The sequence below is a fragment of the Marinobacter sp. W-8 genome, assembly GCF_044342215.1.
Lineage (GTDB): Bacteria > Pseudomonadota > Gammaproteobacteria > Pseudomonadales > Oleiphilaceae > Marinobacter > Marinobacter nauticus.
Genome location: NZ_CP172297.1, coordinates 459,244 through 516,174, shown reverse-complemented (window position 1 = coordinate 516,174; position 56,931 = coordinate 459,244). Strand labels below are relative to the sequence as shown.

Here is a 56,931-nt window from a genome sequence, read left to right as displayed (position 1 = left end):
ACAGCACCGGGCTTGCTCAACGTCAGCCTCAGCCAACGCACGCCAAACTCGCTCTGCAGCAAACGGGCAACTTCCTCTGCGGCCCGCTCCAGCAACTCCGGCTGCAGCGTTTGCAGGCACTGACTGACCCGCTCGCTAACGGCGGCGTAATCAAGTGCATCGGCAACATCGTCACTGGCGCCGGGCACCGAGTTATCCCACGCCAGTTCCAGATCCACCAGTAGCCGCTGTGTGACTTCACGTTCCCAATCGTACACCCCGATCACGGTTTCCACCGCCAGTCCTTCGATCAGGACTGTGTCCCATTTGCCATTTGCCAAACCGGTCTCCCGAGCCTTCCACTGATGGCTGATTGAATATTACACAGGCAGACGATACTGTGACGGACAACCAGCCTGCCTTGATGCGGGCGGCATTTTCTCACAGAACACAGGGCCCAGTCTCTGTACAGCGGTTACGCCATGGACGTCTTTAGCCAACCCGTTGCGATTGTCTTGCTTTGCGCCAGCGCTTATCTGGCGGGTTCCGTGCTGTTCGCGATACCAGTGTGCCGCCTCTGGAAACTGCCAGATCCTCGCGCCCTGGGTTCCGGCAACCCCGGAGCCACCAATGTGTACCGGGCAGGTGGCTGGCAACCCGCGCTGGCAACCCTGGCGCTGGATGCGTTCAAGGGCTGGTTGCCCGTCTGGCTCGGTCAAAGCCTTGGCATGTCCATTCTGGTGCAGGCCATGATTGCCCTGTGCGCGGTGACCGGACACATGATCCCGGCATTCTATCGGTTCAAAGGGGGCAAAGGTGTTGCCACGGCCCTCGGGGCAGGGTTGGCACTGGCGCCGCTCACCACCGCCATCATGGCAGGCTTGTGGCTGGGCGTAATGTGGCGCTGGCGCATTTCAGCCGTGGCCTCTCTGGTGGCAATCACCAGCGGCCCGCTCATCAGCGCCCTGCTGGAACCGGAAACCCTGCCCCTGTTCGGACTACTGACCCTGCTGATTGTGGTGCGTCACCGCAACAACCTGATTCGCCTGGCCCAGGGGCGGGAAACCGGGCTCTAAGTTCCTGCCCGGCTAGTCCACAAGGCCGTTGTGACGAGGTTCCGCCACCGGCGGCAGGGTATTCATCGGCCAGCGGGGTACCGCCACAATCCGCTCGCCATCCTGCTGACCGGCCTTTAGCCGCTGCGCACCGGCATAGGCAATCATGGCACCGTTGTCGGTGCAGAACTCCGGACGAGCGTAGAACACCGAACCACGCAGCTTTTCTGCCATGGTCTCCAGTGCCGCCCGCAATCGCTTGTTGGCGCTGACTCCGCCGGCAATGACCAACCGCTTACACCCGGTTTGCTCCAGGGCTCTGCGACATTTGATGACCAGGGTATCAACTACTGCAGCTTCGAACGCCCGAGCAATGTCTGCTTTTACCTGCTCATCCAGCGTGCCTTTATCTTTAGCGTCGTTAACGGTATTCAGGGTATAGGTTTTCAGACCACTGAAGGAAAAATCCAGGCCGGGACGATCGGTCATCGGGCGGGGAAAACGGTACTGCCCCTCTCGACCCTTTTCCGCAAGGGCAGCTACCCGGGGGCCACCCGGATAATCCAGCCCCAGCATTTTCGCAGTTTTATCGAACGCCTCGCCGGCGGCATCATCCACCGATTCACCCAGCATCTGGTACTCACCAATGCCATCCACCCGCACTAACTGGGTATGGCCACCGGACACCAGCAGCGCGACAAACGGGAACGCCGGCGGATTGTCCTCCAGCATGGGCGCCAGCAGGTGACCTTCCATGTGATGCACTCCCAACACCGGAATCCCCAGTGCAAACCCCAAGGCATGCGCCACCGAGCCGCCCACCATCAGGGCACCCACTAACCCCGGCCCGGCGGTATAGGCGATACCTTCGATATCGGAACGGGCTTTACCGGCTTGAGCCAGTACCTCATCGCATAAAGGAAGCAGCTTGCGAACATGATCCCGGGAGGCCAGCTCAGGCACCACGCCTCCATAATCGGCGTGCATACCGATTTGACTGTAAAGGGCATGGGCCAGCAGCCCCTGCCGAGCGTCAAACAGGGCTACACCGGTCTCATCGCAGGAGGTTTCAATACCAAGAATCAGCATAATGGGCACTATATCCAAGGGGTGTCGGGTACGTGGGCGGCATTTTAGCAGAAACCCGAAAGCTTCCGGCAGTTTCGTTGAACAGTGATTGACCTTGGCCAGCCCAGCGGCTATCATTGCCGCCCTAAATTAGCACTGGTCGAGTTTTAGCCAATCTGACCAGGGATCGAGCCCGTACGGCACTGGCCGACGGAACAAATTGAAACCGAATCTATCAGGTAGGTGATTTTCGAATGCCAGCTGTTAAAGTGAAAGAGAATGAGCCGTTTGACGTAGCACTGCGTCGCTTCAAGCGTTCCTGCGAGAAGGCCGGTGTACTGTCTGAAGTACGTCGTCGTGAGCACTACGAGAAGCCGACCGCTGTTCGTAAGCGTAAAGCAGCTGCTGCCGTTAAGCGTCATCTCAAGAAGCTTCAGCGGGAACAGCGCAAGTTCGAGCGTCTGTACTGAGTTCAGGCGCGCATCGACTGCACAACTGATTGCCGGAACGGCGTTTCGCCCCACCCGGCAAGCTGAAAATGCCGCCGAGGCCTGGCTTCGGCGGCATTTTTGGCTATGGCGAAAATGCCTTCGCACCCGGCACCCCGGCTGAAGTGGAGCCACCATGAGCGGATTGATCCCTCAACGCTTTGTTGAAGACCTGCTGGATCGCATTGATCTGGCGGAGCTGATCGGTTCGCGCATCACGCTGAAAAAAGCCGGAGCCAACTACAAGGCCTGCTGTCCGTTTCACGACGAGAAGACGCCATCATTTAACGTTCGACCGGACAAAGGCTTCTATCACTGCTTTGGCTGTGGAGCCCATGGCGATGCCATCAGCTTTGTTCGCGAATTTGAGGGCCTGGGTTTTACCGAAGCGGTAGAAGAACTGGCCAAGCGTGCCGGGCTGGAAGTGCCGTACGACCGAGCTGCCAAACAGGAAATGCAACAGGCGCGGACACTGACCGATGCCCTGGAGTTTGCCAACCGGTTCTATCACTCAGCACTGACCAGTCAGCAAGGCGGTTATGCCCGGGACTACCTGAAGCAGCGGGGACTGGATGAAAACATTATCCAGCAGTATCAGATTGGTTTTGCACCGGGCACCGGCACGGCACTTTACGACGCCGCCCCGAAGGATCTTAAAGCACCACTGATTGAGACCCGCACGGTGTCGGACCAGTACGGCCGCCCCAGGGATCTGTTCCGCAACCGGGTTATGTTTCCCATCCGGAACACCCGAGGCAAAACCATCGCCTTCGGCGGGCGCACGCTGGGCGACGACAAGGCCAAGTACATTAACTCGCCGGAATCGGACGTTTTCCACAAGAGCCGGGAAATCTACGGCCTGTTCGAGGCCCGGCAAGCCATTCGACAACTGGACAAGTTGCTGGTGGTCGAAGGCTACATGGATGTGATTGCGCTGGCCCAGCACGGCATCCATTACGCGGTGGCGACTCTGGGGACGGCCACCAACCAGGACAGCCTGACCGCACTGCTTCGGCACGTTCGGCATATCGTGTTCTGTTTTGACGGCGACCAAGCAGGTTTTCGGGCAGCGGACAGGGCCATGGAGAACGCCCTGGAGCTGATGGCAGACGGGCTGCACCTGCAGTTTCTCATGCTGCCAGAAGGCGAAGACCCGGACACACTGGTGCGCAAAGAAGGGCCGGACGCATTTCAGAAGCGTATTGAGGGCGCCACACCCTTCTCACGCTATCTGTTTGATCGGCAGAGCGAGGGCCTTGATCTGCAGTTGCCCGAACACCGAGGCGAACTTCGGGCACGAGTTGAGCCCTTGCTGAACAAGATGCCCCGCAGCACGTTGCGGGACGCCATGTGGCACGAAATGCTGCGCCTTTGCGGCGGCCGCAACCAGTGGCAGAACCGCCAGCAGGGCCAGAATTACAAGGCACGAGGCTGGCGCGGTGAAGCCCAAAGCCGGCCCACGGAAGAGCGGATTGACGTAAAACTCAGCAAAGACAGCACCTTGTGCCTGGCCTTGCTGGAAGCACCGGAACTGGCAACCGAAGTGAAAGCTCTGGCAGACAGCACCCGGCAGCTTGAACGCGCGGGGCGTTTTGCCCGCTGGTTACTGGAAGAAAAAATTCAGACCCGCAAGACACTGGTCGCGGGGCTGGCCACGAACAAACAGGCCAGGGACAGGTTTTACAACCTGTTTGACGAACTGGAGCACATACCGGCCCGGGAAAGCACACTGGCGGCTGCCAGAGAGCTGTTAAGCCCGAATGAAGAGGCCGCGCGCCAGCAGAGGCTGGCAACCCTGCTCCGGAACCTGGCACAGCTTTCCCCGGAAGAACGGGAGGAGCTGCGAACGCTCAGCGCCGGTACGTTAAATCCGAAGGCTGAAAGCTGAGGACTTGAAACCTGTTGCCCTGATCACCATCTAACCATTCGGTGGCAGCGCAACCGAGCGACAGCTATAATGGCTGTTTAACTTTTTTCCTTTTTAAAAGCGAGTTCACAGGGTGTCTATGTCAGGCAATTCGCAGAAATCACGTTTGAAAGACCTCATCGCACGAGGCAAGGAACAAGGTTACCTGACTTACGCCGAGGTAAACGATCACCTCCCGGAAGATATCGCAGATCCGGATCAGGTTGAAGACATTATCCGGATGATCAACGACATGGGTATCCAGGTGTGCGAAGAGACACCAGACGCGGATACCCTGCTGATGACCGAAGGTGACTCCACTGCCGACGAAGCTGCTGCCGCCGAAGCCGCTGCTGCTCTTGCCGCCGTTGAGACCGACGCTGGCCGCACCACCGATCCGGTGCGCATGTACATGCGCGAGATGGGCACCGTTGAGCTGCTGACCCGCGAAGGCGAAATTGTCATCGCCAAGCGCATCGAGGAAGGCATTCGCGATGTCATGGCCGCTGTAGCACATTTCCCGGGCACCGCCGGCACCGTGATTCAGGCCTACGACCGCATCATCGAGAATGAAGGTCGCATCAGCGACATCGTCACCGGCTTCCTCGACCCGGACGACGCCGAGCCGTTCATGGGCGAAGACACCAGCACCGAAGACACCTCTGCTGATGACCGCGATACCAGCAGCGATGACGACGATGACGACACCTCCAGCGAAGACGACAACGACAACGGGCCAGATCCGGAAGAAACCCGGCTGCGCTTCGAGCTGCTGAAAGAGAAGCTGGACGCTGCCGAGAAGGCCTTGGCCAAACACGGCCGTGGGCACAAGAAAACCCAGGAAGCCCTGAACGAACTGGGCCAGGTTTTCGCCCCGTTCAAGCTGGCCAACAAGGCGTTTGACGAGCTGGTGAACGTCGTTCGTTCAACCAACGACCTGGTCCGCGAGAATGAGCGCGCCATCATGCAGATCTGTGTACGCGACTGCAAAATGCCGCGCAAAGACTTCATCAAATGGTTCCCGGGCAACGAAACTGATCTTAAGTGGGCCGGCGAAATTGCCGCCACCAAAAAGCCCTATGCGGCCGCTATCGGTGAGCGTGTGGACGAAATCGTTCGCCTGCAGAAGCGCATCCAGAACGTTCAGACCGAAGTAGACCTGGACGTAGCCGACATCAAGGAAATCAACCGCCGAGTGTCTATCGGTGAGGCGAAAGCCCGCCGCGCCAAAAAGGAAATGGTTGAGGCCAACCTGCGTCTGGTTATTTCCATCGCCAAGAAATACACCAACCGCGGCCTGCAGTTCCTGGATCTGATCCAGGAAGGCAACATCGGCCTGATGAAGGCGGTGGACAAGTTCGAGTACCGTCGTGGCTACAAGTTCTCCACCTACGCTACCTGGTGGATTCGCCAGGCCATCACCCGCTCCATCGCGGATCAGGCTCGCACGATCCGGATTCCGGTGCACATGATCGAGACGATCAACAAGCTCAACCGCATCTCCCGCCAGATGCTGCAGGAGATGGGTCGCGAACCCACGCCGGAAGAGCTGGGCGAGCGCATGGACATGCCGGAAGACAAAATCCGCAAGGTGCTGAAGATCGCCAAAGAGCCGATCTCCATGGAAACACCCATTGGTGACGACGAAGACAGCCATCTGGGCGATTTCATCGAAGATATCCAGGCTCTGTCGCCAGTGGATTCTGCCACCGCTGAAGGCCTGCGCGAAGCCACCCGCTCCGTGCTGGCCGGCCTGACCGCTCGGGAATCCAAAGTACTGCGCATGCGCTTTGGTATCGAGATGAACACCGACCACACTCTGGAAGAAGTCGGCAAGCAGTTCGACGTTACGCGGGAGCGTATCCGTCAGATCGAAGCCAAGGCCCTGCGCAAACTGCGGCACCCTTCCCGCTCCGATCACCTGCGCGGCTTCATTGACGACCAGGGCAACGGTTAATCCCCAAGACAGTAGCGGGCGCCACCCCTCGTGGGTATAATGGCGCCCGTTTTCTTTTCCGGGCCTATAGCTCAGTTGGTTAGAGCAGGGGACTCATAATCCCTTGGTCGCTGGTTCGAGTCCAGCTGGGCCCACCATCTCCCAAACTCCTGTCCAACTTATTTACACATACGCCTCCAACCTTCTCTTAAACACTGCCCAACCCCCTGTTTTAACGTCAAATAATCCTATTGGCACGCACTGTGCTGAAAGTCAGACGTAAGTACAGATCGCGGCTTCGCCGCATTGCGTTCAGGGCTTGCCCTGAGAGAAGGTGAAAAATGAAACAGATTACAAAGCAGATAACACACGTTATTGCGGCTCTGGCATTAACCTGGTCTGCTGGGGCTATGGCCCTGATCCTTGGCCCCGCAGACGCCGACAAAACTGTCGACGTAGGCCCCCCAAATCCAGCGCTTGACGCCGGTGACGTTGCAGCCCTTTTTGGAACGTCCGACCTCACTTTGCTTTACAAGTCCAACTACGAAGGCCCGGAAGAAGGCTCCTACCAATCCTTCTACTCCACCAGTTTCACCGGAGACCCTAACAACGCGGTGATCAGCTGGGATGGCCCGGACTACATTGTGTGCCCTGAGTGCTATCTGGTTGTCAAAGACGGCAACGAGCCACAATACCTGTTCAACATCGGCAGCTGGAATGGCCAGGACGTACTGGATCTTCAGGGCTTTTATCCGAACAGAGGCGCCATTTCTCATGTAGCGATCTTTGGCAAGTCCGTTCCTGTACAGGTTCCTGAGCCAGGAACACTGGGCCTGCTGGGACTTGGCATTCTGGGCATGCTCACAATCAGAAGAAAGTTACAAAAAACCGCCTGAGTGTCGATATTTTTTACATGCCACTAAAGCTCCCCTTGGGGAGCTTTTTTTGTGCCCGTTCACAAAACCGCAAACATTAAGTAACAGAAATACACAGAAGCCCACCTTTTAAGCTCATGAGTTTTCAGCCGTTTTAGACAATTCTTGAGGTACGTGGTTCTACCGACACCCTGTCGTGTCAAAAATGCCAACGTCCCGATCTGACAAGCCTCATACACTAAAACCTGAACAAGCGTACCAGTCCTGAAAGGAATCCCTCGGGACTGAGCACAAAAACAATGAGTGAACGGAGTGTATACATGGTTCTTTCCCCCCGATTCTCAGTACGGGCGGTATCCCTTGCCGTTGCAGCAGTTTCCGCCTCCCTGTCCATGCCCACCAGTGCCAGTATGGGCAACCTGGGCACCAGTTATGGTGTAATGCCGGTCGATGTGGCCACCGCCCAGTCCCTTTCGATGTTCAATGAGCAGGTTTCTGCCACCTACTACAATCCGGCAGCACTGACGAAAGATCCTCGTGGCGAGCTTACGGCGGGTATCCTTCATTCTGAACAGGAGCTGCGCTCCGATAATCCCAACGCCAGCGGGGACATTGTCTCCGACTCCCCGAGCCAACACGTTTTGATCGGCATGAAGACCAACCTTGGGTCGCTCACCCGGTTCGGGCACCCCATCTATCTCGGGTTTATTGCGGGCGTGGAAAAGTACGGTAAGGAGATGCTGGCTTTCAGCTCTGAAACCAGCGAGAGCGGACAGTTCCTGCAATACGGGAAAGAACCTTTGTTCCTTAACATCGGTGGTGCAACCCCGATCTGGCGCGGTATTTCCGCCGGTGCTTCGGTTCGGGTAACGCTCGAAGCGACCGCTAATCTTGATGCCGTCTCGACGCTGGGCGGCGAAACCAGCCGTGAGCGCCTTGCGGTCAATGCCGAGCCTTCTCTGAAGACGATTCTGGGCACGAACATCGATCTGGGCAGCACATTTTGTCCTGAATCTGACTGTTTCCTGAACGGATGGGAAACGGCGCTGACCTACCGGACGAAGTCATCGGCCTCAACCACAGTCGACTCCAACATCATCGTGACCCAGACCATCCCGGATCCCGGGCTCAGCCTGGCTGTGACGACCATCGACTCATTCCAGCCTGAAACAATCGCCATCGGCACCCAATACTCGGGTGACGGCTGGCGCATTGGCGGTAGTATCGAACAACAGAACTGGTCGGAACTGGAAGACGAATTCAGCGGCGACTCCATCAAGGATCAGGGTTCCGTGGCCTCCGGAAACCGGATCGGTTTCGACGACATCCTGATTCCTCGCCTCGGCGCCGAATATCAGTTGAACAAGAACTTTGCCATTCGTGGCGGTGTTGCCTACGAAGAGTCTCCCCTCAAAACCACCCGTAATCCGGAGCTCAACTACCTGGATACCGACAAACTGGTGGTTGGCCTTGGTATCAGTGCCACTTACGACCGCACCCGCCTGCTCGCCTACCCGGTGCGGCTCGACCTGGGCTATCAGTACCAGCAACTGCAGGAGCGCGACTTCACCCTAGTTGACTACGACGGTGACGAAACCAGTGTCACTGCCGATGGTGATATCCACGTATTCAGCGGATCCATCACCCTGAAGTTCTGAGGAGGCTTGCCATGAAGTACAACAAGACCCTGGCACTGATTCCGGCCATTTTGCTGGCCGCCTGCGGCGGTGGCGACAAACAGTCCATTGACGAAAAACCCAGACCCGGCTCGATGGTCTATTCCTTCCCGATGGATGGGCAGGCTGATATCAGCCCGAAAGCCGACATCGTGCTGCGCTTCTCTCATGCGATTACCGATGATGAAGCAACCCTGCAGAACAAGATCACCCTGCAGAGTAACGACCAGCCCCAGCCATTTACCGTGACCTTGATCGATAATGGCAAAAGTCTGAAGCTTGAGCCTGCTAACCCGCTTGCGACCGGCGAAGAATTCACCGTAACCTTCCAGGAGCCGCTGGCCGCCGAGGGCGGCCGGCAAATCACTACTCCGAACGCGACAGGTGATGACGGCATCCAGTTCGCAACCCGTGGCGCCTATGTGGGTCTCGCGGGGCTGGCCAACACCGCAGACACTTTCGACATTGCCTGGCAAGTACCCGCCAGCGACAGCCCATTCCAGGCCATGAATTTTTCGACCTTCCGGTTTGCCATGACGCAACCGGTCCATCCTGAATGGCAATCACTCGGCGGCAGCATTCAGCTGCTGGGCGCCAGTGGTGAAGAAGTTCCGGCCACTGTACTCGTCAAAGGCAACCGCATTACGGTCGACCCCTGCGTGACCCCCGAACCGACGCAGTGCGGCAGCAAGCAGGATATTCTCAATGCTGGTGAAACCTACACCCTGCAGCTGACCAACCTCGCCAGCCTGACGGACAGCAGTGAGGAGAACCGCTTCACCGGAGAATTCACCTTTACCCCGAGAGACACCGGGCCAACGGTTGTGTTGCAACAAACTGCCGTAGATTCCGGTAACGGAGGGCTGATCTCTGTGCTTAACGGCCAGGCCCTCAATGCCGTAACGCTCAACTCGGTACTCCAGGGCGAAGCCGGCCCCTCTCAACAAACCGGGGACCTGTTTGCCGAGCTCGCCTACGCCCCGGCGTTTGACGCTGATGAAGCACTGCCCCTGCGCATTCCCAAAGGCAGCGTGCTGGAAAGCACCAGCCTGAACGTACTGGTGGGTGGCAAGGTGCAGGTTCTGGATGCCGCGACCGGCGAAGACCAGCAAACCGGTACCATCAAAGTGACCATGCTCTCGGATGCCTCCGGTTACATGAGCCCGAACCAGTACACCGACGATATCAATGCCCCGCGCCATATCACCCTGTTCATGGACGTTTCCATGAACACGGAGGCAGCGCAGCCGAATGCCGCGCTGTCCCAGGATCTGATGGGGGTTGAGCTGCGCGGTATCGCCCTGGTTCAGGACGGCGTTCTGACCATCGATGCCATCGGCATGGTGGAACCAAACCTGCTGGGCCAGGAATACACCGATTCCACTATTGCCTTCCACCTGCAGGCCGCAACCGATGCCGACTCGGTTCTCGATGCCGAAAACCTGCGGGAACTGGATGCCACACCACCCAGCCTGGTGAGCTGGATGCCCGGCCCGGAGAACGCCGTTCCGCCAACCCGTCAGTCCATGCAGCGCCCGGGCGACCCGATTATTCTGTTCTTTGATGAGCCGCTTGATCCGAAATCAATCGAAACTGGCATCACGGTGTCGGAAAACGGCACCGCGATTGACGTTCAGCATGCTATCGACGGCACCACGGTAACCCTGAACAAAGCCGGCGGTCTGGAGCATGGCAAAACCTATGATGTGAGCGTCAACGGCGTCTCCGATCTGGCCGGGAATGTCGTCGCCCTGGATACGCTGACCTTCTCACTGGATCCCATCGAAGGCAACAACGTTGAGGTTCGCCCGCCACTGGCACTTACTACCTATCCCGGTTTCCCCTGCGAAACGAATCACAGTGCACTGGACCTTGCCAATGGTGTGCTTGGCCAGTGCTATGACGTAAGGGGCGACGCCTACAACGGAGGACGGGAAGCGACAGTCGACACCATGCCGGTAAGTGAAATGCCGGCGGATCGGCCCATTACCGTGGTTTTCTCAAAATCGATGGATATAGACTCCTTTATTCTCGGCCAGACCTTCACCGTTGAGAAAGTGACACAGGCCGGTATCGGCGCGGGAACTGTGAGCGTTGTCGAGAGCGTGCCCGGACGGCTAGAGAAAAACACTCAGCGGGTGCGGTTCTTTCCGGATCAACCCTGGGAACCCGGTGCTCACTATCGTTATACCCTGGCATCCTCAGAGAGCTCGGGCGCCTGCTCGGCCGGGAGCTACAGCGCAATCTGCGACACCGATGGCCTGGCTCTGAAAACGGATCTGCTCGAGGGCCTGAACGACCCGGATGGTGGAAATGATCCGCTGGTGATCTATTTTACTGCCACAGAAGCGGTCTCGACGGTATTCACACCGCTGAGGAACCTTCCCATTCGCGATACCAACTCGAACTTCCTGATTGACTGCAATCCCTATGACAGCAGCAAGGGTAACCGGGCATTTGAGAATACCGACGACTGCCTCGAGCCGTTTGCCCATGAAGGCAGTGATGCGGAGGGGTGGGCCCCCTCTGCCAACGCAACCAAGCTGGCCGTTCGCAATCAAACAGCTCAAGCCAGCGCTCTTGCCGGTGGTAGTGTACCGGCGCAGGTCGGTTGTGACGCTGGCGAAGAGATCGCCTGCCCTCGCAGCAAATTCATTTACCAGACCTACGCCCTGAACACCGAGGTAAAAGGCCCCGGCACCTATGATCCTGACCCAACCGTTGAGGGTGATGAGATCGAGGGCATTCTTGTGGATCTTTATCCAACACTGCTCGCAACCAGCTCCATCAGCGTTTTCACCAAGATTAAATTGATAAAACTCATCCCGCTGCAGGAAGAGACAGTGACAAACACCCAGGTTCTCAGGATGCGTTACGCGAAAGATGACCCTTCGTGCACCGGCAGCAACTGCGCGCGCAACTCACTCATTCCCGGGGTGATCGCTGAAGGCGAAAATGGACAGCCAGTGTTCATCACCAAGGCAGACCTGCTGCTGGACGCTCCAGACATGGTCATTCCACTGGGCGGCACCCATGATCTCTATGGGCGGCCATTCACTCTCGACCTCAGAGGAGACATCACCTTCTTTGATGACGGGCGTATGCAGATCGAGCAACGTAATGTGAATTTTGTTGGTAATGCGGATGAGCTCCTGGTTACGGCCAACACCGCAGGCATTGAGGATATCGGTCTAGTGACCATAAGGTTACCTCTGGAAATTCCAGTCGGTGGCACCTACCTCAACTTCATCTCCAACCCGGTCAAAGACCTACCGGCTCAGTACGAATAGAACACGGGTTACTCAGGTCTACCCTCCTCAGGCCAGTCTCCGGACTGGCCTTTTTTGTTGGCCTTTTGGGGCCACAATCGCAATCGGTTTTTCATTCCGGGTCGTTTTCCTGATAATCTGGTTGCAATATGAAACCCAACAACAAGAATTCCGGGAGAGCCTGCATGGAAAACGGTGTCCACTACCGCACATGCCACCTCTGCGAAGCCATGTGTGGCGTTGCCATTGAGGTCAACAACGGCAAGATCACCAGTATCAAGGGCGACGACCAGGATCCTCTGAGCCAGGGCCACATCTGTCCCAAAGCGGTCGCACTTCAAGATCTGCATGAAGACCCGGAGCGCCTGAAGAGGCCGATACGCAAAACAGCCCAGGGCTGGGAAGAGCTATCCTGGGAGGACGCCTTTGACCTGGTTGCCGAGAAGCTTCACGGAATTCGGAAAACCTACGGCCGGAACAGTATCGGGGTCTACCTGGGCAATCCCAATGTCCACAATCACGGCGCCCTGATGACCACCATGCCGTTTTTGCGGGCCATCGGCACCCAGAATCGCTTCTCTGCCACCTCCAACGACCAGCTACCGCACATGTTGGCCAGCCTGGAGATCTTTGGTCACCAGATTCTGTTTCCGATTCCGGACATCGACCATACCGATCTGTTTATCTGTATTGGCGGCAACCCAATGGCCTCAAACGGCAGCCTGATGACCGTACCGGACATCCGGGGCCGCCTGAAAGCACTGCGTCAACGGGGCGGGAAACTCGTGGTGATTGATCCCCGGCGCACTGAAACCGCCCGCCTGGCGGACGACTTCCATTTTATCCGGCCCGGCACCGATGCCTTCCTGCTGATGGCTATGGTGCACACGCTGTTCGAGGAAAACCTGGTGGACGCCGGCGCCGCCGAACGATTGGTGAAAGATGTGGATCTTCTGCGCCTGGCCGCCTTGTCGTTCTCACCGGAAGCGGTAACCAGGCACACCGGCGTTGAGGCTGAGGCCATCCGGCAGCTGGCGCGACAGCTGGCCAAAACCCCACGGGCCGCCCTGTATACCCGAATGGGGACCAGCACCCAGGCGTTTGGCGGCACCACCACGTGGCTGGCCTACTGCCTGAATATCCTGACCGGTAAGCTGGATGTACCCGGTGGCGTACTGTTTACCCAGCCGGCGGTGGACCTGGTGGCACTGGGCGCCATGTCCGGGCAGCGCGGGCATTTTGGCAAGCGGCACAGCCGGGTTCGAGGTCTGCCGGAATTTGCGGGAGAGTATCCGGCCAGCACCATGGCCGATGAAATGCTGACACCGGGCGAAGGTCAGGTCCGTGCCTTTGTGACCGTGGCCGGCAACCCTGTGCTTTCAAGCCCCAACGGCCAGCGACTGGAGTCAGCCCTGGAGGGGCTCGATTTCATGGTGTCCGTGGATTACTACCTGAACGAGACCACCCGCCATGCTGATGTCATTCTGCCGCCAACGGCGGCCCTGGAGCGCAGTCACTATGATCTGATCTTCAGTCAGTTTGCCGTACGCAACGTGGCCAAATACAGCGAAGCACTGTTTCCGCCGTCGGCCAACGCTCGCCACGACTGGCAGATTCTGCTGGAGTTGGCTCACCGACTGGAACAACAGCGCAAAGGCGGGCGCCTGCCCATACGCTCGGAAATGGGCTGGAGGGCGTTCAAAAAACTGGGACCAGATCCTATTCTGGATCTGCTCTTGCGAACAGGCCCCTATGGTGCCGACGCCGGCCCGGTGCGCCCATTCGCCCAAACCGCCATCGAACTGGTGATGGACATTCTTCCGGAGCGTAACCCTCTCAAAGGTCTGGCCCGGCTGAGTCCACTCAATCGACGTTGGGATGAATTACCTAAAGGCCTATCACTTTCTGCTCTGAAAGCCGCACCGCATGGCATCGACCTCGGTCCCCTGCAACCGGCGTTACCGGAAAGGCTGTTCACCCGCGATGGTCTGATTCAGATGGCACCCCGCCGCTATCTCGCGGATGTGGAGCGCATGCAGGCTACCCTTGAATCTGCGCCCGCTGGCGGCCTGCTGTTGATTGGCCGCCGCCATGTCCGCAGCAACAACTCATGGATGCACAACAGCCAGCGTCTGGTGAAAGGCAAAGGCCGCTGCACCCTGCTTATCCACCCGGACGACGCCAGCAAACGAGCGTTGAACCCCGGAGATCATGCCGAGGTTTCGGTTCAGGGGCGAGACGTGGTGATCCCGGTGGAAATCACCGAGGACATTATGCCGGGTGTGGTGTCCATCCCCCACGGTTGGGGTCACCATCGATCAGGCACCGGCCAATCAGTGGCATCGTCCCACGCCGGGGTCAGCATCAACGATCTGCTGGATGATGCCTTGGTAGATCCGGTTTCGGGAACCTCGGTCTTGAACGGCCAGGCGGTTGATGTCAGAGTCTGGCAACCCGAACCTCAACAGAAACCGGCCTGATAATGTGGCCTCTTGAACAAACAGGAGTGTAACCATGCCCAGAGGGCTGCAATTGGTCTTTATTGCCATCGGGCTGGTTATTATCGGTGTGTTACTGGTGTATATCTGGCGCCAATCCCGGCTGCTGTCCGAACAGCGGCTGCGCCAGAAGAAAACCGAGGAGTTTCAGGCCCGGCGTCGGGACGAAATGATTGAAAGCATCCGGATTATCGCCATGGCGGTAGAGGAAGACCAGGTTGAGTATTCCGAGGCCTGTCTGAGATTCAAGGGTCTGCTGGATTACCTGGCCCCGGAACTACTGGAAAAGCCCCCCTTCCAGGTATTCCAGACGGTGCACGACAAGATTCAGCATATGCCCACCCATCGGGCGAGGAAGAATACCGACTCCGCGACCATCCGGGAAATGGACAAAGAACGGTTTGCGGTGGAAAGGGCGTATTCCGATGAAATCCGTCGGGCTGCTACCGCAATCCGCCATCATCGTTTTGACTGACGCCACGGTTTTGTAACTTTTTGTTACAGGTCGCACATCTGCGCGAAAAATATGTCAAAGCAAATCAATAGCTTTGAGCCCCAAGAGAAACTGACACCATGCTCATTTTTGTAATCTGCATGCGGTCACCTTTCCTTTTCCCGGAGCTTGTCTAAATTTAAAACAGGAGGCCGCTCCCACCACACTGGATCAGCCTCCCCGTTGTTTTCTCCTGACAAGTTTGGACGACTCTGCAACAAGCGGGTGAACTTGCCGGCCTCAAAGGCCGGCCCTTTTTTATGCGCCCTGGCTCATCATCCCGGCCATGGCCATGATGCTGTCTTTTCGCCGCACCAGCTCATCAAACTGTTCCTCAACCATTTCCCTGTCCAGCCCCAGCTCATCATAGACAGCCTGAGTTGCAGACTCACCCGCGCCCAAGGCAACACCCCGCTCGGTCAGCAACTGCCGCCCCAGCCACAAAAGACGGGCATATACATTGTGAGGCCCGTCATAGGCGGGATTCTTCTGGTAACGAATAGCCAGTGTCACCTCGTCCGGCATACCCCAGTTTTCCATCAACTGCGCGGCAATCTGCTCCCGGGTGATCCCCAGCAGGTAATGCTCGATGACACTGGAATCAATGTGCGGGTTCACCTCCAGCGAGCGGCAGACCAGCTTGAAATGCGGAGGGAACACCTGCGCCAGTACCAGATGCCCGAAGTTGTGGAGCAAACCGGCCAGATAGGCGAGACCAAACAGAGGTCGCTGCCCTCGAGGCATCATACTCGCGAGAATGCCCGCAGACTGAGCCTGCCAGATGGCCTGCTGCCAGTAATCAACATAACCGTCCGGGTGATCCTTCGGGTGCTTCAGGGCACGCCCCAGCGCCAGGCCCATGGCCAGGTTCATCACAAGATCAAAACCCAGTACCCGGGACACCGCATCGTGGACGGAACGCACCTGCCCTGCAGCGGCGTAGAACGATGATGATGCCCAACTCACGACCTGGGCTGCCAGGCTTGGGTCGCTCTCCACCACATCGACCAGATCCCCCATTACCGCATTGGGGTTTACCCGCAGATGAATGATGCGCTGAGCGGTCTCAGGCAACGGCGGCAGCTCCAGCGTATCCTCCAGTCGCTGCTGAATACGCAAGCCGGTGAACTTTTTGATGGCGGAATGCAGCTGGTCACGGTCGGCGGCGTGATTGTCAAGATTGACGGATATTTTCGCGGTATCCACCGCAAAATCGTGTCGGGCGGCCTTTGCCGTCAACTGGCGGAAATCTTCCCCCGGCATCATCAGGCCCAGGTCCTGTTCCCCCAACTCCAGCGCGACCGCCTCGAGTTCATCCACACGCCGGTCAACTACGGTCGGCCAACCGGTGAGTGATGGCAGCGCCGGCAACTCCTGAAGCCCGGCTTTCTGGCGGACCCGAACCTGCTCGCGCCGCTGCATCATTCTCAGATCCCGCCCCAGACGCTTGTTCAGGGCTTCCAGATCGAGCATATCGTTGCGACGGCAGATGGCCTGCAGATTACCTTGATCGTCGCTGAGCAGTACCATTCGGAGCAAATGGCCGGTATCAATCTGGCTTACGCTCCGGAACGATACACCGGGGGCGTTATCACCAAGTGCCTGCTGTACCACAACAGGAAGTTCCATAGCATTCTCCGGACAAAGGTTATCAATCAGTTTTCATGCATTTTGCAGTCATTAACGCGACATTAACAGGCCAATATCGGCCACGAGCACAGGCGTTATGAAATTCATGATCAACACTATACGTCGCCATAACGAATTTTCTCACCCAGCCACCGTCTGATAAGTGCTGAGACTACCCGAGGCTCCCTCATCAGGCTCGGAGCCATGTCACGAATGGGTTCAATCCAACCCTTGTCGCGTTCAAAATCGGCCAGGCGAAACTGCATCAAGCCAGTCTGGCGAGTACCCAGCACTTCTCCAGGCCCCCGAATCTCAAGATCCTTTTCGGCGATAAAGAAACCATCCTGACTGTCCCGCAGCGCCTGTAACCTGGCCTTGCCATTATTGGACAGGGGCGGGTGATACATCAGCACACAGAAACTGGCTTGTTCACCGCGGCCAACCCGGCCCCGCAACTGGTGCAACTGCGCCAGCCCGAGCCGCTCCGGGTTCTCGATAATAATCAGAGAGGCATTGGGCACATCGACGCCGACCTCGATCACCGTGGTGGCCACCAGCAAGTCCAGTTCACCGTCTTTGAAACGCTCCATTACCGCGGCTTTTTCCTGGGCTTTCAAGCGGCCATGCACAAGGCCAATGGACAGGTCCGGCAATCTCTCAACCAACTCCTGGGCGGTCACTTCCGCCGCCTGGCACTGAAGCGCCTCGGATTCCTCGATCAGGGTGCAGACCCAATAGGCCTGCCGCCCTTCCCTGCAGGCCTTACGTACCCGCTCAATGATGTCGTCCCGGCGGCTTTCGGGCAGCACAATCGTTTCGATGGGCTTGCGCCCCGGCGGCAGCTCATCAATTACGGAGGTATCCAGGTCGGCGTAGGCGCTCATGGCCAAGGTTCGCGGTATGGGGGTCGCCGTCATGATCAACTGGTGTGGAGCCAGGGTTCCGCCAACCCCTTTTTCTCTCAGGGCCAGCCGCTGGTGCACGCCAAACCGGTGCTGTTCGTCGACAATCACCAGCGCCAGGCGCTGGAATACCACATCATCCTGAAACAGGGCATGGGTACCAATGGCAATCTGCGCACGGCCCTCGGCGACCGCAGTCAATGCTGCCTGTCGGGCTTTGCCTTTCACCTTCCCCGACAACCAGGCCAGTTCCACACCCAATGGCTCCAGCCAATTGCGGAAGTTCTGATAGTGCTGCTCCGCCAGAATCTCGGTAGGTGCCATCAGGGCAACCTGGGCGCCGGCTTCAATGGCTTGCAGGGCCGACAAGGCGGCAACCACGGTTTTACCCGAGCCGACATCTCCCTGAACCAGTCGCAGCATCGGCACCGGCTGGCTCAGATCCTGCCGGATATCGGCCATAACGTGGCGCTGGGCACCTGTAAGGCTGAACGGCAGCTGCTCCAGAAATCGCTCGACCCGATCTCCCGCTGGCAGTAACGGCAAGGCCTCCCGGGCCTGAATCTGCTCCCGCACCTGCAACAGGCTAAGCTGATGCGCCAGCAGCTCTTCCATCACCAGCCGCTGCTGAGCCGGGTGTTTTCCTTCGACCAGCAGATGCACCGGGGCGCCGGCCGGGGGCAAATGCACCAGGCGAACCGCCTCGGTAATGCCAGGCAACTGGTAGTCCGCCAGCAACGCCGGTGGCAGCCAATCCTTGATAGGATATCGGTCAAGATAGGCCAGGGCCTGCTGGCACAGTCCCCTGACCCGGGGTTGTTGAATGCCCTCGGTCAGCGGATACACCGGCGTGAGCGTTGCCTGGTCGGCCGGCGGCATGGCAGGAGGATTGGTCTGGTATTCCGGATGGTAGAATTCGTAGCCGGCCCGGCCCGGGCGCACCTCGCCGAAACAGCGCACTCGGGTGCCTTCAGAGAGCTGGTTTTTCTGGGCGGCATTGAAGTGAAAAAACCGCATCACCAGAAAACCGCTGTCATCCCGCAGCGTCACCTGCAGGCTGCGCCGGCGGCCCATCACCAGATCGGCCTTCATGACCTCACCTTCCACCACAGCAATATCGCCAATGCGCAGGCTGCCCATAGGCACCACGCGGGTGCGGTCTTCATAACGGTAGGGAAGATGGAACAGGAGATCCTGAATGGAATGGATACCCAGCCTGGCAAGCTTTTCCGCCAGGGCGCTTCCGACGCCCTTGAGCTGGGTTACCGGGATGTCATCCAGTGACGTCATACGGCCCTCAGGCGCTTTCGGCAACCGCCGGTGTGTCGGTTTTGGCTTTTTCAATCACCCGGCACTGGCTCGCCGCCAGCGACAGTACGTCTATGGCCTTCGGCCGGGGGAAGGTTACCCGCCAGGCCAGCGCCACGGTCCGGAACGGAACCGGCGCCGCAAAGGGCCGCACGGCAAGGATATCTTCCTGGTATTTTATGGCGGTGGCGGCCGACAGCGGCAGTACCGTAATACCCAGACCGGAGGCCACCATGTGCCGGATGGTTTCCAGCGAACTGCCCTCGGTCACCAGCTCCGGTCTGCCGTTATCCGCCCGTTTGGTGATGGCATCCACCAGGGGCGGACATGACTCCAGCACCTGATCCCGGAAACAGTGGCCAGGCCCGAGCAGTAACAATTGCTCTTTCGCCATCTCTTCGGCCGTCACCTGCTCCTTCTCTGTCAGCGGATGATCCGCTGGCAGGAGCACCACAAACGGCTCATCGTAAAGCGGCAGGGTTACTACTTCCGGCTCTTCAAACGGCAGGGCAATGATGATGGCATCCAACTCTGAGTGCCGCAGCTTCTGGCGCAGGCTGGCGGTGTAGTTCTCTTCTATGTACAGGGGCATGTCTGGCGCCGCTCTGCGCAGCTCCGGTAATAAATGCGGGAACAGGTAGGGGCCGATGGTATAAATCGCGCCGACCTTCAATGGCGAATTGAGCTGATTTTTGCCGTCCTGGGCCATATCCTTGATCACGCCCACCTGGTCCAGAACCCGCTGGGCCTGCTCGATGATACGCTGGCCAACTTCTGTCACCCGAATACTGCTTTTGCTGCGTTCGAACAAGGGGATACCGAGCTCATCCTCCAGCTTTTTAACCGCTACGCTAAGGGTCGGCTGGCTAACGTGACAGCGCTCTGCTGCGCGGCCAAAATGCCTTTCCCGGGCAAGCGTAACAACGTATCGTAACTCGGTGAGGGTCATGGTGAGCTCCGGTTGGCGTACTCAGGTCGAAGTTTCACTTACTTTATCAGCCAAAGGATAAGGATTGAAATTGTCTATGGCAATGACTGATGACAAGCAAAAGGCACAAATTCTGGTGGCGGGCTGCGGCAAGCTCGGGGGCGATATCGCCACGGTTCTGCTGGACGCCGGAGACGTATACGGGCTGCGCCGCAACCCGGATCGGGTCCCTCAGGGAGTGACCGGGATCGGGGCAGATCTGACCCGCCCGGAATCCATGGCCGGCAAGCTTCCGGAACACCTGGACATCGTCGTCTATTGCCTGACGCCATCCAGCTACGACGAAGAGGGTTATCATCAAGCCTATGTCACTGGCCTCAAGAACCTGCTCAACGTCATCGGTGAGCAATCCCTCAAACGGCTGATCTTCATCAGCAGCACCAGCGTCTTTGCACAGAATGATGACAGCTGGGTCGATGAGAACAGCCCTGCCGATCCGGACCGGTTCACTGGTCAACAAATCCTCCAGGGCGAACGTACCGCCCTGAACAGCGGGCATCCAGCCACCGTTGTTCGCTTCAGCGGCATTTATGGCCCCAGCCGTCAGCGTTTTCTTGAGGAAGTCCTGGAGGGCCGCATGAACCCCCAACCACCCGCGCCTTTCAGCAATCGCATCCACGAAGTGGATGCCGCCAATGCCGTGGCATGGCTTGCGCAAAAAGCTCTGAAGGTGGATGACCTGGAACCATTGTACGTGGCCAGTGATTGCGAGCCGGTTCGACTGGACGAGGTAGTTGACTGGGTGCGGGCTCAGGTGCCGTGCAAAGCCCCGGTGGAAGGCGCCCGTAAAGGCGGGCGGGCCGGCAGCAAGCGCTGCAGTAATCGGAAACTGCTGGAGAGTGGTTTCGAGTTCCGGTACCCCGATTATCGGGCGGGGTACCGGGAGATGATCAGCAAGCTCTGACGCTTAGCTGAGCACCATAACGGCTTCCATTTCCACCGGAACGCCTTTGGGCAGCGCGGCTACACCCACGGCGGCGCGTGCCGGATACGGCTCCTGGAAATAGGTCGCCATGATCTCGTTAACGGTGGCGAAGTTGGCCAGGTCCGTCATGTAGATATTCAGTTTGACGATGTCCTTCAGCTCGCCACCGGCCGCTTCACACACGGCTTTCAGGTTCTCGAACACCTGGCGGGTCTTGGCGGCAAAGTCGCCCGCCACCACTTCCATGGTTTCCGGGTCCAGCGGAATCTGGCCAGACAGATACACGGTGTCCCCGGCTTTAACAGCCTGAGAGTAGGTACCAATCGCCTGAGGGGCGTTTTCGGTCTGGATAACAGATTTGTTGGTCATGACCTGCAATTTCCTCTTTTCCAAAACGCCAATCGTCACCTTTGGGCGTAGCCACTGTCAACCACGCAAAGGTCTCAGTGCCGAACCCGGCCGATATGGGTCACTGCACGAATGTTCCGGACCCTGCGCATCACCCGCGCCAGATGCTTGCGGCCATTCACATGCACCACAAGGCTGACGATGCCGAAGCGCGCGTTCTGGTCTTCCACACTGATGCGCTCGATGTTGCCGTCTGCCATGGCAACGGCGTTCGCTACCTCGGCAATCACCCCGCGCTGGCGCTCCAGCTCAACCCGAAGCTCCACCGAGAATTCATCGGTAATGTCCTTGGCCCACTTCAGGTTGGTCAGCCGGGCACGGCCTTCATCGTCCTCCGGCAGGCGGGAACAGGTGTCTGAATGAATTACCATGCCATTGCCGGAGTCCATCACGCCGACCACCGGGTCCCCCGGAATGGGCTTGCAACAATTGGCAAAGCGCACCAACAGTCCTTCGGTACCGCGTATGGTGACGGCGCCCTGCTTGCTGTCCGGGGCATTTTCCAGGTTGGCGGGCGCGTCCAGCACTTCATTGCCGGACACCAGTTGGCGGGCCACCAGATAGGCCATACGGTTGCCCAGGCCAATGTCGCTGATCAGATCATCAAAGCTGTTGACCTGGTTGTGATTAACCACCGCCTGCTTCTGGGCATCGCTGATATCCGACAGCTTGGCGCCAAAGCCCTTGAGCGAGCGTTTGAGCAGGGTGCGGCCCAGCTCCATGGACTCGGCCCGCTTACGGGTTTTGAGCACATGCCGGATACTGCTTCGGGCTTTGCCGGTCACCACGAAACTGAGCCAGGCAGGGTTCGGGCGGGCGCCCGGTGCGGTGATGATTTCCACCGTCTGCCCGCTTTGCAGCGGTTGGCTCAACGATGCCAGATTGCGGTTGATGCGACACGCCACAGAGGCGTTGCCGATATCGGTATGAATCGCATAGGCGAAGTCCACCGGGGTGGCCCCGCTTGGCAGCTCCATGATCCGGCCCTTGGGCGTAAACACATAGATCTCGTCCGGGAACAGGTCAACCTTGACGTGTTCAATGAACTCCATGGAATCATCCGCGCGTTCGCGCATTTCCATGAGCCCCTTCACCCACCGATCTACCCGGGATTGATTGATGGTGGTCACGCCGGAGGCTTCGTTTTTGTACATCCAGTGGGCAGCAATACCATTGTTTGCAATGTGCTCCATTTCCTCGGTCCGGATCTGGATCTCGATGTTCACGTGCATGCCGAACAGGGTGGTATGGATGGACTGATAGCCATTCGACTTGGGCATGGCAATGTAGTCCTTGAAACGCCCGGGCAGGGGTTTGTAAAGACTGTGTACGGCGCCAAGTATGCGATAACAGTTGTCCTCGGTATCCGTAATAATCCTGAACGCATACACATCCATGATTTCATGGAAGGATTTCTGCTTGAACTTCATCTTGTTATAAATGGAGTTCAGGTGTTTCTCCCGCCCCAGAATGCGGCCCGGAAGCCCACGCTCCTCCAGCTTTTCCTGCAGCTTTCCCCGGATGTCTTCAATGATCTCCCGGTGACTGCCACGAAGCTTCTCCACCGCCTTGGAAATGTACTTGGCGCGCATGGGATAAAGCGAGGAAAAGCCCAGATCTTCAAGCTCGGTACAGATGGAATGCATGCCCAGGCGATTGGCAATGGGCGCATAGATATCGAGGGTTTCAGTGGCGATACGCAGGCGCTTCTCGTACGGCATGGGGCCAAGGGTGCGCATGTTGTGCAGGCGATCCGCCAACTTCACCAGAATCACCCGGATATCCTTGGCCATGGCCAGGGTCATCTTCTGGAAGTTTTCCGCCTGGGCCTCCGCCCGGGAGCGGAACTCAATCTGGGTCAGTTTGGAGACACCATCCACCAGTTCGGCCACATCGTCTCCGAACTGCTCCGCCAGCGCGTCTTTCGGGATACCGGTGTCTTCAATGACATCGTGCAGCATGGCGGCCATCAGGCTCTGATGGTCAAGCCTGAGGTCGGCAAGAATTCCGGCCACAGCCAGGGGGTGGGTAATGTAACGGTCGCCGCTTTTGCGCATCTGGCCCTCGTGGGCCTGCTCGGCGTAATAGTAGGCCCGTCGCACCTGATTGATGCGATTGGTATCGAGGTAGGAACTGAGTTCTCTGGCCAGTTCTTCTACCGTTGCCTCTGCTGCGACCACCGCGCCTCCATCGTTCTCAGTGTACCGGGGACAAAAAAGCCCGAATGCGTGCATCCGGGCTTCCGTTGTCCTTCCTGGCAGGTTCTATAGTTACACTATAAAACTGCGGAGGCAGATTTCAATGCTTCTCAATTACCGGCACGTATTTTTACGCATCGCCGGCAACCGGACGAACTCAGTCGTCGTCTTCTTCCAGCAGAAGATCACGGGTCACCTTGCCTTCTGCAATTTCACGCAGGGCAATAACGGTCGGCTTATCATTCTCTTCCGCAACCATCGGCTCGGCACCCTTGGTGGCGATCTGGCGGGCGCGTTTGGTGGCCAGCATGACCAGCTGGAATCGGTTATCTACGTTTTCCAGACAATCTTCAACGGTAACTCGTGCCATTATCTTCCCCGAACAAAAAGAATCACTGATTTAGCAGACCGCGTAGTTTACTGGCCCCGGCTCAATTTGTATACAGTGAAAACTACCATCACCCGTGAGCGGACAAGTCCCGCAGCAACTCACCGTGGCGAACCTGCTGGGTGGCCATTTTCAGCCGCTGACTGCGGACAATGGCCAGCAGATCAGCTAATGCCACGGCAAAGTCATCGTTGACCACCAGGTAATCAAACTCGACCGCGTGCCGGCACTCTTCCTCCGCCTCCGACAGCCGCCGTTCGATGACTTCCGGCGCGTCAGTACCACGGCCAACAAGCCGCTGGCGCAGGATTTCAGCCGAGGGCGGCACAATGAAAATGCTCACACATTCCGGAATCAGCCGGCGCACCTGTTCCGCCCCCTGCCAGTCAATCTCCAGGATCACATCCTGCCCGGTAGCGAGAGTTTCCCGCACCCACACCTGGGAGGTGCCATAGTAGTTGCCGAAAACATCCGCATGCTCCAGGAAATCACTCCGGGCAATCATGGCCTCGAACTCATCCCGGCTGATGAAGTGATAGTTCACGCCATCCTGCTCTCCATCGCGCATCGGGCGAGTGGTGTGGGATACCGACACCCCCAGCCGGGAATCCTGACGGAGCATTTCCGACACGAGGCTGGTCTTGCCCGCGCCGGAAGGAGCGGAAATCACAAACAGGGTACCCTGCCCACCGGCCTGCTTCATGGCTTGAAGACTCCTGAACAACAGTTTGCGGCCAACACGCATGGCCAGAAAGCGGCAAATTATACGGGGTTTGACTTATCTCCGCATCCCGGCCCGGGTTCAGCTGTTAGTATGAACGCAAACACCCACAGTAAACGGATACCGCCATGGAAAAACTCCTGATCATCATGGATCACCACCATAAAGACCAAACCGCCCTCGCCCGTGGCGTGGCACTGGCCCGGGCAACGGGCGCAGCGGTGGAGGTCGTGGCGTTTGTGCATGAATATCTGGATGCACTGCCGGGCGATCCGGAGGTACAACAACGGGCCCGACAGGCGCTCATGGAACATCGCCAGAAATGGCTGGAACAGATGCTGGCGCTGGCCGATTGCAATGATCTGAAGATCCATGCCCGAACGGTCTGGGAAAAGCACATTCACCTGTGGGTAATTGCCCAGTGCCAGAAAGAGAACGTTGGTGTCGTGGTAAAGACGGGCCATCGCTCAGAAACCTTCCTGTATACCCCAACCGACTGGCACCTGATTCGCGAGTGCCCGTCACCGGTGATGCTGGTGGCGGAGAACAAATGGAACAAGGCTCGGCCAATCCTGGCGGCGGTGGACCTGAGCTCCGACAAACCCGTGAAGAAAGCCCTGAACAATCGCATCATTGATCGCGCCTGGCATCTGGCGAATGCTCTGGAAACAGAGCTGCACCTGGTGCACGCACTTCATACCTCGGTGGTTCTGGCCGACCTGGACATCATCGACCCTGTGGTCCACGCCAGAAAACGGGAAGCGGCCCTGAAACCGCAGATTGAGCACCTGTGCAACACCTGGCACCTGGCGCCGGAGCAGGTTCATCTCGAAACAGGCCCCGCTCAAAAGGTCATTCCCAGTGTTGCCAACCGGATCAAGGCCGACATGGTCGTCATCGGCACCACTGGCAAAACCGGCCTGACCGCCCGGGTCATCGGCAACACGGCCGAAAAGGTGCTGACGCATTTGCGGACCGACCTGCTCGCCATCAAGCCGTCGGAGTAAACCGCAAGAACGCCGGGGTAGCACCAACCGCCCCGGCTTATACCTCATTCCAGATTCTGCACCTGCTCCCGCATCTGCTCGATCAACACCTTGAGATCCACCGCAATACGGGTAACCGCCGCATCGATGCTTTTGCTGCTGAGGGTGTTGGCTTCGCGGTTCAGCTCCTGCATCAGAAAATCCAGGCGCCGGCCGATAGCATCGTCATTCTTCAAGGTGTCGGCAACCTCACTGATGTGGGCATCCAGCCGGTCCAGCTCCTCCGCCACATCACTTTTCTGGGCCAGCATGACCATTTCCTGGGCTACACGCTCCGGATCCAGCTCCACTTTCGCCTTCTCAAACCGGTCTTTCAGATTCCGCTCCTGGGCGGCCAGCAGTTGCGGCATTTTCTCACGCACCTCTGCCACCAGCTTACCCATGGTGGCCAGACGATCCTCGAACAACGGTCTCAGACGCTCGCCTTCCCGTTCGCGCACACTCGTCAACTCAGCCACGGTATCGGCAAACAGATCTGCCGCTGCCTCCTTCGCCGCGCTGTAGTCCTTTTCGGGCAGAGACATCACCCCCGGCCAGCGCAGAATATCGAGCGCATTGATGTGGGCCGGGTTATCCAGCATACGGTTGATATGATTGGCCGCCTCATTCACAGCCCGGGCCATCTCATCACTGATTTCAAAGCCCTGGACATCACTCTCGGCCGACTGCAGGCGCATGGAGATATCGACCTTGCCCCGCTTCAAGCCCTGCTTGCGCAATTCCTCCCGAAACCGGTTCTCAAGCTCACGAAAAGCCTCCGGCAATCGGAACGAAGGTTCCAGATAGCGGTGATTCACCGTACGAATCTCACAAGTAAGAGTACCCCAGTCACCCTGGGCGTCCTTGCGGGCAAAAGCAGTCATGCTGCGGATCATAGTGACTCCAGTGTTCGTCAAAGGAACATCGAGTTTAACAGGCAAACACCCGGAGCGGCGAACCCGACCAAAGGGGCACGCAGCCTCCCCCGCCGGTCGCTTGCTACGTGCTATACTCGTTGCCCTTTCAAAACGCCCGACCGGCACCAGCCGGACATTCATATTCAGAAACAGGACACACTATGCGACCAAGCGGCAGAACGCCTGAGCAACCCAGAGACGTCCGCATCACCCGGAACTACACGCGCCACGCCGAAGGCTCGGTATTGGTGGAATTCGGCGATACCAAGGTGATCTGTACTGCCTCTGTCGAGAACAAAGTGCCACCGTTCCTGCGCGGCGAAGGCAAAGGCTGGATCACCGCCGAGTACGGCATGCTGCCCCGCTCCACCGGCAGCCGCATGGGCCGGGAAGCTGCCCGTGGAAAACAGGGTGGCCGCACCGTGGAAATCCAGCGCCTGATCGGCCGCAGCCTGCGCGCCGCAGTGGATCTCGAAGCGCTGGGCGAACACACCATCACCATAGACTGTGACGTGATCCAGGCCGACGGCGGCACCCGCACTGCTGCGATCACCGGTGGCTGCGTGGCCCTGGTAGACGCGCTGAATCACCTGGTAAAAGAGAAACGCCTGAAGAAATCACCTCTCAAACAGATGGTGGCGGCGGTATCTGTCGGTGTCTACAAGGGCACCCCGGTAGCCGATCTGGACTACCCGGAAGACTCCGAAGCTGAAACTGACATGAACGTGATCATGACCGATCAGGGCGGTTTCATTGAAATTCAGGGTACTGCGGAAGGCGCACCGTTCGAGCAAACGGAGCTGGATGCCATGCTTGGCCTTGCAAGAAAAGCGATTAACCAGTTGTTTGAAATTCAGCAAGAAGCCCTGGAAGGCTAAATCAGAAGTCTGGGGCGGCGTTGCGGAAAGCCTCCCCCAGAATTTCGGAGGCCATGGATGGCCGGAGAGAAGCGCACATGGATGTGCTCGTAGCGGTTCTGGGGGAGGCTTTCCGCAACGGCGACCTCCCCCGGACACGCGACCGACGATCTCAAAGCCTAGAACCCGATCTCGATATCGTAATCCATGATCACAGGGGCATGATCAGAGAACCGGGTCTCGTCATCAATCCAGCCATCGCGAATGGTCTTTCGAATACCCGGCGTCAGCAGGTGATAATCCACCCGGATACCCGCTTTCTTACGGGAACCCTCAGTCTGCTCCGGCCACCAGGTGAACTGATTGCTCTGCTTGTTGATCTCGCGGAACGCATCAATACAGCCCATTTCATCAAACAAACGATCCAGCCATGCCCGCTCATGGGGCAGGAAACCGGAGAAATCGGTCTTGTGATAAAGCGGGCTTGCGTCGGTTACATGATGAGCGGTCTGAAGATTCGCGCATAGAATAAACTGACGACGTTTGCGCAGGGTTTTCTGCATATGAATGCCAAAGGCTTCCATGAACTCGTCTTTGTGATCGAGCACTGTCAGGTCGTCTTCACCGATCAGTTCTTCCTCGCGGCCGAGGGCACAGGGCGCGAGCACGCAGGCAACGGAAACCTTGTCGAAGTCGGCCTGGATAAAGCGGCCTTCCCGGTCTGCCTGCTCATTGGCAAAGCCATACATGATGGCCTTCGGGAAATGACGGGTGTAGATGCCGACACCACCGTGTTCGTTCAGTTCACCATCAATGAAGTAGGCCTCGTAGCCTTCCGGAATCAGGTTCCTGTCTTCAATTTCGTAGGCGCGCATGCGGTGGTCCTGCACACAGACCACATCAGCGTCCTGTTCGGCAAGCCAGTCAAAAAAACCCTTTTCAACAGCCTGCTCAAGACCATTGACGCTGATTGATACTACCCGCATACGTGTTCCCTGATTCGGTTTGTGTGTATGATACCGTTTTTACGCTTTAATTAAAGATCAAACCCCGCCAGAAGCCTTGCCATGCATGACTATCAGCAAAAATTCATTGAGTTTGCCATCCAGCGGAATGTGCTGCGTTTTGGAGAATTCACACTCAAATCCGGGCGCACCAGCCCCTACTTCTTCAATGCCGGACTGTTCAACACCGGAAACGACCTGCTTGAGTTAAGCAAGGCCTATGCCGCTGCGATAGCACGCAGCGGGCTGGATTATGACATCATTTTCGGGCCTGCCTATAAGGGCATTCCGTTGGCCACGGTAACTGCCATGGCACTTGCAACAGACGGTAACAGCAAACCTTTTGCCTTTAACCGCAAAGAAAAGAAAGATCATGGTGAGGGTGGCAATATTGTTGGCGCCCCACTACAAGGTAAGGTACTGATTGTTGACGACGTGATTACCGCAGGCACGGCCATCCGGGAATCTATCGACATCATCCGGGCCGCCGGAGCCGAACCGGCCGGCGTGCTGATTGCTCTGGACCGACAGGAAAAGGGCAACGGTGAACTGTCCGCCATCCAGGAAGTCGAGAAAGAGTTCGGCATCCCCGTTGTCAGCATCATTCGTCTTGAACAGGTACTGGACTACCTGAAGTCCAATCCGGAATTTGCCGGCCATGCGGAGAACGTGGCCAGCTACCGGGACCGCTACGGAGTCTGATGAATGCGTCACCATCTGACCGTTTCTCCTGTTGTTGCCGGCGTTGCGGCCTTCGGACTGCTGTTTGCGGCCGGCGCCCAGGCAACCATGTACCGTTACACAGATGAAAACGGACGGCTGGTTATCAGCAACACCATTCCCCAGGAAGCGACCAAACGTGGTTACGATATCCTGAGCAACAACGGCCGGGTGGTCGAAACCGTTGCCCCCGCCCCCACCGCGGAAGAAATCGCCGCCCGGGAAGCCGAGAAAGAGCGCCAGAAGCAACTGGAACTCCAGCAGGAGCAGGATCGTCTGCTGCTGAAACGTTTCAGCCATCCGGATCAGGCTGTGCGCGCCATGCATCGCAAGATCCGCGAACTGGAGGGCATTATCCAGCTGAAGCGCGGGAACATTTCAGTAATTTCCAGCCAGCTCGACAGCGAGCAGAGCCGCGCGGCGGATATGGAGCGCGCCGGCCGGGACATCCCGGAAACGACGCTGGAGAAAATCCGCAGGCTCGAAGCCCAGATTCGTGATATCGAACGGGAGATTTCCGCTCAGCGGCAGGATATCGGCGAAATGAAAAGGGCCTACGAAGAAGACATCAAGCGCCTGGAAGAAATCACCGGGGAGACACGAACACTCCCCCTGGAGCCGGAAGAAAACTAAGCTCCACTAATGACAAAGGGCGCTCAACCGAGCGCCCTTTGCGTATGACTCACCAACTCGCCGAATCAAGCAGTGGCGGCAGTGGTTTTCTTGGCCGCAGGCTTGCGAGCAGTGGTCTTGCGCGCAGCCGGCTTCTTGGCCGTTACGGACTTCTTGGCTTCCTGAGCGGCCTCTGAAACATCGTCGGCTGCCTCTGAAACAGCGTCCGCACCTTCGGCAGCTTCTTTTTCCAGCTTCGCAACCAGCTCAGCGGCGAAGTTGCCAAAACGGGAGTTCAGAGCGCGCAGCTGCTCGAACAGATCCTTGGAGTAGCCGTTGTAACGCTTGCGCAGGGTTTTGACGCTGTATTCACGGGCTTCCGCTTCCAGCTTTTCTGCGTAATCAAACGGCTTGGACGCCAGCTTCTTCTGCTGCTCTTCAGCCGCGTTAATGCCTTTCTCAACGATGTCTTGCAGCTGTTCCTGGTAGGATTTCAGTTTACCCATGATGGTTCTCCCTGTTTTCCGAGTCGTTGCGGCACCGCGTTTTGCAGAGCCTTTGGTAACTTTCACCTACCAAAGTACGGTTAAAAATTAGAATGTTCATACTAAACACAGATACGGGTTTTTACCGATTATTCACTTGATCACAGAATACTCGCTGGCATAATCGCACACTATTTTAACGAAGCCCGTCTCCCGGTTGTATTCAGGCTCCATACGAACGAATACCAGAGGGTGCACCTGCAGCGCCCCGTATGCGAGTAGTTATGAACAGATTTCCCTATCCGGGCCAGCTGTTGCGCACAGCGGCCATGATCCTGGGCGTATGCGCCGCCATTTTTCTGGCCGGCTGCCAGGAAGACACGCGAGCCAGTAAACTGGATTCGAAACGCGCTTCGGAGGTGGCAGACAGCCGCCTCAAACAGGCGCAGGGCGACCTGCTTGCCACGCTCGGCCAAAGCCAGCCGGACGACCAGAAAGCGGAACCGCCAACCGGCGCCGATACCCCGAAAACCCTGGTATGGAATCCGCCGCTTACCCGTGAAGATGGCTCGGCACTGACACCAGGCCAGATTGCCGGTTACCGCATTTACTACCGATTGAAACATCAGGACAGCTTCAGCGTCATTCCGCTGAACGATGGCAGCAAAACCCGATACACCCTGTCGGAGATGCAGCCCGGCGCCTACGAGTTCTCGATCACCACCATTGACGTGGATGGCCTGGAAAGCCGGCGCTCAGACCCGGTTGAGGTCAACCTGATCTGAGCGGAAGGAGGGGTTACCAGCGGAAGATCACCCAGCTGGGCACCAGCAGGTCGGACTCGGTATCCTGAACCCAGCCACCGCCGTCGGCCGGCACCAGGTAGTACTCCGGGCCAATTTCAGGCACCACTTTGATCTCCATCAGCTGGCCATTCACCCGGTACTCATAGAACACTTCCTTCTCGCCAGGGCGAATAACAATCTCCGCACCACCCTCCGGCGGCTGGTAATCGGAAATGACCACTGGCTCCTGCGGGGTAACCACCGGAGTGGCATCCAGTGCCCCTTCATCCTGAGCCAGCAACGGCGCAGAGAAGCAGCCCCACAGCAGGGCGGAACAGGCGAATCGTTTCATTTTCGTGGTACCCTTTGGTTCATCTTTCTGGCTAGAGTTGCACAAGCCAATCCACGCTTCAATCAGAATCCGGACCTGTTTTGATATGACTGAACAAACCAACCCTCCCGTGGTTCTGGTGGACGGATCGTCTTACCTGTTCCGTGCCTACCATGCCCTGCCGCCACTGACTACCAGCAAGAATCACCCGACTGGCGCCATCAAAGGCGTAATCAGCATGTTGCGGCGGATTGAACAGGACTTTCCGGGCTCAAAAACCGTGGTGGTATTTGATGCCAAGGGCAAGACTTTCCGGCACGACATGTATGAGGAATACAAAGCCAATCGCCCCCCCATGCCGGATGATCTGGCGGTACAGATTGAACCCATTCACGAGATTGTCAGGGCGATGGGATTGCCGCTGTTGATCGTGCCCGGCGTCGAGGCCGACGATGTCATCGGCACCCTGGCCCATGAAGCCACCAGCAAGGGCATCGATGTAGTCGTGTCTACCGGCGACAAGGACATGGCTCAACTGGTCAGCGACCACGTTACCCTCATCAACACCATGACCGAAACCGCCATGGACCGGGATGGGGTGATTGAAAAGTTTGGCGTTGCCCCGGAGCAGATCATTGATTACCTGGCGCTGGTGGGCGACAAGGTCGACAACATTCCCGGTGTAAACAAATGCGGACCGAAAACGGCCGTCAAATGGCTGCAGAGCTACGGCAACCTCGACAACCTCATTGAGCATGCCGACGAGATCAAAGGCAAAATCGGCGAATACCTGAGGGAAGCGACCGACACCTTGCCCCTGAGCCGGGAGCTGGCCACCATCCGGACCGATGTGGAACTCGAATTCGGGCTGGAAGACCTTCAGGAACGCCAGCAGGACGACGCCAGTCTGTTGGAGCTCTTCAAAGAGTACGAATTCCGCAGCTGGATCGCGGAACTGGAAAACGGCTCGTCATCAGACGACGCTTCCGCGAGCAACCAGCCACAGGTGAAAACAGCGGTAGAAAAGCAATACCAGGTCATTACCGAGCAGGCGGACCTGGACCAGTGGCTGAAGAAACTTAAAGACGCCGATCTGTTCGCCTTCGACACCGAAACCACCAGCCTCCGCTACATGGATGCCGAAATTGTCGGCGTTTCGTTTGCCGTTGAGCCGGGAAAGGCCGCTTACGTGCCACTGGGCCACGACTACATGGGCGCCCCGGAACAACTGGACCGTGACTCGGTACTGGAACAGCTGAAGCCGCTGCTCGAAGACCCGAAACACAAAAAGGTCGGGCAGAACCTCAAGTACGACAAAAACGTGCTGGCCAACCATGACATACAGCTGGAGGGCATCGCCGAGGACACCATGGTGGAGTCCTACGTACTGAATTCGGTCGGCACCCGCCACGACATGGACAGCCTGGCCCGAACCTATCTTGATGAAGAAACCATCACCTACGAATCGATTGCTGGCAAAGGTGCCAAGCAACTGACCTTCAACCAGATCGATCTGGAAAGAGCGGGGCCCTACGCCGCCGAAGACGCTGACATCACCCTGCGCCTGCACCAGACCCTCGCCCCGAAGCTGAAAAACACCGGCAAACTGGAATCTGTCTACCGGGAAATCGACCTGCCGCTGGTCCCGGTGCTGTCCCGGATGGAACAGCGGGGCACCCTGATCAGTGCCAGCACGCTGCGCCAGCACAGCCAGGAACTTGCCGAGCGCATGGCTGAACTGGAGAAGGAAGCGCACGAGGTTGCCGGCGAAGCTTTCAACCTGGGCTCCACCAAACAATTGCAGGCCATCCTTTACGACAAACTTGGCCTGCGGGTCATCAAAAAGACCCCCAAGGGCGCCCCGTCCACGGCCGAGCCGGTTCTACAGGAGCTGGCGCACGAGCACGAGCTGCCCCGGCTGATTGTCGAGCACCGCAGCCTGAGCAAGCTAAAGTCCACCTACACCGACACCCTGCCCGAGCTGATCCACCATCGCACGGGGCGAGTGCACACTTCCTACCATCAGGCGGTAACGGCGACAGGACGTTTGTCTTCATCGGAACCCAACCTGCAGAACATTCCGATTCGGACCCAGGAAGGCCGACGCATACGCCAGGCATTTATTGCCCCGAAAGGCTACAAGCTGCTGGCCGCCGACTACTCCCAGATTGAGCTTCGCATCATGGCCCACCTCTCTGGCGACAAAGGCTTACTGACTGCGTTCGAACACGGCGAAGACATTCACAAGGCCACTGCAGCCGAAGTCTTCGGCGTGACAGTGGATGAGGTAACCGGCGACCAGCGTCGGAGCGCCAAGGCGATCAACTTCGGGCTGATCTACGGCATGTCGGCGTTCGGCCTTTCGCGCCAGCTGGAAGTGGACCGGAAAACCGCCCAGGAATACATCGACCGGTATTTCGAGCGTTACCCCGGCGTACTCAAATACATGGACAACATCCGCAAACAGGCCCACGACGACGGTTACGTGGAGACACTCTATGGCCGCCGCTTGTACCTGCCGGAGATCAACGCACGTAACAAGCAGCTGCAGCAGGCCGCCGAGCGCACTGCCATCAATGCGCCCATGCAGGGCACGGCCGCCGATATCATCAAGCGGGCCATGATTGAGGTAGACAACTGGCTGCGCCGCGAACACGCCAACGATGCCTGCATGACCATGCAGGTCCACGACGAACTGATCATCGAAGTTCGCGAAGAAGCCGTAGACAAAGTCAAAGAAGGCCTGGTCAAGCGCATGTCCGCCGCCGCCAGCCTGGATGTGCCACTGCTGGTGGAGGCCGGTGTGGGTGACAACTGGGACCAGGCTCACTAAAAACCCGCAACTTCGGATAACGCCCTGTTTCTGAACAACATCCCGCTTCCGGGCACAGAAACAGGGCAGGCTCTCCGCTCACACTCTCGCAGACACCAGCAAAGACGGCCATCGGCACTGAGGCACGAATTCTGCATTATCTTTCGATGTCTCGGGGCCCTTCGCCCCATGCAGTGACACCAATGCGAGGTCCAAGCGATGAATTCCGCAACCAGCGAACGCAACTGGCTGTTCGACCCCAGTCTCCTGAAACTCGTGCATCAGTGCCGCCGGCTTATCCAGTCTGAATTCGGCGTAAAACTGCACCTTAACGAAGATGGCCTGGAGCAACACCTGGCCGAGTACGCCCGTAAAACCCGTTCAAAGCATCTGGTTCATACCTGGGAAGCGCTTAAGCAGAGAGTGCCGGAGCTGAATACCGCCAATATCGAAGAGGAAATTGCGCCACGGATGTACCGCGGACAACCCATAGCGGAGGAAGGTGCCAAAAAAGCTGCGGCGGAAATGTCGGGAACTGACTGCCCCCGGCAGAAAAAGGTGATCTACCGGGGCCAGGTGGTGGGCTGATTCCGGAAGGAATCAGCCTCAGAGGGCTATTCGAGAATCAGAAGGCTTTGCTGACTTCGAATGCGGCGCTCCAGGCGCTGAGTTCATACTTGGCCTTGTAATAGCTCGGGTCTTCGATATTGGTTCCCGGTAGATTCGCGACCTGATCCGGGTTTGCGTGCTGGTAGTTGCGCTCGGTGAACGAAGGATCGTCCGTGAACAGCAAGGTACCTACTGCAACATCCACAGTCCACCCGCTCTGAACATCCTTCCACTGCGCACCCAGGGTCAACCAGTGACGATCACTGGATGGAATCCTGGCGGTCAGGTAATCATCCACCGGAGACTCATCCCAGGCATAGCCAGCTTTCAGCGCCCATTCCGGGGTTGCCTGCCAGATGCCACCCACATTGAACTGCCAGGTGTTCTTCCACTCTTCGGTGATGTGGCTGAGGATAGCTCCTTCCTGGGGTGCATTGGTTACTGCACCACCGGATTCACGGCTGACGATGTCAAGCTCCTCGAAGCGACTCCACCGTGCATAAGTGGCACCAGCCAGCAGCGTAATGTCATCGGTCAGACGATGGCGAGCACCAACCGTAATGGCCTCCGGAATCGCCAGCGGTACCTCTACCTTTTCGCTCAGTGTTGTCGTCACACCGGGCTGCCCGGGAACCGGCACACCGCTGATTTCCGCGTCGCCTTTGAGTTCGAGCTCTGTGCCTGTCTGGGCACTCAGACCAAACTGTGTTCTGTCATCGAGTTCGTAGAGAAAACCCACACGGAAGGTAACACCAATATCGTCCCCTTCAATGTCCGCATATGGGTCGTCCATCCCTGCCACGGTCTGGCGGGCGAACTGGTCAGCCTGAGCCATCGGTAGGCCCTGACCCAGCGCCGCTTGCAGAGCTTGCGGATACACTTGCCCGGCGAGGTCCTGAGAACGGGTCAGACGTCCTTCGGCATAAATAACGTTGAGGCCAATGCCCATTGAAAGGCCTTTGCCGTTGTTCACCGAGAGCGACGGAGTGAAAGCAATCGCGGTCAGCTCGGTCTTGTCAGCAAAAAACCGTCCGACGAAATCATCCTCATAGTCTGCCGCCAGGCCATAAGGAGCATGAATACCAAAGCCCACGTCGATGCTGTCGTTAACCTCATGGGTCATGTAAAAGTTTGGAAGGACAGCAGGATCCGCAATATCGCCGCCGAGCTCGCCGTCGGCCATAACCTCAACACCGGGGACATTGCGACGCGCTTCAGCGCGCTTTGCCTCAGCATCAATATCCAACACCGCCGCACCAAAGGAAATATTGGTACCAGACAGCTGGCTCATACCGGCCGGGTTAAACAGAACCGTGGTGGCGTTTTCGGGGTTGGCGGCAGCGCCGGCATTGGCCACGCCCATCTGGCTGGCGCTCTGCTCGTTCAGGGAAAAACCGCCGGCCAGAACACTGGCTGGTGCTGCTACGGCTGCCAGCGTCGCCAAACGGATCGCTTTTACGAGTGCGTTGGTATTTTTGTGCATGGTGTCTCCTTTTTTAGAATCGCGCGGAGTATACGCAGCACATGGCAACTGCCTCAAATGCCAAAGCTACTGGTTCGCGCCGCTAACCAATTACAACTTTGGTATTAGATGCCGCCCCCGCTGAACGGGGGCGGAAGACGAGGACGTCAGTCATCCTGAATGGTGAGTTTGTCGACCGAGGAAGACAGCTTGTCTGCACCCTGGGCGTCAGCACCCAGCTTGATCATCAGGCGCAGATCGTTGGCGGAATCTGCGTGCGCAAGGGCATCTTCGTAGGTGATGGAACCCTCCGCATACAGCTTGTACAGAGCCTGATCGAAGGTCTGCATGCCAGACTCGTTCGATTTTGCCATCAGCTCTTTGAGTTTGTGCACTTCGCCCTTGCGGATCAGGTCTGCCACCAGCGGGGTGTTGATCAATACCTCGATAACCGCCTTACGCCCCTTGCCGTCCGGCGTGGGAACCAGTTGCTGGGCGACGATGGCCTTCAGGTTCAGAGACAGATCCATCCAGATCTGGTTGTGCTGCTCCGGCGGAAAGAACTGGATAATCCGGTCCAGCGCCTGGTTAGCGTTGTTGGCGTGCAGGGTGGCCAGACACAGGTGGCCGGTTTCGGCGAACTGAACCGAGTATTCCATGGTCTGGCGTGTCCGCACCTCACCAATCAGAATGACATCCGGCGCCTGCCGCAGAGTGTTCTTCAGAGCCACCTCAAAGCTTTCGGTATCAATACCCACTTCCCGCTGGGTCACGATACAGCCCTGGTGTTGATGCACGAATTCGATCGGGTCTTCGATGGAGATGATATGGCCGCGACTGTTGCGGTTGCGATGGCCAAGCATGGCCGCCAGCGAGGTGGACTTACCGGTACCGGTTGCACCCACAAACATGATCAGGCCACGCTTGGTCATGGCCAGATCCTTGATGATCTCCGGCAGCGACAGATCGTCAATCTGGGGGATTTTCACCTCAATCCGGCGAAGCACCATGCCGCAAAGGTTGCGCTGGAAGAAGGCCGACACCCGGAAGCGGCCAATGCCCCGGGCACTGATGGCAAAGTTGCATTCGTGGGTTTCTTCAAACTCGGCGCGCTGTTTGTCATTCATGGCGCCGTAGACAAACTCCCGCGTCTGTTCTGGCGTCAGGGCATTCTTGGTAACGGGCAACACCTTACCGTTCACCTTCATGCTGGGAGGCACCCCTGCTGTAATAAACAGGTCTGAACCACCCTTTTCTACCATCAGCCGTAACAGTTTCTCGAATTCCATTTTTCTACCCAGTTTTCAGTATCAGAAGTTATCCGGCATCTTCGCCTTGGCCCGCGCAGCCTCGCGGGAGATCAGACCTTTCTGAAGCAAGCGCTCCAGGCACTGGTCCAGCGTCTGCATACCCAGGGAACCACCGGTCTGAATGGCCGAGTACATCTGGGCGATCTTGTCTTCCCGGATCAGGTTCCGGATGGCGGCGGTGCCGATCATGATTTCATGGGCGGCAATACGGCCACCGCCCATTTTCTTCATCAGGGTCTGGGAGATAACCGCTTGCAGTGATTCCGACAGCATGGAGCGAACCATGGACTTTTCTTCCGCAGGAAATACATCCACTACCCGGTCGATGGTTTTCGCGGCGGAGGTGGTGTGCAGGGTGCCGAATACCAGGTGGCCGGTTTCAGCAGCGGTCAGTGCCAGACGAATGGTTTCCAGGTCCCGGAGCTCACCTACCAGAATGATGTCCGGGTCTTCCCGCAGGGCAGAACGCAAGGCTTCGTTAAAACCCAGGGTATCCCGATGCACTTCCCGCTGGTTCACCAGACACTTTTTGGATTCGTGCACGAATTCGATCGGATCCTCAATGGTGAGGATGTGCTCGTAGCGAGTATCGTTGATGTAATCCATCATCGCCGCCAGGGTGGTGGACTTACCGGAACCGGTAGGCCCGGTTACCAGTACCAGACCACGAGGCACGGAAGAAATATCCTTGAAAACCTGGCCCATGCCCAGATCTTCCATGGTCAGAACCTTCGAGGGGATCGTACGGAATACCGCGCCAGCACCACGGTTCTGGTTAAAGGCGTTAACCCGGAAGCGGGCCACGCCGGGGACTTCGAACGAGAAGTCGGTTTCCAGGAACTCTTCGTAGTCCTTACGCTGCTTGTCGTTCATGATGTCGTAGATCAACCCGTGCACTTCTTTGTGCTCCATGGGGGGCAGGTTGATCCGGCGCACATCGCCGTCGACACGAATCATTGGGGGCAAACCGGCAGACAGGTGCAAATCCGACGCACCCTGTTTGGCCGAAAAGGCAAGCAGTTCAGTAATATCCATAGGATTCCTCGGAGGGCTTTTTCTTTTAGTCCAGAAGCGGCAAACTCACATTATGAGCAGCATAGCAGACAACATCGGGAGCGTAACCCGACGCATACAAAAAGCAACATTGCAGGCTGGCCGGGAGCCCGGCAGCGTGCGCCTTCTGGCGGTGAGCAAGACCCGCCCGGCGGAGGATCTGAAGGCCGCTTTTGAGGCCGGCCAGGTCGCGTTTGGCGAGAACTACCTGCAGGAAGCCCTGGACAAAATGCAGGCGCTCTCCGGCATAGAGGGTATAGAGTGGCATTTCATTGGCCCGATCCAGTCCAACAAAACCCGCCAGATTGCCGAAGCCTTTGCCTGGGTTCACAGTGTGGATCGATTGAAGATCGCTCGCAGGCTCAGCGAACAACGGCCAGAGACCCTGACGCCGCTCAATATCTGTCTGCAGGTGAACATCAACAATGAGGACAGCAAGTCCGGCTGCACGCTGGACGAGCTTGATGAGCTGCTCGAGGCCATTGGCGAACTGCCCAATCTGCGCCTGAGGGGATTAATGGCGATTCCGGACCCGGACCAACCCGAGGCCGAGCTGCGGCTGAGCTTCCGGAAGCTGGCCTCCACCCTGACAAAGCTGCGGCAGGACCATCCTGAAGCCGGCCCACTGGACACCCTCTCCATGGGCATGTCCGATGATCTGGAAATGGCTATTGCCGAAGGTGCCACCTGGGTTCGTGTCGGTACGGCCCTGTTCGGCGCCCGCCCGGCCAAACACAGCCAGAGCTGAACGCTGCGGTTCCTGCTATCATCCGAACCAACGATTCAAACGATCAAGACCGGGAGTGAACCTTGAGCAGATCACCCACCATCTCTTTCATCGGCGCCGGCAACATGGCCAGCGCCATCATCGGCGGTATGCTGGATAGCGGATTTCAGGCCGGCGACATCTGGGTGAGCGCCCCGGATGACGGCCATCTTCAGTCAATTCGCAAACGTTTCGGCGTCAGCGTCACAACCGACAACCGCTATTGCGCCCAACAGGCGGACATTGTGGTGCTCGCGGTCAAACCCCAGGTGATGGGCGACGTCTGCCGGGACATTGCCCCGGTAGTTCAGAACACCCGCCCGCTGATGGTTTCCATTGCGGCCGGGCTGACGGCCGGCACACTAGATACCTGGCTTGGTGGCGGACTGCCACTGGTTCGAGTGATGCCCAACACTCCGTCTCTGGTGGGCAAAGGTGCCGCCGGTCTGTTCGCCAACAGCCAGGTGAAAGACGATCAGAGAAAGGCGGTACAGAAAGTGTTCGAGAGCATCGGCTCGGCACTGTGGGTTGACGACGAAAACCTTCTGCACAGTGTCACCGCCCTTTCCGGCAGCGGCCCCGCTTATTTCTTCCTGATGCTGGAAGCGCTTGAGTCCGCCGCGACCGAAGCCGGCATTGAGTCCGAAACGGCTCGCGCCCTCGCCATTCAGACCATGGCCGGGGCCGCCGAGATGGCCGCGCGCAGCGAGGATGACCCCGGCCAGCTCAAACGCAACGTGATGTCCCCTGGCGGCACCACTGAACGCGCCATCAACACCTTCGAGGAAGGCGGCCTGCGCGATCTGGTGAAAAAAGCCTACAGCGCCGCCTTCGAGCGATCACGCGAGATGTCCAGAGAACTGGCCGATAAACAGTAACCGATAACGGAGACTCAGCTTCATGCTGGCAGATATTGTCATTACGATCCTGCTGATTGCGTCCACTTTCTATATGACCATCGTTTTGCTGCGGTTTCTGTTGCAGCTGGCGCGGGCGGATTTCTACAATCCCATTTCACAATTTGTAGTCAAGGCCACCAACCCGCCACTGCGTCCCCTGCGGCGTTTCATTCCGGGCTGGGGCGGCATTGACGGCGCATCCCTGGTATTGGCGGTTTTAATCCAGGCCATTACCTTCTTCCTCATTCTGGTCGCACTGAACGGCGGCATTCCCGCCATCAATCCGGTTACTCTGCTGGTTTGGGCCGTACTGAACGTGCTCAGCCTGATCGTGAAGATCTACTTCTGGTCGGTCATTGCCGTGGTAGTGGTCAGCTGGATCGCCCCCCAGAGTGGCCACCCTGCCATTCAACTGGTGGCCCAGATCACCGAACCGGTGATGCGACCCGTGCGTAATATCATGCCCTCCATGGGCGGTCTGGATCTTTCGCCAATCATCGTGTTCCTGATTCTGAACGTGATTACCGTGGTCATTGATCACATGAAAGTGGCGGCCGGACTGGGCTCAATCGGGCTCGGAATGTAACACGCGTCTCGAATATACATTTCGTTACACAATACACTGATTTGTTACTATCGATGGCCAGCAATTCAACCCACTGAATTGCTGGCCTTTTTGATAGAAAACTCAGGTCCTTTCCCGGAAATGCCGACTCGCGCACCCTCAAACATTAACAAAACAGGTTATTATTAAACGCATTTAATCTGGGCGAGCGATTGGCGACACGTGTTCACCATCACCGACTCACCCAGGACATACCCGGAAGTCGCGCAGAAGGATTATCCGATGAACCCGCAGGGAACTCTGTCGCAGCAGGTTGAGGCGTATCACAACTGGAAAAAGGAACTGATCCGGCAGATTGGCCGCTATCGGCTGTGGCTGCAGGATAACAACCTGTTTTCAGAAGACGTCAGCACCCGTATTCGTCACGGACTGGAGCTGCTCATTGAAGATGAGCTGACCATTGCTTTTGTTGGTGAATACTCCCGTGGCAAGACGGAGCTGATCAACGCCCTGTTTTTCTCGGAATACGGCCAGCGCATGCTGCCATCCCAGGCCGGGCGCACCACCATGTGTCCGACCGAGCTGTTTTTTGATCGCAGCGCCAACCAGAACTATCTGCTTCTGCTCCCGATCGAAACCCGCACGGGTGATCTGTCTCTGCAGCAGCTGCGCAAGAAGCCGGAACAGTGGATTCGGCATGAGCTCGACGAGCGCAATCCGGACGTCATGCGCGAAGTGCTGGCGGAAGTTGCCCGGATCAAGAGCGTGAGCCCGGAAGAGGCCCGGGAGCTGGGCTTCGACGAGGCCATGCTGGAACACGATCGCAATAATCCCGGCAATGTGCTGGTACCGGCCTGGCGTAATGCCCAGATCAGCATTCGCCACCCCCTGTTCGAGCGCGGCCTGCGCATTCTTGATACTCCGGGCCTGAACGCCCTTGGCTCGGAACCCGAACTGACCATCAGCATGCTGCCCCGGGCCCATGCCGTTATCTTTGTGCTCAGCGCGGATACTGGCGTCACAGCCAGTGACATGACTATCTGGAAAGAGCATATCGATACCGAGCACGCCGACCACCGGGCCGGCCGGTTTGCAGTTCTCAACAAGATCGACGTTCTATGGGACGACCTTCAGGGCGAGAAGCACACCCAGGAATCCATTGACCGTGTTCGCAACTACACCGCGGACCATCTGGGCATCCGCCAGCAGGACGTTATTCCTCTCTCTGCAAAACAGGGATTGCTGGCACGGGTTCGCAAAGACAACAACCTGTTCGACCGCTCCAACATCGGTAAGCTGGAGCAGCTGATCATTCAGCGCATCCTGATGCATAAGGAGCAGCTGATTACCCAGAACCTGATCAACGACTTGCTGGGAATGCTACAGAACAGCCAGGCGGCCATGCAGTACCGCCTGGATGCCCTGGAAGAAGAACGCCAGGCCTGCGCCGGCGCCACCCTCGACAAGGCCGCGCTGTCCAGGCTCGCGGAACGGGCCCAGAAGGATTATGACTTCTACTACAAGAAGCTGATCACTCTGCGTTCATCGCGTCGGCTGATGGAATCCCAGGGTGACATGCTCACCAAGCTGGTCAGCGAAGATCGCTTTGAGCAGCACGCCAGCCAGGTACGGAAAATGATGTCGAAAAGCTGGACCACGGCCGGCATGAACCGGGCCATGGAACACTTTTTCGAACTCCTGGAGAGCGACCTCACTAACCTGCTGAGCGAAGGGCGGCTCGCGGAGAAAATGGTAGGCGCCATCTATCGCAGATACAACGAAGACACCCGCGCCCGGCACCTGGAGCCCATTCCGCTACGGGCCGGCCGGCATGTGATTGCCATTCGTGAATTGCGCAAGAAAGCCCGGCGTTTCCGCAATAACCCGAAGAATCTGCTTTCGGAACAGTCAACGGTGGTCCGCCGCTTCTTCAATGTGATGGTGAGCGAGGCCCGCACGCTGCATGGCCGGGTGCGCAAAGATGTAGAGCGCTGGCCACACGAAGCCCTGCTGCCAATCATGCAGTTCTCCATGGAACAGAAACAGCTGCTTGAGCACCAGATCCGCCGCCTGCGCGACATGGTTCGCACCGATCGGGACAGCCGGGCCGAACGCCAGCGTCTGGATCATGCCACGGCAGACCTGCGCAAGCAGCTGGAACTGGCCGACGCCATGATGCGCCAGATTCGCAAGCCGGCACCCACGATGATCCAGCAAAAAGTCGTCAATATTTCCGGCGCCATGTAACCAGGCACTGGCGAGCCGCACTACTTTGGTGCGACTCGCCAGACAGGCACCCTAAACGCCGGTTGCAGCAACCTCCCCCCGCCTTTAAACTGCAGTGCTGGCGCCAGTTCCGGTGCCAGCCAAGGCCTGTGGCCAGACACCAGTGGACCGAACCAGGAACTCATCACACCCATGCCTGATTCCCTGCCCTCGGATTCCGTGGGCCTTGTAAGCCCGAAGACCATCCACTTCGACAAGCCGTTGGAGCTGGCCTGCGGCCAGTCGCTGGAAAGCTACGATCTGGTGGTGGAAACCTATGGCAAACTCAACGCCGATGCCAGCAATGCGGTACTGATCTGCCACGCACTCAGCGGCCATCACCATGCCGCTGGCTACCACTCGCTGGACGACCGCAAGCCGGGCTGGTGGGACAGCTGTATCGGCCCCGGCAAGCCCATTGATACCAATCGGTTTTTCGTGGTCAGCCTGAACAATCTCGGTGGCTGCCACGGCAGCACCGGCCCCAACTCGAACAACCCGGAAACCGGCAAACCCTATGGTCCGGATTTCCCGGTCGTTACCGTGGCTGACTGGGTCGCCAGCCAGGCCCGACTGGCGGATCATCTGGGCATTCAGCAATGGGCCGCTGTGGTTGGCGGCTCCCTCGGAGGCATGCAGGCCCTGCAGTGGAGCCTGGACTACCCGGACCGGTTAAGGCATTCCGTGGTCATCGCCTCGACTCCACGCCTGACCGCCCAGAACATCGCCTTCAACGAAGTCGCACGGCAAGCCATCACCTCGGATCGGGAGTTTTTCGAGGGCCGCTATTACGACGAGAATCTGGTGCCGAAGCGCGGCCTGATGCTGGCCCGGATGGTTGGCCACATCACCTATCTTTCAGACGCCTCCATGGGCGAAAAATTTGGCCGTGAACTGCGTGAGGAAGCCTACAAGTTCGGTTTCGACGCCGAGTTCCAGGTGGAAAGCTACCTGCGTTACCAGGGCGAGCGCTTTTCCGAAACCTTCGATGCCAACACCTATCTGTTGATGACCCGGGCACTGGACTACTTTGACCCCGCCTACGACTTCGGCGGCGATCTGTCCAAGGCCCTGGCACCGGCACAATGTGAATACCTGGTACTGTCCTTCAGCACCGACTGGCGATTCTCGCCGGCGCGCTCCGAGGAAATGGTCAATGCCATGATTTCCGCCAGAAAGCGCGTAAGCTATGCCGAAATTGATGCACCCTGGGGCCATGATGCCTTCCTGATCCCAACCCCCAGATACACCGACATCTTTACTGCGTATATGGACCGGGTAGCACGGGAGGTCGGCGCATGAGAGCAGATCTTGAAATTATTCAACAGTGGGTGCGCCCGGGCCACCACATTCTGGACCTGGGTTGCGGCGACGGCACCCTGCTGGATTTCCTGCAACGGGAGCGCAATGCCACCGGATTTGGCCTTGAGATCAACCCGGACCACATCACCACCTGTATGGGCCGCGGCGTACGGGTGATCGAGCAGAACCTGGATACCCAGGGCCTCGACAACTTCGATGATGGCATGTTCGATATTGTCCTTATGACCCAGGCCCTGCAGGCGGTACGCCGCCCCGACAAGGTCATTGATGAAATGCTGAGGGTGGGTCGCGAAGGTATCGTCACCTTCCCCAACTTTGCCCACTGGCGACTGCGCTGGGGCCTGGCGCTGAGCGGCCGAATGCCCGAATCCGATGCACTGCCGTATAAATGGTATAACACCCCCAATATCCGCCTCTGCACTTTCAAGGATTTTGAAGCGCTGTGCCGGCAGAAAGGCATCAAGATCAAAAGCCGCCGGGTAGTGGACGGGCAGCATCAGAACAGCTGGCTGGCGCGGCTCTGGCCCAATCTGTTGGGGGAAATCGCCATATACCGCATCACACGGGAGAGCACATGATGAACCTTCTGACTGCAAGCAAGACACTGTTTCTGGCGTTCGGGCTCATGCTGGTATCGATCACCAGCCAGGCCGGACAAAAGGATTTCGGAGAATATCAGGTGCACTGGAGCGTGCTCCCCAGCACCTTCCTGGCGCCGGAAGTGGCACAGGCCAACAATCTGCAACGCAGCCGGGGGATCGGCATCGTTAACATCTCGATCATGACCGAAGACGAGCACGGCCAGATCCAGCCCGTCAGTGGGCAGGTGGAAGGCCAGGTCTCCAACGATATCCAGCAGGTGAACTTTCTGGCGTTCCGGCGCATTCAGGAAGGTGATGCCGTGTACTTCATTGCCCAGTACCAGTATCAATCCGGAGATCTGATGACGTTCAACGTCACGGCGCGCCCCAGCGGCCACCAGGAAGATCTTCCGATCCGTTTTTCCCATACCCTGTTCAACGACTGATACCATGGCCCGCAAACTCGTCATCGCCAGCAACAACAAGGGCAAGATCGCCGAACTGACTGATCTGCTCGCGCCACTTGGCTTGCAGCCGGTCGCCCAGGGTGAGCTTGGGGTATCAGAGGCCGAAGAACCGGCCGTTACCTTCGTTGAGAATGCCATTATCAAAGCCCGCCATGCAGCGAGAGTCACTGGCCTGCCTGCGCTGGCCGACGACAGTGGCCTGGCCGTGGATGCCCTGGACGGCCGCCCGGGCGTTCGCTCCGCCCGCTTTGCCGGCGAAGAGGCAACCGACAATGATAATGTCGAGGCGTTGCTGGCAGCGTTGAAAGACACGCCGGAAGCAGAGCGCAGCGCTCAGTTTCACTGCGTTCTGGTTTATCTCCGCCATGCTGACGATCCCACGCCGATCATCTGCCATGGTCGCTGGCCAGGCCGCATTCTTGCCGAGCCGCACGGGCAAGGCGGCTTCGGTTACGACCCGGTCTTTCTGGTACCGGAGCATGGATGCAGCGCTGCCGAGCTGACACGGGAGCAGAAAGGCAGGATCAGCCATCGGGGACGGGCTCTGGCCAGCCTTCTGGACCAACTCAGGGCGGAGCTTTAATACTGTGACCGCCACCCTGCCCGTGGCGGTCTGCCCGCCCTTGAGTCTGTACATTCACGTGCCCTGGTGCGTGCGCAAATGCCCGTACTGCGACTTCAACTCCCACGCTGTCAAGGGAGAGATTCCCGAACACGCCTACCTGAACGCCCTTCTGGACGACCTGGATCAGGATCTGAGCCTGGTACGGGAACGCCCCATTGAAACCGTGTTCATCGGTGGCGGAACCCCGTCCCTGATGAGCGGCGCGTTCTACCACCGCCTGTTCGAGCGGCTCCGGGAACGGCTAACATTCAGCCCCGAGGCCGAAATCACCCTGGAGGCCAATCCCGGCACGCTGGAGACTGGTCGATTCGAGAGCTTCCGGGAGGCAGGCATCAATCGGCTGTCCATCGGTGTTCAAAGCTTTGACCCGGCGCAACTGAAAACCCTGGGCCGGATTCACGACAGAGCTTCGGCCCACAGCGCCATTGAAGCCGCCCGCAAGGCCGGTTTTGATAACTTCAATGTCGACTTGATGCATGGCCTGCCCGACCAGACACCGAGTCAGGCTCTGGTTGATTTACAGGCAGCGTTGAGCTACCAGCCCCGGCACCTGTCCTGGTATCAGCTCACCATCGAGCCCAACACCGAGTTTTTCTCCCGACCACCCGCCCTGCCGGACGATGATCGGCTCTGGGAGATTTACCAGCAGGGGGGAGAATTGTTGCGCCGGGCCGGCCTGGACGACTATGAAGTCTCCGCCTGGAGCCTGCCGGGCGCCCAGAGCCGGCATAACCTGAATTACTGGACCTTCGGGGATTATCTGGCCCTTGGGGCAGGCGGCCATGGCAAGGTGAGCCTTGCCGACGGGCGCATCCTGCGATACTGGAAGACCCGGCAACCCGACGCGTATCTCAACCGGATCGGCTCCCGCACCGCTGGCAGTGAAGCCATAGAGCCGGAAGACCGGCCCCTGGAATTCATGATGAATGCGTTGAGACTAAAAAGCGGCACCGACGAAAGACTGTACGGTGAGCGTACAGGTTTACCGCTGTCGTCCATTGCGGTAAAACTTGAACAGTTACGAAATGAAAACCTGATCGTCCCCGACCGTCTGCAGGCGACGGCAAAGGGGCAAAGATACCTGAACAGCCTGCTGGAGCACTTTCTCTGATGGACTCAGCCCAGCGCCCACCGCTTATTCCCATGCGCCCGATGAAGCTGCCCATGAAAGTTTCCCTGGTGGCTGCACTGGCACTGTGGCTGGTTCTGGTGGCGCTGAACCAACCACTGCATACGGCCGCCGCCCCTCAGGGGATCGTCAGTTTACAACTGGCCGGTACCGCCGAGCAGACTCACGCCATTCTGCGCAGCTGGCGGGACGGCAATCTCGCCATGGCACGGCTATCACTGTGGCTCGACTTTGTGTTCATCGTGGTCTATCTGGCCGCGCTGCTTCAATTAACCCGCCACTTCACCCGGGACAGACCGGGTATCCGGGAACGGATGGTCGCCCGCTGGGTGCGCGCCCTGTTTGTCATCGCAGGCATCAGCGATGTAGCGGAAAACATTGTTCTGCTTAATAACTTCAATCCGCCCTCAGACTCCCTGAGCCTGACCGCCACCATTCTGGCGCTGGTGAAATTCACCGGCCTGATACTTGGCATGGCGGGCCTGGTGGTCATCCGCGCTTCCCGCCGCAGGCCCCTGACTCACTCCCACTGAACTCAGTTGGTACGATAAAACAACAAATCCCATACTCCGTGGCCAAGATTTTCGCCACGCTTCTCGAACTTGGTGATCGGGCGGTCATCAGGCTTGGGCGAATAACCACCTTGCTCCTGGATATTGGCAAAGCCTTCTGAGGCACTCATCACTTCCAGCATGTGCTCAGCGTAGTTCTCCCAGTCAGTGGCCAGGTGCAGAATACCGCCCACCCGGAGTTTATGGCGGATGCGCTGAACAAATTCCGGTTGGATCAAGCGGCGCTTGTGGTGCTTTTTCTTGTGCCACGGGTCCGGAAAGAACACCATCACCCGATCCAGACAGGCATCCGGCAGACACAGGTCAATCACATCATTGGCATCAATGCTGTATACCCGCACATTCTCAAGACCACGCGATTCCACTTCTTTCAACAAGGCGCCGACGCCAGGCAGGTGCACTTCCACGCCGATAAAATCCTGCTCGGGTGCAGCTTCGGCCATATCGGCAAGGGATTTGCCCATCCCGAAACCGATCTCCAGGTTGAGCATGTTATCGCGGCCAAACACCTCACGGGGGTCGATCATGCCATTGTCACGGCTCAGTCCGTACTTGGCCCAGTTGCGATCGAAGGCCTTCTTCTGACCTTCGGTCATCCGCCCCTGGCGCAGTACAAAGCTGCGAACACCGCGGCGTGTGGTGACCGGATTCGTATCCTGAGTCTCGTTCTGGTCAGTCATTCTGTGTCCTCAAGCTTCAAAGCGGATCTCGTGGAATAAACCTGGCACACAGTTTACCAGAGTCAGCAGCTTCAGGCGGAGACAACCGACCCCTGGCCAGTCTGACGGTCGAGTTGGCGGTAACCCAGCGCCTCCATCAGGTGCGACTGGCTCAGGTGTTCAGCACCCTCCAGATCCGCCAGGGTGCGGGCCAGTCGTAATATTCGATGGAGCGCCCGGGCCGACAACCCCAGTCGCTCCATGGCCCGGGTCAACAACCGCTCACTGGCCGCATCCAGCCGGCAAGCCTGATCCAGCAACGCTCCCGAGAGGCCCGAGTTGAGCATCCCACGAGCCTCCTGCCGGGCCCTGGCAGCCAGAACCCTGGCCCTGACACTGGAGCTACTCTCACCGGACGCCCCGGAACCGAGCAAGACCTCTCCGGACTGCACTGGAACCTCCACATGCAGATCGAACCGATCCAGCAACGGCCCCGAGATCTTTGCCCGATAACGCATCACCTGTGCCGGCGTGCACTGGCACTCGATATTGGGGTGACCACTGTAACCGCATGGACATGGGTTCATAGCGGCCACGACCTGAAATCGCGCTGGGAAAGTGACCTGCCGCGCCGCCCGGCTGATGGAGATTTCGCCAGTTTCCATGGGTTCCCGCAACACTTCCAGGACCCGCCGTTCAAACTCCGGCAGTTCATCCAGAAACAACACCCCCCGGTGCGCCAGAGAAATCTCGCCCGGGCGAGGACTGCTGCCACCGCCCACCAGCGCCACCGCAGACGCCGTGTGATGAGGCGCCCTGAATGGTGGCTGACGCCAGCCACCTGGCTTTAGCGGCTGGCCCGCAACGGAATGCACGCTGGCCACCTCCATGGCTGCCTCATCTGGCAAACCTGGCAGAATGCCCGGTAACCGGCTCGCCAGCATACTTTTACCGGTTCCGGGCGGGCCGAAAAACAGCAGATTGTGACCGCCAGCTGCGGCCACCTCCAGCGCCCGACGGGGCACTTGCTGGCCTCGCACCTCTGAGAGATCGGCCACAGACACCGCTGCGGCACCGTCTCCCGGCGTTTCAGATCGAGGAACAGGAACCAGCCTGGCACGGCCCGTCAGATGCTCACACACTGTCAGCAGATGGCTCGCGGCAAGCACATCATCACGGCTGGCAAGGGCAGCTTCCTCGGCGTTGTCCTGAGGTAGCAACAGCGAACGGCCTGCTTCGCGGGCCGCCAGTACCGCGGGCAATATCCCCTTGAGGGGCCGAAGCGCACCATCCAGGGACAGTTCTCCGAGAAACTCGTGGCTTTCGAGGCTTTCGGGGGGAATCTGGCCGGAGGCTGCCAGGATGCCCAGGGCAATGGGCAAATCAAAACGGCCACCTTCTTTGGGCAGGTCAGCAGGCGCGAGATTGATGGTGATTCTACGGGCGGGGAATTCGAAACCGGCATTCAGCAGTGCACTGCGAACCCGATCCTTGCTTTCCCTCACTCCGGTTTCCGGCAGCCCGACGATGGATAATGCCGGCAGGCCACCAGACAGGTGCACCTCAACGGTAACCGGGGGAGCAGACACGCCAATGCTGGCGCGCGAATGGACAATAGCGAGCATGACAACCTTCCATGGCACAGAACAATCAGTCGTTGCGGGCAGCGACCCTGCCGCCCGGGCAAACCATCAGGAACTCTGGCGTTGCTCCAGTTCGGCAACACGTTTTTCCAGGGCCTCAACCTTTTCACGGGTTTTCATCAGGACCGCCTGCTGGGCATCAAATTCTTCCCGGGTCACCAGCTCCAGCCGGGACAGAACCGACATCACCGTGGCCCGGGCCTGGGTTTCAAAATCTTCCCGTGCTGCCCGAGCCATATCGGGAACAAACTGGCCAAACTGACCCTGCAACTGAGAAAAAATTTCCTGGGGCCCTTTCATCAATCACCTCTCGTATCGGTTTTTCGGCGATATCAGACTATTTTCCGTGTCGCCGGGGTGTTTGCGGGAGTGTATCACACCCTACCCCCTGCCATACTGTACCCGGTCGGCATTATAATGGCCGCGGCCGATGGCCCGACTGCGCTGTTTTGAGACAATCGCAGGCACAATGCACCACAACGGTGCGCCAAGCTGCGCCATTTCGGCACAGACAATAATTAAGAGTTTGTTTTAAAAGCTATTTTTTGCGTTGGCATACCCGATGCTAAAGCCCTCGTACGCAATCCGCACAATTGATGTGCGAGGTGGCAGCATCCCGAACTCAACAACCGGCCGACGGGCCCTCACTGTTGGGACGGCTTTACCAAGGAGAAAGCAATGAAACTTGTGACAGCGATCATCAAGCCTTTCAAATTGGATGATGTCCGTGAGGCACTATCCGAGATTGGCGTTCAAGGCGTAACCGTTACCGAAGTTAAAGGCTTCGGACGGCAGAAAGGCCACACGGAACTCTATCGTGGCGCGGAATACGTAGTGGATTTCCTGCCCAAGGTGAAGGTTGAAATCGCCATCGGCGACAACCTGCTGGACCAGGTCATCGAAGCCATCACCAAGGCAGCCAATACCGGCAAGATCGGCGACGGCAAAATATTCGTGACTGAACTGGAACAGGCTATCCGGATCCGGACAGGCGAAACCGGCGAAGAAGCGGTCTGATCCAGAACTGACACCTAGCCAACGCAAAAAACTTATAACTTGAAGAGCCTTGTGCGGAGGGCTTCCTATGGAAAGCAATCTCTTTCACCTGCAGTATGCAATAGATACCTTTTATTTTCTCGTGTGTGGCGCATTAGTCATGTGGATGGCCGCAGGCTTTGCCATGCTCGAGTCCGGCCTGGTGCGTGCTAAAAACACCACCGAAATCCTGACCAAGAACGTCGCGCTCTTTGCCGTGGCCTGCACCATGTACCTGGTGTGCGGTTACGCCATCATGTACGGCGGTAACGTCTTCCTCTCCGGCATCGCCGATGTGGACGTGGACGGCGTACTGGGTGACTTCGCCACCCGCGAAGACGGCTTCACCGGCGGCTCCATCTACTCGGCGGCCTCTGACTTCTTCTTCCAGGTCGTGTTCGTGGCCACCGCCATGTCCATCGTGTCCGGCGCGGTTGCCGAGCGCATGAAGCTGTGGGCGTTCCTGGTATTCGCGGTCTTCATGACTGGCTTTATCTACCCACTGGAAGGCTCGTGGACCTGGGGTGGCGCCGATGTGTTCGGTATGTACAACCTCGGTGATCTTGGCTTCAGTGACTTCGCCGGCTCCGGCATCGTACACATGGCAGGTGCCGCTGCGGCCCTGGCTGGTGTACTGCTGCTTGGCCCGCGTAAAGGCAAATACGGCCCCAACGGTGAAATCCGTGCCTTCCCGGGCGCCAACATGCCGCTGGCCGCTCTGGGTACCTTCATCCTGTGGATGGGCTGGTTCGGTTTCAACGGTGGTTCTGTACTGAAACTCGGCGACGTAGCCAGTGCCAACTCCGTGGCCATGGTGTTCCTGAACACCAACGCAGCCGCTGCCGGTGGCGCTATTGCCGCCCTGATCACGGCTCGCCTGATGTTTGGCAAGGCTGACCTGACCATGCTGCTGAACGGTGCCATCGCCGGTCTGGTGGTAATCACCGCCGAGCCGTCCACCCCGAGCGCGCTGACAGCCACTATCTGGGGCGCCCTGGGCGGCATCCTGGTGGTACTGAGCATCGTCACTCTGGACAAGCTGCGCATCGACGATCCGGTCGGCGCCATCTCTGCCCACGGTGTCTGTGGTCTGCTGGGCCTGCTGCTGGTACCGGTTACCAACGGCGATGCCAGCTTCAGCGGCCAGATCATCGGCGCCCTGACCATCTTCATCTGGGTATTCGTGGCCAGCCTGGTTGTCTGGGGTATCCTGAAGGCTGTCATGGGCATCCGCGTGACCGAAGAAGAAGAGTACGAAGGTGTCGACCTCTCCGAATGCGGTATGGAAGCCTATCCGGAGTTTGTCAGCGGCAAGCAGTAATACCGCTACCTACCGTAAAAAAGAAGGGCGCCCTTGTGGCGCCCTTCTTCTTTACGGTCTGGTTCAACCCTCTTCCGGGCGAACCTCATCTTCCAGCGCATCCACCATAAACTGCGGCATGGCCAAGGCACCGTGGTGCACCCCGGCATTGTAGTAACGGGTGACAAAGGGGCGGTTGTTGGCATCTTCCTCGCGGAAATACTTCAGCGGGTTTTCCTTGCTGCCCATGGTGCAGCTCCACCAGCCCGTGGGGTATACCGGCTGGGGGAATGGCAATGTCTGCACATGGCCAAAACCGACTTTGTGCATATCATCGTGAATGTCCTTGATGATGGTATTGGTGTGCAGCAGGGGAGATTCGCTCTGCTGAACGATGATACCGCCTTCCCTCAGGGCCAACATGGCATCGCGATAGAAATCCAGTGCGAACAGACCTTCCGCAGGACCCACCGGATCGGTACTGTCGATAATCAGCACATCAATGCTGTTCGGCTCGATATCACGCATCCACTGGATGCCATCACCGAAAAAGAAGTTGGCACGGGGGTCGCCATTAGCTTCGCACAGTTCTGGAAAATACTTCTCAGACATGCGGGTTACCCGCTCATCGATCTCCACCTGCCAGGCTTCCTGCACTCCAGGGTGCTTCAGCACTTCTTTCAGAGTGCCGCAGTCGCCACCACCGACGATGACCACTTTTTTCGGGTCCTTGTGGGTGAACAGCGCAGGATGGGTCATCATTTCGTGGTACAGGAAATTGTCCCTGGTGGTCAGCATCACACAGCCGTCCAGAACCATCAGGTTGCCGAAGGTTTCGGTTTCATAGATTTCGAGTTTCTGAAATGGCGTCTGCTCTTCATGGAGCTTGCGCTTTACCTGCAGGGAAAAAGCGGTGCCCTGGTCCTGAAATACCTCGGTGAACCAGCCTTCGTTCAATGCGGTCATGTCTGTCTCCCACTGTGTGCCGCTGCAATGTGCCGGGGCATCTGAAAGGGGCGTATTGTAGGTGCAGTGGTCAGCTCCTACAATGCAGCCTGTTACCGGCCCGCCGGCCGCCCCGGGTTTCCTGACAGGATAGCAACAATGGCTGAAACCGCTGCATCACCAGCCCACAAGGTCTACAACATCGCTCACTGGAGTGACGGATACATTTCAGTCAACGGTCAGGGCGAGGTTGAAATCTGCCCGGACCGGGGCAGAAGCGACGCCCGCATCAACCTGCCAGCGCTGACTCGTTCACTGGCCGATGCAGGTGTTCCCCTGCCGGTCCTGATCCGCTTTACCGACATCCTGCACGACCGGGTCAACAAGCTCTGCAATGCCTTCAACAAAGTCACTCAGGAGCAGGGCTACCGGGGCCGCTATACGGCGGTTTACCCCATCAAGGTAAACCAGCAGCGCCGGGTGGTGGAAGAACTGCTGTCAGCCGAACCGGCCGCCTCGGCCAACCAGGTGGGCCTTGAAGCCGGCAGCAAACCGGAGTTGATGGCCGTACTGGCGCTGGCAAAGCAGGCCGGTTCGGTGATTGTCTGCAACGGCTACAAGGACCGGGAGTACATCCGCCTGGCACTGATCGGCCAGAAACTGGGTCACCGGGTGTTTATCGTGGTGGAAAAGCAGTCGGAACTGCCACTGATTCTGGAAGAGGCAAAAAAGCTGGGCATTTCCCCGCTGATTGGCGTGCGAGCCCGGTTGGCGACTATTGGCAAGGGCAACTGGCAGAATACCGGGGGCGAGAAATCCAAGTTCGGTCTGTCTGCCAGCCAGGTGCTGGATGTGGTGGGTATCCTGAAACAGGCCGGCGCCCTGGGCACCCTGCAACTGCTGCATTTTCATCTGGGCTCACAGATTGCCAATATCCGGGACATCCAGACCGGCTTGCGTGAGTGCGCTCGTTTCTACACGGAACTGCACGCTATGGGCGCCCCGATTGGTACCGTGGATATCGGCGGTGGCCTGGGTGTCGACTACGAAGGAACCCGTTCCCGCAGCAGCTGCTCCATGAACTACAGCGTGTTTGAATACGCCTACAATGTGGTGCACGTGCTGCAGGCCGAGTGTGACCGCCAGGGCATCCCGCACCCGGACCTGATCAGTGAATCCGGCCGGGCGCTCACCGCACATCACTCGGTACTGGTCACCAATGTGATTGACCGGGAATACCCCGACAATCGCGAGCCCACCGAACCCGCAGCGGAGGCCCCGGCACCACTGCAGGATCTCTGGCGCGACCTGGACAGCCTTCAGGATGAAGATTCCCCTCGCTCATTGGCGGAAATCTACCACGACATCCTGCACGCCATGGCCGATGTGCACGCCCAGTTTGCCCACGGCCTGCTGTCCTTGCAGGAGCGGGCCCAGGCAGAAGCCGTGTACGTGCGCTGCTGCCGGATTCTCCGGGCCGAGCTGGACACTGCCAACCGGGCGCACCGGGAAATCATCGACGAGCTGAACGAGAAGCTTGCCGAGAAACTGTTCGTGAACTTTTCCCTGTTCCAGTCTCTACCGGATGTCTGGGGCATCGACCAGATCTTTCCGGTGATGCCGATCAACGGGCTGAACCGGCCCCTGAACCGGCGGGCCGTTATCCAGGATATCACCTGCGATTCCGACGGCCGGATTGACCAGTATGTGGACGGCCAGGGCATCGAAACCACCTTGCCACTGCCCGAACACGACCCGGAATCCCCCTTGCTGATGGGTTTCTTCATGACCGGCGCCTATCAGGAAATTCTTGGCGATATGCACAACCTGTTCGGCGATACCCACTCGGTGGATGTGAAACTGGGCCAACAGGGACAATATCAGGTGGGGGAACCCATCACCGGGGACACCGTGGCGAAAGTACTGCGTTATGTGAATTTCGAACCCGCCAATCTGCTTGAGGCCTACCGGCAGAAGTTCCGGCACAGCAGCCTGACACCTGAGCTGCAGCAGACGCTGCTGGCCGAACTGTCCTCTGGCCTGGAGGGCTATACCTACCTGGAGGAATGAAAAAGGGGGGGGGGTCTAAGGGGCGATCATGAGCAATCAGGCCTGATTATCCCGGCGCCAGGCCGACGGCGACACTCCTTCCCACTTGCGAAAGGCCCGGCCGAAATTGGACGGGTCGCTGTAACCCAGATGCTCGGCAATCTCGTCAATGCTCATCGCCGAATGGCGCGACAGCAGCTCCCGGGCCCGCTGATGTCGCACACTCTCCTGAAGACCATGAAAGCCTCCACCCTCGGCGGAGAGCTGCCGCCGAAGCGTTCGTGGCGACACCCCCATTTGCTGCGCCACATCCTCGAGGCCGGGCAAACGCCCATCCCGGGCAGACTCCAGCAAACGCAAGACCCGATCGCTCACCGAGGCAGATGCTTCCATCTGGCGCATTTCTTCCTCGCACTGGGCTTCTGCCACCCGGCGGGCAACCGGATTGGACAGTGACATAGGCAACCCCAGAAACGACTTGCGAAACCGCAACTGGTTTACCCCCGCCGAGAACGTGACCTTACCGCCGAACAGATACTGGTAGCGTTCAACATCCCCCGGGCGCGGGTAATCCACCAGGCAACGGCCACCATCCAGTAACTGAGTGCCGAATAACAGGTAATTCACGTCCATCAGGGTGGCCATCACCACTTCGATATTAAACCGATGCAGTTCCTCGGTGTAGTGGTGAATCTCCAGCTGAATCACCGCATCTTCATCCTCGATAAAGAACGACAGTGACATGTAGGCGAACCGAATCCGGAAGTATTTGATCAACACCGCCAACGCCTGTTCCAGGGTGTCGCAACTGATGGCGGCCTGAGACAGAGCTCCGTGAGCGGTGAACTTCAGACGCTTGCCGTATTCCAGCCCGAGGCAGTCGTCATCACAGCGGCTCAGCACCTGCTGGCATAATGCCGTGAACTGATTGAGCGTAATGAAATTATCGGGATGACTGAGCTGGCTGTTTCGAATACCGGCCACTGACACGAGTTCCGAACGACGCACCCCACGCTCCTCTGCCAATTGGCAGAGAATTTCAGCGTAATGCACCCGCATAACGGGCAAAGAGCCACTGGAGAGCGTTGCGTTCATGGTCTGGAATTTTTGATCGTTGTTTTACCGATCAGACTAGCCCCTGCCGGGGCAACCGGCAATAACCCCGGTGACGCAGTTCTTCCGGCCTTCTGGCCATCCCGACAATTTTTTCGGAATCCATGAATCCGCCCGGTAATCCATTGCGTAAACACTCTCACTGACAAATCTGTGACGAGTGCATAGAATGATGACCATAGCCAGCTCAAATACGATAACTGTCAAGGAGCGCCCGGTGACAACACTGGAGCAGCAACCAACGAAAACCGAAGGGCGCAAAGACCCCTGGGGTGTTTTGTTGGAAAAAGTCGGCAAGCATCA

At 58.1% G+C, this 56,931-nt stretch carries 52 protein-coding genes and 1 tRNA gene (2 of these 53 cut by a window edge); 32 read left to right on the top strand and 21 right to left on the bottom strand.

The genetic code is table 11. The annotated features are described in order from the left end of the window. A protein-coding gene (gene folB, locus ACF8YQ_RS02295) for a dihydroneopterin aldolase (RefSeq protein ID WP_014420448.1) crosses the window boundary here: on the bottom strand, positions 1–320 show its 5' portion. Its footprint begins 52 nt before the window's first position; the window shows 320 of its 372 coding nt (coding positions 1–320); the start codon lies at positions 318–320; its stop codon lies beyond the left edge, outside the window. Positions 321–461: 141 nt separating this feature from the next. Between folB and plsY the strand changes: the two genes are divergently transcribed. After that, positions 462–1,055: a glycerol-3-phosphate 1-O-acyltransferase PlsY gene (gene plsY / locus ACF8YQ_RS02290; RefSeq protein ID WP_226597876.1), complete on the top strand. Its 594-nt coding sequence runs from the start codon at positions 462–464 to the stop codon at positions 1,053–1,055. Positions 1,056–1,067: 12 nt separating this feature from the next. Here plsY and tsaD read toward each other — a convergent pair whose 3' ends face one another. After that, entirely contained in the window at positions 1,068–2,123 is a 1,056-nt protein-coding gene (gene tsaD / locus ACF8YQ_RS02285) for a tRNA (adenosine(37)-N6)-threonylcarbamoyltransferase complex transferase subunit TsaD (RefSeq protein ID WP_396622492.1), read from the bottom strand. A 233-nt stretch (positions 2,124–2,356) separates the two neighbouring features. Between tsaD and rpsU the strand changes: the two genes are divergently transcribed. From rpsU to ACF8YQ_RS02240, 9 genes are all read left to right on the top strand, one after another. Continuing rightward, the gene (gene rpsU, locus ACF8YQ_RS02280) at positions 2,357–2,572 is read left to right on the top strand and encodes a 30S ribosomal protein S21 (RefSeq protein WP_007153483.1); all 216 of its coding nucleotides are present in this window, start codon (positions 2,357–2,359) and stop codon (positions 2,570–2,572) included. 154 nt (positions 2,573–2,726) lie between these two features. Next, entirely contained in the window at positions 2,727–4,478 is a 1,752-nt protein-coding gene (gene dnaG / locus ACF8YQ_RS02275; RefSeq protein ID WP_396622491.1) for a DNA primase, read from the top strand. 118 nt (positions 4,479–4,596) lie between these two features. Beyond that, entirely contained in the window at positions 4,597–6,453 is a 1,857-nt protein-coding gene (gene rpoD / locus ACF8YQ_RS02270) for an RNA polymerase sigma factor RpoD (RefSeq protein ID WP_396622490.1), read from the top strand. A gap of 60 nt (positions 6,454–6,513) precedes the next feature. After that, positions 6,514–6,590, top strand: a tRNA-Ile gene (locus ACF8YQ_RS02265). A 183-nt stretch (positions 6,591–6,773) separates the two neighbouring features. Then, complete coding sequence (locus ACF8YQ_RS02260) at positions 6,774–7,328, top strand: PEP-CTERM sorting domain-containing protein (protein WP_222180286.1); 555 nt, start codon at positions 6,774–6,776, stop codon at positions 7,326–7,328. 299 nt (positions 7,329–7,627) lie between these two features. Then, positions 7,628–8,965, top strand: coding sequence for an alkane uptake protein AupA (aupA, locus tag ACF8YQ_RS02255; RefSeq protein WP_224850861.1), 1,338 nt, complete (start codon positions 7,628–7,630; stop codon positions 8,963–8,965). Between the two features lie 11 nt (positions 8,966–8,976). Then, positions 8,977–12,273, top strand: a complete 3,297-nt coding sequence (locus ACF8YQ_RS02250) for an Ig-like domain-containing protein (RefSeq protein ID WP_396622489.1) — start codon at positions 8,977–8,979, stop codon at positions 12,271–12,273. 164 nt (positions 12,274–12,437) lie between these two features. Further along, on the top strand, positions 12,438–14,732 hold the full coding sequence (locus tag ACF8YQ_RS02245) for a molybdopterin-dependent oxidoreductase (protein WP_396622488.1): 2,295 nt from the start codon (positions 12,438–12,440) through the stop codon (positions 14,730–14,732). 34 nt (positions 14,733–14,766) lie between these two features. Beyond that, positions 14,767–15,225, top strand: coding sequence for a DUF2489 domain-containing protein (locus ACF8YQ_RS02240; RefSeq protein WP_141068045.1), 459 nt, complete (start codon positions 14,767–14,769; stop codon positions 15,223–15,225). 276 nt (positions 15,226–15,501) lie between these two features. Here ACF8YQ_RS02240 and ACF8YQ_RS02235 read toward each other — a convergent pair whose 3' ends face one another. From ACF8YQ_RS02235 to ACF8YQ_RS02225, 3 genes are all read right to left on the bottom strand, one after another. Continuing rightward, a complete protein-coding gene (locus ACF8YQ_RS02235) occupies positions 15,502–16,872 on the bottom strand; it encodes an HDOD domain-containing protein (RefSeq protein ID WP_396622487.1) in 1,371 nt (456 codons plus the stop codon). A gap of 116 nt (positions 16,873–16,988) precedes the next feature. After that, positions 16,989–19,064, bottom strand: coding sequence for an ATP-dependent DNA helicase RecG (gene recG, locus ACF8YQ_RS02230; RefSeq protein WP_396622486.1), 2,076 nt, complete (start codon positions 19,062–19,064; stop codon positions 16,989–16,991). 7 nt (positions 19,065–19,071) lie between these two features. Continuing rightward, positions 19,072–20,031 carry a hydrogen peroxide-inducible genes activator gene (locus tag ACF8YQ_RS02225; RefSeq protein ID WP_011784172.1) on the bottom strand — a complete coding sequence of 320 codons (960 nt, stop codon included), beginning with the start codon at positions 20,029–20,031 and terminating at the stop codon, positions 19,072–19,074. Between the two features lie 76 nt (positions 20,032–20,107). On the opposite strand from ACF8YQ_RS02225, the gene ACF8YQ_RS02220 reads away from it, so the two are divergent. Then, positions 20,108–20,974 (top strand): NAD-dependent epimerase/dehydratase family protein, encoded by an 867-nt coding sequence (locus tag ACF8YQ_RS02220; RefSeq protein WP_396622485.1) that lies wholly within the window; start codon positions 20,108–20,110, stop codon positions 20,972–20,974. Between the two features lie 3 nt (positions 20,975–20,977). On the opposite strand, the gene ACF8YQ_RS02215 is transcribed toward ACF8YQ_RS02220, so the two are convergent. The 4 genes from ACF8YQ_RS02215 to gmk form a co-directional block, all read right to left on the bottom strand. Then, positions 20,978–21,364, bottom strand: coding sequence for a RidA family protein (locus ACF8YQ_RS02215; protein ID WP_011784170.1), 387 nt, complete (start codon positions 21,362–21,364; stop codon positions 20,978–20,980). A 74-nt stretch (positions 21,365–21,438) separates the two neighbouring features. After that, a complete protein-coding gene (locus ACF8YQ_RS02210) occupies positions 21,439–23,637 on the bottom strand; it encodes a RelA/SpoT family protein (protein ID WP_396622484.1) in 2,199 nt (732 codons plus the stop codon). Positions 23,638–23,758: 121 nt separating this feature from the next. Then, a complete protein-coding gene (gene rpoZ / locus ACF8YQ_RS02205) occupies positions 23,759–23,971 on the bottom strand; it encodes a DNA-directed RNA polymerase subunit omega (RefSeq protein WP_011784168.1) in 213 nt (70 codons plus the stop codon). A gap of 88 nt (positions 23,972–24,059) precedes the next feature. Continuing rightward, positions 24,060–24,692 carry a guanylate kinase gene (gene gmk, locus ACF8YQ_RS02200; RefSeq protein ID WP_396622483.1) on the bottom strand — a complete coding sequence of 211 codons (633 nt, stop codon included), beginning with the start codon at positions 24,690–24,692 and terminating at the stop codon, positions 24,060–24,062. A 146-nt stretch (positions 24,693–24,838) separates the two neighbouring features. On the opposite strand from gmk, the gene ACF8YQ_RS02195 reads away from it, so the two are divergent. Further along, positions 24,839–25,717, top strand: a complete 879-nt coding sequence (locus ACF8YQ_RS02195) for a universal stress protein (protein WP_396622482.1) — start codon at positions 24,839–24,841, stop codon at positions 25,715–25,717. A 44-nt stretch (positions 25,718–25,761) separates the two neighbouring features. Here ACF8YQ_RS02195 and ACF8YQ_RS02190 read toward each other — a convergent pair whose 3' ends face one another. Then, complete coding sequence (locus ACF8YQ_RS02190; RefSeq protein WP_206856137.1) at positions 25,762–26,631, bottom strand: YicC/YloC family endoribonuclease; 870 nt, start codon at positions 26,629–26,631, stop codon at positions 25,762–25,764. 182 nt (positions 26,632–26,813) lie between these two features. Here ACF8YQ_RS02190 and rph point away from each other — a divergent pair, with 182 nt between their 5' ends. Beyond that, a complete protein-coding gene (gene rph / locus ACF8YQ_RS02185) occupies positions 26,814–27,530 on the top strand; it encodes a ribonuclease PH (RefSeq protein WP_121208275.1) in 717 nt (238 codons plus the stop codon). Between the two features lie 158 nt (positions 27,531–27,688). Here rph and ACF8YQ_RS02180 read toward each other — a convergent pair whose 3' ends face one another. Next, positions 27,689–28,495 carry an exodeoxyribonuclease III gene (locus ACF8YQ_RS02180; protein ID WP_011784092.1) on the bottom strand — a complete coding sequence of 269 codons (807 nt, stop codon included), beginning with the start codon at positions 28,493–28,495 and terminating at the stop codon, positions 27,689–27,691. A gap of 81 nt (positions 28,496–28,576) precedes the next feature. Between ACF8YQ_RS02180 and pyrE the strand changes: the two genes are divergently transcribed. Continuing rightward, on the top strand, positions 28,577–29,215 hold the full coding sequence (pyrE, locus tag ACF8YQ_RS02175; protein ID WP_011784091.1) for an orotate phosphoribosyltransferase: 639 nt from the start codon (positions 28,577–28,579) through the stop codon (positions 29,213–29,215). Between the two features lie 3 nt (positions 29,216–29,218). Beyond that, positions 29,219–29,866 carry a DUF4124 domain-containing protein gene (locus tag ACF8YQ_RS02170; protein WP_022992161.1) on the top strand — a complete coding sequence of 216 codons (648 nt, stop codon included), beginning with the start codon at positions 29,219–29,221 and terminating at the stop codon, positions 29,864–29,866. A gap of 65 nt (positions 29,867–29,931) precedes the next feature. Here the strand turns inward: ACF8YQ_RS02170 and ACF8YQ_RS02165 are convergent, their stop codons facing one another. Continuing rightward, positions 29,932–30,351, bottom strand: a complete 420-nt coding sequence (locus ACF8YQ_RS02165; RefSeq protein ID WP_224850870.1) for a hypothetical protein — start codon at positions 30,349–30,351, stop codon at positions 29,932–29,934. Between the two features lie 263 nt (positions 30,352–30,614). Between ACF8YQ_RS02165 and ACF8YQ_RS02160 the strand changes: the two genes are divergently transcribed. Then, the gene (locus tag ACF8YQ_RS02160; protein WP_396622481.1) at positions 30,615–31,115 is read left to right on the top strand and encodes a fibronectin type III domain-containing protein; all 501 of its coding nucleotides are present in this window, start codon (positions 30,615–30,617) and stop codon (positions 31,113–31,115) included. A 13-nt stretch (positions 31,116–31,128) separates the two neighbouring features. Here the strand turns inward: ACF8YQ_RS02160 and ACF8YQ_RS02155 are convergent, their stop codons facing one another. Continuing rightward, a complete protein-coding gene (locus ACF8YQ_RS02155; RefSeq protein ID WP_011784087.1) occupies positions 31,129–31,467 on the bottom strand; it encodes a DUF2782 domain-containing protein in 339 nt (112 codons plus the stop codon). An 85-nt stretch (positions 31,468–31,552) separates the two neighbouring features. Here ACF8YQ_RS02155 and polA point away from each other — a divergent pair, with 85 nt between their 5' ends. Further along, positions 31,553–34,279 (top strand): DNA polymerase I, encoded by a 2,727-nt coding sequence (gene polA, locus ACF8YQ_RS02150; RefSeq protein WP_396622480.1) that lies wholly within the window; start codon positions 31,553–31,555, stop codon positions 34,277–34,279. Positions 34,280–34,477: 198 nt separating this feature from the next. After that, entirely contained in the window at positions 34,478–34,846 is a 369-nt protein-coding gene (locus ACF8YQ_RS02145) for a hypothetical protein (protein WP_396622479.1), read from the top strand. Positions 34,847–34,883: 37 nt separating this feature from the next. Here the strand turns inward: ACF8YQ_RS02145 and ACF8YQ_RS02140 are convergent, their stop codons facing one another. From ACF8YQ_RS02140 to ACF8YQ_RS02130, 3 genes are all read right to left on the bottom strand, one after another. Beyond that, positions 34,884–36,350: an OmpP1/FadL family transporter gene (locus ACF8YQ_RS02140; protein ID WP_181861288.1), complete on the bottom strand. Its 1,467-nt coding sequence runs from the start codon at positions 36,348–36,350 to the stop codon at positions 34,884–34,886. Between the two features lie 146 nt (positions 36,351–36,496). Continuing rightward, positions 36,497–37,618 (bottom strand): PilT/PilU family type 4a pilus ATPase, encoded by a 1,122-nt coding sequence (locus tag ACF8YQ_RS02135; RefSeq protein ID WP_011784083.1) that lies wholly within the window; start codon positions 37,616–37,618, stop codon positions 36,497–36,499. Between the two features lie 21 nt (positions 37,619–37,639). Continuing rightward, positions 37,640–38,674 carry a type IV pilus twitching motility protein PilT gene (locus ACF8YQ_RS02130; protein WP_011784082.1) on the bottom strand — a complete coding sequence of 345 codons (1,035 nt, stop codon included), beginning with the start codon at positions 38,672–38,674 and terminating at the stop codon, positions 37,640–37,642. A gap of 52 nt (positions 38,675–38,726) precedes the next feature. On the opposite strand from ACF8YQ_RS02130, the gene ACF8YQ_RS02125 reads away from it, so the two are divergent. The 10 genes from ACF8YQ_RS02125 to ACF8YQ_RS02080 all read left to right on the top strand — a co-directional run bounded on the left by ACF8YQ_RS02125 (position 38,727) and on the right by ACF8YQ_RS02080 (position 47,845). Then, positions 38,727–39,440, top strand: a complete 714-nt coding sequence (locus tag ACF8YQ_RS02125) for a YggS family pyridoxal phosphate-dependent enzyme (protein WP_396622478.1) — start codon at positions 38,727–38,729, stop codon at positions 39,438–39,440. A 62-nt stretch (positions 39,441–39,502) separates the two neighbouring features. Beyond that, the gene (proC, locus tag ACF8YQ_RS02120; RefSeq protein ID WP_023008365.1) at positions 39,503–40,336 is read left to right on the top strand and encodes a pyrroline-5-carboxylate reductase; all 834 of its coding nucleotides are present in this window, start codon (positions 39,503–39,505) and stop codon (positions 40,334–40,336) included. 22 nt (positions 40,337–40,358) lie between these two features. Then, positions 40,359–40,943 carry a YggT family protein gene (locus ACF8YQ_RS02115; RefSeq protein WP_011784079.1) on the top strand — a complete coding sequence of 195 codons (585 nt, stop codon included), beginning with the start codon at positions 40,359–40,361 and terminating at the stop codon, positions 40,941–40,943. Positions 40,944–41,204: 261 nt separating this feature from the next. After that, positions 41,205–43,169, top strand: coding sequence for a dynamin family protein (locus ACF8YQ_RS02110; protein ID WP_183580124.1), 1,965 nt, complete (start codon positions 41,205–41,207; stop codon positions 43,167–43,169). Positions 43,170–43,340: 171 nt separating this feature from the next. Next, complete coding sequence (locus tag ACF8YQ_RS02105; protein WP_011784077.1) at positions 43,341–44,489, top strand: homoserine O-acetyltransferase; 1,149 nt, start codon at positions 43,341–43,343, stop codon at positions 44,487–44,489. Further along, positions 44,486–45,088 (top strand): methionine biosynthesis protein MetW, encoded by a 603-nt coding sequence (metW, locus tag ACF8YQ_RS02100; RefSeq protein WP_011784076.1) that lies wholly within the window; start codon positions 44,486–44,488, stop codon positions 45,086–45,088. The genes ACF8YQ_RS02105 and metW overlap by 4 nt, the downstream gene beginning before the upstream one ends. Further along, positions 45,085–45,537, top strand: coding sequence for a DUF4426 domain-containing protein (locus ACF8YQ_RS02095; RefSeq protein WP_011784075.1), 453 nt, complete (start codon positions 45,085–45,087; stop codon positions 45,535–45,537). The genes metW and ACF8YQ_RS02095 overlap by 4 nt, the downstream gene beginning before the upstream one ends. Before the next feature lie 4 nt (positions 45,538–45,541). Continuing rightward, positions 45,542–46,141 carry an RdgB/HAM1 family non-canonical purine NTP pyrophosphatase gene (rdgB, locus tag ACF8YQ_RS02090; protein WP_396622477.1) on the top strand — a complete coding sequence of 200 codons (600 nt, stop codon included), beginning with the start codon at positions 45,542–45,544 and terminating at the stop codon, positions 46,139–46,141. Between the two features lie 4 nt (positions 46,142–46,145). Further along, positions 46,146–47,294 (top strand): radical SAM family heme chaperone HemW, encoded by a 1,149-nt coding sequence (gene hemW, locus ACF8YQ_RS02085; protein ID WP_396622476.1) that lies wholly within the window; start codon positions 46,146–46,148, stop codon positions 47,292–47,294. Continuing rightward, on the top strand, positions 47,294–47,845 hold the full coding sequence (locus ACF8YQ_RS02080; RefSeq protein WP_014420389.1) for a hypothetical protein: 552 nt from the start codon (positions 47,294–47,296) through the stop codon (positions 47,843–47,845). Before hemW ends, ACF8YQ_RS02080 begins: the two co-directional genes overlap by 1 nt. Before the next feature lie 2 nt (positions 47,846–47,847). Here ACF8YQ_RS02080 and trmB read toward each other — a convergent pair whose 3' ends face one another. The 3 genes from trmB to ACF8YQ_RS02065 form a co-directional block, all read right to left on the bottom strand. Further along, complete coding sequence (gene trmB, locus ACF8YQ_RS02075; protein ID WP_396622475.1) at positions 47,848–48,564, bottom strand: tRNA (guanosine(46)-N7)-methyltransferase TrmB; 717 nt, start codon at positions 48,562–48,564, stop codon at positions 47,848–47,850. 71 nt (positions 48,565–48,635) lie between these two features. Continuing rightward, positions 48,636–50,168, bottom strand: coding sequence for a YifB family Mg chelatase-like AAA ATPase (locus tag ACF8YQ_RS02070; RefSeq protein WP_396622474.1), 1,533 nt, complete (start codon positions 50,166–50,168; stop codon positions 48,636–48,638). Positions 50,169–50,234: 66 nt separating this feature from the next. Then, positions 50,235–50,486 carry an accessory factor UbiK family protein gene (locus ACF8YQ_RS02065; protein ID WP_011784069.1) on the bottom strand — a complete coding sequence of 84 codons (252 nt, stop codon included), beginning with the start codon at positions 50,484–50,486 and terminating at the stop codon, positions 50,235–50,237. 378 nt (positions 50,487–50,864) lie between these two features. Between ACF8YQ_RS02065 and glnK the strand changes: the two genes are divergently transcribed. Next, positions 50,865–51,203, top strand: a complete 339-nt coding sequence (glnK, locus tag ACF8YQ_RS02060) for a P-II family nitrogen regulator (protein WP_011784068.1) — start codon at positions 50,865–50,867, stop codon at positions 51,201–51,203. 67 nt (positions 51,204–51,270) lie between these two features. Continuing rightward, positions 51,271–52,542 carry an ammonium transporter gene (locus ACF8YQ_RS02055; protein WP_396622473.1) on the top strand — a complete coding sequence of 424 codons (1,272 nt, stop codon included), beginning with the start codon at positions 51,271–51,273 and terminating at the stop codon, positions 52,540–52,542. Between the two features lie 63 nt (positions 52,543–52,605). On the opposite strand, the gene speE is transcribed toward ACF8YQ_RS02055, so the two are convergent. Next, positions 52,606–53,487, bottom strand: a complete 882-nt coding sequence (gene speE, locus ACF8YQ_RS02050; protein WP_396622472.1) for a polyamine aminopropyltransferase — start codon at positions 53,485–53,487, stop codon at positions 52,606–52,608. Between the two features lie 138 nt (positions 53,488–53,625). On the opposite strand from speE, the gene speA reads away from it, so the two are divergent. Next, positions 53,626–55,536 (top strand): biosynthetic arginine decarboxylase, encoded by a 1,911-nt coding sequence (speA, locus tag ACF8YQ_RS02045; protein ID WP_396622471.1) that lies wholly within the window; start codon positions 53,626–53,628, stop codon positions 55,534–55,536. 36 nt (positions 55,537–55,572) lie between these two features. Here speA and ACF8YQ_RS02040 read toward each other — a convergent pair whose 3' ends face one another. After that, positions 55,573–56,523: an AraC family transcriptional regulator gene (locus tag ACF8YQ_RS02040; protein WP_396622470.1), complete on the bottom strand. Its 951-nt coding sequence runs from the start codon at positions 56,521–56,523 to the stop codon at positions 55,573–55,575. 322 nt (positions 56,524–56,845) lie between these two features. Here ACF8YQ_RS02040 and ACF8YQ_RS02035 point away from each other — a divergent pair, with 322 nt between their 5' ends. Beyond that, positions 56,846–56,931: the start of a sigma-70 family RNA polymerase sigma factor gene (locus tag ACF8YQ_RS02035; protein WP_014420382.1), read on the top strand. It continues 514 nt past the right edge of the window; only the first 86 of its 600 coding nucleotides appear in the window; the start codon lies at positions 56,846–56,848; its stop codon lies off the right edge, out of view.

What these genes read in the sequence shown, in the direction of transcription:
- ACF8YQ_RS02235 (WP_396622487.1), bottom strand. Translation starts at nt 16,872, where the DNA reads ATGGAACTTCCTGTTGTGGTACAGCAGGCACTTGGTGATAACGCCCCC.
- ACF8YQ_RS02110 (WP_183580124.1), top strand. Translation starts at nt 41,205, where the DNA reads ATGAACCCGCAGGGAACTCTGTCGCAGCAGGTTGAGGCGTATCACAAC.
- ACF8YQ_RS02190 (WP_206856137.1), bottom strand. Translation starts at nt 26,631, where the DNA reads ATGATCCGCAGCATGACTGCTTTTGCCCGCAAGGACGCCCAGGGTGAC.
- speE (WP_396622472.1), bottom strand. Translation starts at nt 53,487, where the DNA reads ATGACCGCATTGAACGAAGGCTGGTTCACCGAGGTATTTCAGGACCAG.
- recG (WP_396622486.1), bottom strand. Translation starts at nt 19,064, where the DNA reads ATGACGTCACTGGATGACATCCCGGTAACCCAGCTCAAGGGCGTCGGA.
- ACF8YQ_RS02140 (WP_181861288.1), bottom strand. Translation starts at nt 36,350, where the DNA reads ATGCACAAAAATACCAACGCACTCGTAAAAGCGATCCGTTTGGCGACG.
- ACF8YQ_RS02130 (WP_011784082.1), bottom strand. Translation starts at nt 38,674, where the DNA reads ATGGATATTACTGAACTGCTTGCCTTTTCGGCCAAACAGGGTGCGTCG.
- ACF8YQ_RS02215 (WP_011784170.1), bottom strand. Translation starts at nt 21,364, where the DNA reads ATGACCAACAAATCTGTTATCCAGACCGAAAACGCCCCTCAGGCGATT.
- speA (WP_396622471.1), top strand. Translation starts at nt 53,626, where the DNA reads ATGGCTGAAACCGCTGCATCACCAGCCCACAAGGTCTACAACATCGCT.
- ACF8YQ_RS02055 (WP_396622473.1), top strand. Translation starts at nt 51,271, where the DNA reads ATGGAAAGCAATCTCTTTCACCTGCAGTATGCAATAGATACCTTTTAT.
- ACF8YQ_RS02095 (WP_011784075.1), top strand. Translation starts at nt 45,085, where the DNA reads ATGATGAACCTTCTGACTGCAAGCAAGACACTGTTTCTGGCGTTCGGG.
- ACF8YQ_RS02220 (WP_396622485.1), top strand. Translation starts at nt 20,108, where the DNA reads ATGGCAATGACTGATGACAAGCAAAAGGCACAAATTCTGGTGGCGGGC.
- ACF8YQ_RS02125 (WP_396622478.1), top strand. Translation starts at nt 38,727, where the DNA reads ATGAGCAGCATAGCAGACAACATCGGGAGCGTAACCCGACGCATACAA.
- rpsU (WP_007153483.1), top strand. Translation starts at nt 2,357, where the DNA reads ATGCCAGCTGTTAAAGTGAAAGAGAATGAGCCGTTTGACGTAGCACTG.
- ACF8YQ_RS02160 (WP_396622481.1), top strand. Translation starts at nt 30,615, where the DNA reads ATGAACAGATTTCCCTATCCGGGCCAGCTGTTGCGCACAGCGGCCATG.
- ACF8YQ_RS02155 (WP_011784087.1), bottom strand. Translation starts at nt 31,467, where the DNA reads ATGAAACGATTCGCCTGTTCCGCCCTGCTGTGGGGCTGCTTCTCTGCG.
- gmk (WP_396622483.1), bottom strand. Translation starts at nt 24,692, where the DNA reads ATGAAGCAGGCCGGTGGGCAGGGTACCCTGTTTGTGATTTCCGCTCCT.
- ACF8YQ_RS02105 (WP_011784077.1), top strand. Translation starts at nt 43,341, where the DNA reads ATGCCTGATTCCCTGCCCTCGGATTCCGTGGGCCTTGTAAGCCCGAAG.
- ACF8YQ_RS02210 (WP_396622484.1), bottom strand. Translation starts at nt 23,637, where the DNA reads ATGCACGCATTCGGGCTTTTTTGTCCCCGGTACACTGAGAACGATGGA.
- ACF8YQ_RS02260 (WP_222180286.1), top strand. Translation starts at nt 6,774, where the DNA reads ATGAAACAGATTACAAAGCAGATAACACACGTTATTGCGGCTCTGGCA.
- ACF8YQ_RS02195 (WP_396622482.1), top strand. Translation starts at nt 24,839, where the DNA reads ATGGAAAAACTCCTGATCATCATGGATCACCACCATAAAGACCAAACC.
- ACF8YQ_RS02165 (WP_224850870.1), bottom strand. Translation starts at nt 30,351, where the DNA reads ATGGGTAAACTGAAATCCTACCAGGAACAGCTGCAAGACATCGTTGAG.
- ACF8YQ_RS02065 (WP_011784069.1), bottom strand. Translation starts at nt 50,486, where the DNA reads ATGAAAGGGCCCCAGGAAATTTTTTCTCAGTTGCAGGGTCAGTTTGGC.
- ACF8YQ_RS02080 (WP_014420389.1), top strand. Translation starts at nt 47,294, where the DNA reads ATGGACTCAGCCCAGCGCCCACCGCTTATTCCCATGCGCCCGATGAAG.
- aupA (WP_224850861.1), top strand. Translation starts at nt 7,628, where the DNA reads ATGGTTCTTTCCCCCCGATTCTCAGTACGGGCGGTATCCCTTGCCGTT.
- ACF8YQ_RS02115 (WP_011784079.1), top strand. Translation starts at nt 40,359, where the DNA reads ATGCTGGCAGATATTGTCATTACGATCCTGCTGATTGCGTCCACTTTC.
- dnaG (WP_396622491.1), top strand. Translation starts at nt 2,727, where the DNA reads ATGAGCGGATTGATCCCTCAACGCTTTGTTGAAGACCTGCTGGATCGC.
- rpoZ (WP_011784168.1), bottom strand. Translation starts at nt 23,971, where the DNA reads ATGGCACGAGTTACCGTTGAAGATTGTCTGGAAAACGTAGATAACCGA.
- tsaD (WP_396622492.1), bottom strand. Translation starts at nt 2,123, where the DNA reads ATGCTGATTCTTGGTATTGAAACCTCCTGCGATGAGACCGGTGTAGCC.
- ACF8YQ_RS02145 (WP_396622479.1), top strand. Translation starts at nt 34,478, where the DNA reads ATGAATTCCGCAACCAGCGAACGCAACTGGCTGTTCGACCCCAGTCTC.
- ACF8YQ_RS02245 (WP_396622488.1), top strand. Translation starts at nt 12,438, where the DNA reads ATGGAAAACGGTGTCCACTACCGCACATGCCACCTCTGCGAAGCCATG.
- plsY (WP_226597876.1), top strand. Translation starts at nt 462, where the DNA reads ATGGACGTCTTTAGCCAACCCGTTGCGATTGTCTTGCTTTGCGCCAGC.
- polA (WP_396622480.1), top strand. Translation starts at nt 31,553, where the DNA reads ATGACTGAACAAACCAACCCTCCCGTGGTTCTGGTGGACGGATCGTCT.
- ACF8YQ_RS02240 (WP_141068045.1), top strand. Translation starts at nt 14,767, where the DNA reads ATGCCCAGAGGGCTGCAATTGGTCTTTATTGCCATCGGGCTGGTTATT.
- rpoD (WP_396622490.1), top strand. Translation starts at nt 4,597, where the DNA reads ATGTCAGGCAATTCGCAGAAATCACGTTTGAAAGACCTCATCGCACGA.
- rdgB (WP_396622477.1), top strand. Translation starts at nt 45,542, where the DNA reads ATGGCCCGCAAACTCGTCATCGCCAGCAACAACAAGGGCAAGATCGCC.
- ACF8YQ_RS02225 (WP_011784172.1), bottom strand. Translation starts at nt 20,031, where the DNA reads ATGACCCTCACCGAGTTACGATACGTTGTTACGCTTGCCCGGGAAAGG.
- rph (WP_121208275.1), top strand. Translation starts at nt 26,814, where the DNA reads ATGCGACCAAGCGGCAGAACGCCTGAGCAACCCAGAGACGTCCGCATC.
- glnK (WP_011784068.1), top strand. Translation starts at nt 50,865, where the DNA reads ATGAAACTTGTGACAGCGATCATCAAGCCTTTCAAATTGGATGATGTC.
- pyrE (WP_011784091.1), top strand. Translation starts at nt 28,577, where the DNA reads ATGCATGACTATCAGCAAAAATTCATTGAGTTTGCCATCCAGCGGAAT.
- trmB (WP_396622475.1), bottom strand. Translation starts at nt 48,564, where the DNA reads ATGACTGACCAGAACGAGACTCAGGATACGAATCCGGTCACCACACGC.
- metW (WP_011784076.1), top strand. Translation starts at nt 44,486, where the DNA reads ATGAGAGCAGATCTTGAAATTATTCAACAGTGGGTGCGCCCGGGCCAC.
- ACF8YQ_RS02135 (WP_011784083.1), bottom strand. Translation starts at nt 37,618, where the DNA reads ATGGAATTCGAGAAACTGTTACGGCTGATGGTAGAAAAGGGTGGTTCA.
- ACF8YQ_RS02180 (WP_011784092.1), bottom strand. Translation starts at nt 28,495, where the DNA reads ATGCGGGTAGTATCAATCAGCGTCAATGGTCTTGAGCAGGCTGTTGAA.
- ACF8YQ_RS02170 (WP_022992161.1), top strand. Translation starts at nt 29,219, where the DNA reads ATGCGTCACCATCTGACCGTTTCTCCTGTTGTTGCCGGCGTTGCGGCC.
- ACF8YQ_RS02070 (WP_396622474.1), bottom strand. Translation starts at nt 50,168, where the DNA reads ATGCTCGCTATTGTCCATTCGCGCGCCAGCATTGGCGTGTCTGCTCCC.
- ACF8YQ_RS02250 (WP_396622489.1), top strand. Translation starts at nt 8,977, where the DNA reads ATGAAGTACAACAAGACCCTGGCACTGATTCCGGCCATTTTGCTGGCC.